Below are 51,787 nucleotides of genomic sequence, written 5' to 3'. Positions count from 1 at the left end.
ACGGCTGCGCCGCACATCTCCTCGGCCAGACCGCCCATCTCGGAAATCCGGCGGTTCAGGTATTTCAGGTCTTCGTCAAAGGCTGACAGAATATGCGTGGAAGACATCTCATTTCCTTCCGAAAAAAGGCTTGGGCCCCAAACAACAGGCGAAAATCGGCAAAACCGGAAGGCTCAGCCGAAGCGGCCCATGATGTAATCCTGCGTACGCTGGTCGTCGGGGTTGGTGAACATCTTGTCAGTGTCGTTCTCCTCGACGAGCAGGCCGAGGTGGAACATCGCCGTGCGCTGCGAGACGCGGGCGGCCTGCTGCATGGAGTGCGTCACGATGACGATCGTGAAATTGGTCCGCAGTTCGTGGATGAGTTCCTCGACCTTGGCGGTCGCGATCGGGTCGAGCGCCGAGCAGGGCTCGTCCATCAGGATGATTTCCGGCGAGACGGCGACGGCGCGTGCAATGCACAGGCGCTGCTGCTGGCCACCCGAAAGGCCCGTGCCGGATTCATGCAGGCGATCCTTGACCTCGTTCCAGAGACCGGCCTTCTGCAGCGAAGCGGCGACGATGTCGTCCAGTTCCGACTTCTTGCGGGCAAGGCCGTGGATGCGCGGGCCATAGGCCACGTTCTCGTAGATCGACTTCGGGAACGGGTTCGGCTTCTGGAACACCATGCCGACCTTGGCGCGCAGCTGCACCGGATCGACCTTGGCATCGTAGATGTTTTCACCGTCGATCAGGATATGGCCTTCGACCCGGCAGCTGTCGATCGTGTCGTTCATGCGGTTGAGGCAGCGCAGGAAGGTTGACTTGCCGCAACCCGACGGCCCGATGAAGGCGGTGACGGAACGCGGACGGATCTCGATGCTGACATCGCGAAGCGCATGCTTCTCGCCGTAATAGACCTGCACATTGCGGGCGGAGATTTTCGTTTCGGTCATGGGGGAGGCCTTCGTGGTCGTCGTCGTCGTGTTCATGGAAGAGATGCTATTCATGGTCAGACCTCCTACCAACGGCGCTCGTAGCGGCGGCGCAAGATGATTGCGGACAAGTTCATCAGGATCAGGAAGACCAGCAGGACGATGATGGCGCCGGATGCCCGTTCGATGAAGGCCGGATCGCCGCGCTGCGTCCAGTTGTAGACCTGGACCGGAAGCGCGGAGGCCGGATCGAAAAAGCCTTCCGGCGGACCGGCCGGATAATCACGGACGAAAGCGACCATGCCGATCAGGAGCAATGGGGCCGTTTCGCCGAGCGCACGCGCCAGGCCGATGATGGTGCCGGTCAGGATGCCGGGCATCGCAAGCGGCAGCACGTGATGGAAGATCGCCTGCATCTTGGAGGCGCCGACGCCGAGTGCCGCATCGCGGATCGACGGCGGCACCGATTTCAGCGCCGCACGGGTGGCGATGATGATGGTCGGAAGCGTCATCAGGGTCAGCACGAGACCGCCAACCACCGGCGCCGATTGCGGCAGGCCGGCAAAGTTGATGAAGGCGGCAAGGCCGAGGATACCGAAGACGACGGAGGGAACGGCGGCCAGATTGGCGATGTTCACCTCGATCAGATCGGTAAAGCGGTTCTGCGGTGCGAATTCCTCGAGATAGATCGAGGCGGCAACGCCGAGCGGCAGCGACAGCACCAGCACGATGACCATCATGTAGACGGAGCCGAGGATGGCGACGCCGAGACCGGCAGCTTCCGGACGTGTGTCCGAGGCATCCGGGGCGGTGAAGAAGCCCCAGTTGAAATGCGTGACCAGAATGCCGGCCGACTTCAGCTTGTCGGCGAGCTGCAGCTGCGCCGGCGAGATGTTGCGATCCAGCTTTGCGCTCTCCATGGTCACGCGACCCTTGTAGTAGCCGTCGATGCGACCGGAGGCGAGCAGATCGAAATTGACCGTCGTGCCGATGGCCTGCGGATGGGCAAGCACATAACGGCGCAGATCGGCAGCCGCTTCCTTGGAAATCAGCTCGCCGGCGGCCTTGGCGCTGACGCCATCACCCGTCACGCCCTTGGCGGCCATGGCATCCGCCATCGCCTTTTCGATCAGCGGCGCATAGCCGAAGGTGGTGACCTTGGCGATTTCAGCCGGATCGCGCTTGCCGCCCTTGTCGAGCTTGGCCGGGTCCAGGAAGATGTCGAGCGAGATATAGGTCTGGCGGAAGGATGACAGGCCGTTCGACAGAATGGAGCCCAGCAGGAAGACGAGAACGAAGACGCCGACGAGAACAGCCACCAGGCCCATCATCCGGAAACGGGTTTCGGCAGCATTACGGCGACGGGTGCGCTCATCGAGTTCGAGAAGGGACTTGCCCCTTGGCGCAAGAGCGCTGGCGCCGGTAACGGTGAGATCGGTCATTCGTACTGCTCCCGGTATTTGCGCACGATGTAGAGGGCGAGAACATTCAGCGCCAGCGTGAAGGTGAAGAGGGTCAGACCGAGCGCGAAGGCGACGAGCGTTTCCGGGCTCGAAAATTCGGAGTCGCCGGTCAGCTGGCTGACGATCTTGACCGTGACCGTGGTCATGGCTTCGAAGGGATTGAGCGACAGCTTGGCGGAGGCGCCGGCACCGAGGACCACGATCATGGTTTCGCCGATGGCGCGGCTGGCGGCGAGCAGCACCGCACCGACGATGCCCGGAAGAGCGGCCGGCATGACCACCTTCTTGATGGTTTCCGAGCGGGTGGCGCCGAGACCGTAGGAACCGTCACGCAGGGCCTGCGGGACGGCATTGATGATGTCGTCCGACAGGGAGCTGACGAAGGGGATGATCATCACGCCCATGACCAGACCCGCCGTGAGAACGGAGGAGGAGGACGAACCGAGACCGAGCGGCTGGGCAAAGTAATCGCGCAGGAAGGGGCCGATGGTGACCAGCGCGAACAGGCCGTAGACGATGGTCGGGATCCCCGCCAGCATTTCGATGGCGGGCTTGGCAAAGCTGCGCATCGAGCGACCGGCATATTCCGAGAGGTAGATGGCGATCATCAGGCCGATCGGCACCGCCACCAGAAGCGCGATGAAGGAGACATACATCGTGCCCCACAGCAGCGGCAGGATGCCAAGCTCGGAACCGCCGCGGAACTGCGGGTTCCAGACGGTCGAGAAGAAGAACTGCGAGGCCGGATAGATCTTGAAGAAGGTGATCGTCTCGAACACCAGGGAGAAGACGATGCCGATGGTCGTCAGGATCGCGATGAGCGACGAGGCAATCAGCAGCGATTTGACGAAGCCTTCGCTGATGTTGCGCGCCCGCATCTGCGGTTCGATGCGACGATAGGCCAGGAAGGCCAGCGCCAGCGAGACGCCGAGCACCGCAATGGTCATCGCGAGAGCGCCACCCTTGGTGGTCTGGCGATAGGCTCGTGCCGCCTCGAACACGACGGGCTGCACCTCGCCCGCCAGCGCGACGCCGACCTCGGCCAGCCGCGCACGCACGGTCTGCGTATTGGCAGAAATGGTGTTCAGTTCGTCTTCGCCAAGACCGCCGCGTGCCAGAACGGCATCGAGACCGCCAGCAATACGGCGCACATCCGACATGACCAGGCTGCGGGCGCTGCCCTGGGCAATGGCACTGTCAGGGATCATGCCGCCGACGCGGCTTTCAACGACGATCGGCTGAACCAGCAGCCAGACGATCAGGAGAAGCAGGGCAGGCACGGCAGCGAAAAGCGCGACCGTCTGGCCATAATAGCCGGACAGGGAATGCAGCTTGATGCCGCTCTGCGCCGACAGCGAAAGGGCCTGTCTCTTGCCGGCAATATAGCCGGCGGCCGCAAACGCCAACACAACAAGAATAATGATGCCAACGTTCATCTTGGCCGCATCCTTCAAACAAAGGGAAATCCGGCGGCGCGATCGTCGCGCCGCCGGGCGTTTGTTTCAGATCAGTTCAGCGGGCCCATCGGCTTGCGGGCCTTGACGGCTTCCTGGGTCTTCTTCAGCTCCGGATCGGAAACCAGACCATAGGCAGCGAGCGGGCCGTTCGGGCCGGCCATTTCGTCCGACACGAAGAACTCGACGTACTGCTGCAGGCCCGGAATAACGTCCAGGTGCGCATTCTTCACGTAGAAGTACAGCGGACGCGAGACCGGGTACTTGCCGGAAGCGATGGTTTCAACCGAGGGCACGATGCCGGCCATCGTGGCGACCTGCAGCTTGTCGGTGTTGTTCTGGTAGAAGGACAGACCGAAAATGCCGATGCCGTTCTTGTTGGCGTCAACGCGGGCCAGCGTTTCCGGATAGTCGCCGTCGATGTCAACGGCAACGCCGTCGGTGCGGATGGCGGCGCAAACCTTGGTGGCGGCAGCCTTGTCGTTGTTGTTGGCAGCAAGCGCAACGTCGTAAGTGCCGTCTTCCTTGCAGCCGTCAACGATGACCTTCTCGTCGAACACTTCGCGGGTGCCATGCTTGGTGCCCGGAATGAAGGCCAGGATCGGCTGCGCCGGCAGGTCGGCGCGAACGTCCTTCCAGGTCTTGTTCGGGTTGTCGATCAGCTTGCCATCCTTGACGATCTTGGCGGCCAGAGCCTTGTGCCAGTCAGCCTGGGTGAAGGCGAACTTCGGGCCCTTGATGTCGGAGGCGAATACGATGCCATCGTAACCGATGCGGACTTCCTGGATCTCGGTCACGCCGTTCTTGGCGCAGGTCTCGATATCGGACTTGGAAATGCGCGAAGAGGAATTGGCGATGTCGATGGTGTTTTCACCTGCGCCTTCGCACAGCTTCTTGCGGCCGGCGCCCGAACCACCGCCTTCAACGACGGGGGTCGCAAACTTGGTGTTTTCACCGAAGGCTTCGGCAACGATCGAGGCATAGGGCAGAACGGTCGAGGAACCGGCAATCTGGATCTGGTCGCGCGCAGCAGCAGCGCCGGAAAACGCGACAGAGGCCACGAGGGCAGCCGCGGAAAGTTTCAGGATGTTCATTGGTGATCTCCCGTGATGGGCTTGTGTGAGTTCGTCTCAACCGGCGCTCGCTCTCGCCAGTGAGTAGGCAACCATCTCATAGCTGCCGCAGCGCCACCCTTTTATGTCAGTTCCGTGAAACATTTGTGACAGATCAAGCTTTTGATCTATAACAACAATTTCAAGACCCCCGAGAGCCAGACGTTTCTGTATGTTAAAAACGGACGGTGAAATCCGTGCCCTTGCCCAGCTCGGAGGTAATGATCAGCCGTGCACGATGACGGGTGAGGATATGCTTGACGATGGCAAGGCCAAGCCCGGTCCCCTTCTTGGAGCGGCTGTCGGCCACGCTGACGCGGTAGAAACGCTCCGTCAGACGCGGCACATGCTCGGCCGGAATGCCGGGACCATTGTCGACGACACTCAATTCCACCGGCTGCGAAGGCGCGTTGCGCAGGTAGACATCAACGAACTTTCCCTCCTGGCCATATTTGCAGGCATTCTCCACGAGATTCTCGATTACCTGCACCAGTTCATCCCGGTCCCCCATCACCTCGACCTTGGCCGCGGGCAGATGCAGGCGGATTTCCACGCCGAGATCCTGGGCCAGCGGCAGGAGGCTGTCGCGCACATGACCCGCCAGAGGCACGAGATCGACCCGCTGGCTGGGGGCGATATGCGCCTTCAACTCCAGCCGCGACAGAGACAGGAGATCGTCCACCAGCCGGCTCATGCGGTTGGCCTGATCGAGCATTATGCCGAGAAAGCGCTCATGCGCACCAGGATCCCCCTTGGCAGGCCCCTGCAGGGTCTCGATGAAGCCGCGAAGCGACGCAAGCGGCGTGCGCAGTTCGTGACTGGCATTGGCCACGAAATCGGAGCGCATGCGGTCGATCCGGCGCAATTCGGATATATCGCGGAAGGACAGCGCATAACAGAAGACGGCGGCGGCCGGATCAGTGCCCTCTGCCGCCGGCGGCACACCGATCGGCGCGATCCGCAGCAGGAAGACGCGTTCGGAGGGGTGGCGTTCGGAATACTCGATCTGGTTCGGCTGACCGGTGGCAATGGTTTCACGCACCATGTCCAGAATACCGGGCGCGCGCAGCCGCACCGAAAGATGAGAGCCGGCAGCGATTTCGCCAAAGGCGTCCTGGGCCGCATCGTTCTGGAACAGCACGTTGGCGTCGGCGCCAAGCACCATCACGGGCATGTCGAGTGCGGAATAGGCGACGCAGAGATCGATCATGGGGTCGCGCGGGAGCGGCGGCTCCGGGATATCTTCCGGCTCGTCCTCCTCGGTGATCGGCAGGGACGGCGACAAAAGCAGCGAGAGCAGGATCAACGTCCAACCGGCTGCGACGAACAGCGGGTTGATCTCCGCCGCAAGCGCCAGGGCCGCCAGCAGGGTGGCGGATGCCACCACCAGCCAGCCCCGCCGCAATGTCTCGCCGCGCCCCGCCTTCACATTCCGCAACGCCATACTCGCCTCTCCGACCCCGGCCGACACCGGCACGCACGCGCCGGAATTCGGTGCGCGCACCAACTTGACCGGTGGTGATATCTGCCTCGCATGACAGATATACATCGATGCGGCAATGCAACCTTGAAATTCGGCTTGTCCGCAACATTGCAATGCACCGTTTAATGCGGGTGCCGGAACAAAGAGCGGGGGCAGAGCCTTGATAGACAACGCACCTTCTGCCTCAATGCACCGACGCCGGATCGGCAGGAGGGCAAGGGCATGAACAGGATGAACGGGACTGCAGCATGAATGAAATGACGAGCAGCCGGGCCGTGACGCTCGACATCGGTGGCGAACGGCATGTCTTTGACATTGATGACCCCACATTGCCCAAATGGATCAGCGAGAAGGCTCTGTCCTCCGGCGGCTATCCCTACGACAAGAAGCTGGACGACGACCGCTACGAAGCCGAGCTTCGGCTGCTGCAGATCGAGCTCGTCAAGGTCCAGTCCTGGCTGCAGGAAAGCGGCGAGCGCGTGATGGCACTGTTCGAGGGACGCGATGCCGCCGGCAAGGGTGGCTCGATCTTTGCGGTGCGCGCCTATCTCAACCCGCGCGAGGCGCGGGTCGTCGCGCTTCCGAAGCCGACGCCGACGGAAGCCGGCCAGTGGTATTTCCAGCGCTATGTCGAACATTTCCCGACCGCCGGAGAGATCGTGCTGTTCGACCGCTCATGGTACAACCGCGCCGTTGTGGAGCCGGTGATGGGCTTCTGCACGCCCAAACAGCACCGCCATTTCCTCAAGGCAGCACCGGTCTTCGAAAAGCTCATCGTCGACGATGGTATCCACTTCTTCAAGTTCTGGCTCGATATCGGCCGCGAAATGCAGCTGAAGCGCTTTCATGACCGCCGGCATGACCCGCTGAAGATCTGGAAGCTCTCGCCGATGGACATCGCTTCGCTCGACCGCTGGAAAGAGTATGGCGAGAAACGCGACCAGATGCTGGAGGAAACCCATACCGACCACGCGCCGTGGACGGTGGTGCGCGCCAATGACAAGCGCAGGGCGCGGCTCTCCATCATCCGCCACCTGCTGGACAGCCTCGACTATTCGGGCAAGGACAGCAAGGCCATCGGCCAGATCGACAAGCGCATCCTCGACTTCGGTCCGAAGGCTTTTCGGTAGGTCGCTACCCGTTGCGGGCCACTGTTGCGTGTGATGCAGCCTGTGCAGACCGAAGGTTATGGCAGGTGTGCCATGCGGACCGCATGACTGCCGGGCTCACTGCCCCGGCAGCACGCGCAGCGAATAGACCAGCACACCGGTGCCGCCGTTCAGGATATCGCTGTTGAGATAGATACGCCCCGGCTGGTTTGGCACCACGCCGCCCGGGAAGGTGACGCGGAACAGTGTGTCGGCGCGCTCCTGCGTAGCCAGCACGCGGTGTCGCGAGCAATCGCCAATGCCGGGGAAATCACAGCGCACAGCAAGCTGGACGGAGACATCGCCCACAGATTGCAGGGTCAAGGCCATGGTGGAGGTCTTGCCCGCCAGTTCGCGCAGAATGGCGGCCGGCACCTCGACGGCCACCTCGCCATTGGCATTCGGCACGGCAGAGGTAATCTTCAGCGCCGGCCCATCGGCCATGGCAACGGTTTCGACGGTCGCGGCAGAGCCGGCGGTCGCCACAGCCTTGCGGTCAGGACCGAACACTTCCAGCCAGTCCGCCGAAAAGCCGCGCTGCGGATCGAAATGCGACGGGGCGCCCGCGCCATCCTGTTCAGAACGCTGCGCGACCTGGCCGGAAAGACCGGTTTCGCGCAGCATCAGCGCCTGCAACAGGCCGGTATTCGCCGCCCACCAGAGGCCGATGCCCGCAAGAATGAGAAAGGTGAACAGGGTAAACAGGCTGGAGAGCACACCACCGCGCCGGCGACGACGCCTTTCGCCTGGAACGGCAGGCGCAAGACCATCCTTCGCCCTCCCCCCGGAGGCGGCCTTTGCCTTGCGGCCGCGCGACACCTTCTGCGGACGCCCAGCTTTGCCAAGGGGATGCGTTGCCGGCCGTTCGGCCGAGCGCTCGGCGCGCATGCCATCCAGACCGCCAAGGACTGCCTCGCCCGCCTGCGGCGCGCTCGCCGCGGGAGAGGAAACAGCCATGTCAAGACTTGCTTCAGGTGGCATGCCTGCGGCCGGCGCTGCATCGCGACGCACGGCAGACACGCTGGGTGCAGGAGCAGAAGCCGCACTGGCACTGCGTGTGGCCGTCACGTCAGGGGCCGGAGGCGAGACGCTCGGTGCGGACGCGGCACCGGCACCTGGAACATGATTCGTAGAAACGGCCGAATCCGGGGCCGGGGCGGCAGGTTCCACGGTCTCTGGCGCGGCAGGGTGTCGGGCTTGACCACCGTCATCGCGTCCGGACAGCCCAACGGAAGGCATGATCGCCAGGAGATCCGGCGCGTCATCCGGCACGCGGGCACGTTCTTCCGCCTCGATCTCGCGGATCTTCGCCTCCAGCCGCCGGCGTTCGGCGTCGATCACGGCGTCATCAGTGACCTCCTGCTTGCGCAGTCCCGCCTCCAGCGCCTGCCGGGCCGACTGGTAGATGCGAGCGCGGAGATCGGCGTCGCCGCGGTCGCTCCGCGCCAGCGCATTCCTGATTGCCGTTTCCAAACCGCTCACTGCCTGCCCTTTGCTTCCATCCGAACCCGTACCGCTCCTCGGTAAACGCTCGCCCGACGATCCGCAAGCGCCACCGCAAAGCCCTGCTTGTAAGGCCATACAAGGCGGGCTGATGGCAAATCATGCCGCAAGATGGAAAAGAAGCGAAAATCCACACTTGAAATCTCTCCGCTTTGCCTGTATCAGCCGCCCCACACCGCCGGTCCAGTGCTGGACAGAGGCGCGCAGGCCGCTTTAGCTCAGTCGGTAGAGCACATCATTCGTAATGATGGGGTCACGTGTTCGAGTCACGTAAGCGGCACCATTCTCACCATCTCTCGATTGATTGCCCGAAATTTTCGTGCATCAGACATCTATCTCCCGCGCATGCAAAACCCCGCCTCTGATGGCAGAGACGGGGTTCGCGAGGCGGACTGCAGCGCGGCTTACATCCAGTAGGGCGGCACGCCGTAGTAGTCGTAGACCGTGCGATCGTTGTTGCGATAGAAGCGGTCGTCGTCGAGGTTGTCGAAACGCGGGGCGGCGGTGATCTGGTCCTTGGTCAGGTCGATACGGTAGCCGTCGAGTTCCTCGTCATAGCGCAGCTTTTCCCAGGGCAGCGGGTAGTAATCGTCGCCGATCCCCAGGAAGCCGCCGAAGCTCAGCACGGCATAAGCCACCCTGCCGCCGCGCTTTTCCAGAATCACGCGCTCGATGCTGCCGATGCGCTTGCCGTCGGCGCCATAGACGCGCGTACCTTCCACCTTGTCGCTGGCGATCAGCGCGTAGCTATCCTTCACGTAAGGGTCCTGTCCGGCCTTCGGTTCCTGATGCAACATGATGTGCCTCCTCTCGTTTGGCTGTGGATAAGGACCGAACGCGCTTCGCGGCCAACATGTTCCAGCCCCAGGAGAAGATGCGGGCCGGATCGGGACACTTCCACAATATTGACGTTTACGTCAAAGTTATTTAGCTTTTGCCGTCAGCTGGTGTAGGATCGCCTGCATGGTCAGGAAGGGGTCGCATGTCCGGAGTGGAGGCCGGGCGTGAGACTCGCCAAACGGAGGAGAAAAGGCCGCCATGACTCACATGTCTCATGCACCGACGAAACAGGCGGCCGATCGTATCTGGCTTGCATCCTATCCCCCCACGGTGCCGGCCGACCTGCCTCCCCTTGCGCATCGCTCGCTCGGCCATCTGTTCGAGGAAAGCTGCCTGCGCTATGCCGAGCGCGTTGCCTTTTCCAGCATGGGCAGGGAAATGACCTTCCGGGATCTGGAGGAGGCCAGCCGCCAGGTGGCCGTCTGGCTGCAGGGCATGGGGCTTTCCAAGGGCGACCGGGTGGCGGTGATGATGCCGAACATCCTCCAGAACCCCGTCACCGTCTATGGCATCTTGCGGGCTGGCCTCGTGGTGGTCAACGTCAACCCGCTCTACACGCCGCGCGAGCTGGAGCATCAGCTGAACGATTCCGGGGCGCGGGCGATCTTCGTGATGGAAAACTTCGCCCACACCGTGCAGCAGGTGGTGGCACGCACGCCGGTGCGCCATGTCATCGTCACCACCATGGGCGACATGCTGGGCCTCAAGGGCCATATCGTCAATCTGGTGGTCCGCCGTATCAAGAAGCTGGTGCCGGCCTGGTCCATTCCGTCCGCCCTCTCCTTCCGCCAGGTTCTCTCGGCTGGCGCGCGAGGCACGCTGACACCGGTCGACATGGGCCTCGATGACCTTGCCTTCCTGCAATATACCGGCGGCACCACGGGCATTTCCAAGGGCGCGATGCTGACGCACCGCAATCTGCTCTGCAACAAGGACCAGATGAGCTACTGGCTGGACAGCGCCTTTCTGCGCCAGAAGCGGCCGGACGTGCTGAACTTTCTCTGCGCCCTGCCGCTTTATCACATCTTCGCGCTGACGGTGAATTCGCTGATGGGCATTGCCACCGGCAGCCACAACGTGCTGATTGCCAATCCGCGCGATCTGCCGGCGCTGGTGAAGGAGATCGAGAAGCATCGCATCCACATCTTTCCAGGACTGAACACGCTGTTCAATGCGCTGATGAACAACGAGCAGTTCCGCAAGCTCGATCACTCCTCGCTGATCCTGGTGTTTGGCGGCGGCATGGCAGTGCAGAGGCCGGTGGCGGAGCGCTGGTACGAGATGACCGGCTGCGCAATCACCGAAGGTTACGGCCTTTCGGAAACCTCACCGGTGGCAACGGCAAATCGCGTGGACGTTACAGACTTCACTGGCACCATCGGCCTGCCCGTCTCCTCCACCGAGGTGACGATTCGCGATGAGGACGGCACGATCCTTACCCATGGCGAAGTGGGCGAGATCTGCATCCGCGGCCCGCAGGTGATGGCTGGCTACTGGAACCGCCCGGACGAGACGGCGAAGGCGATGACCGCGGACGGCTATTTCCGCTCCGGCGACATGGGCTACATGGATGCGCGCGGCTATATCAAGATCGTCGACCGCAAGAAGGACATGATCCTGGTCTCCGGCTTCAACGTCTATCCGAACGAGGTGGAGGAAGTGGCCGCCATGCATCCCGGCGTGCTGGAATGCGCGGCCATCGGCGTGCCGGACGAGAATTCAGGCGAGGCGGTCAAGCTCTTCGTGGTGAAGAAGGATCCGGCGCTGACGGAGACGGCGCTCAAGGCCCATTGCGCCGAGAACCTGACCAACTACAAGCGGCCGAGGCACATCGAGTTTCGCACCGAACTGCCAAAATCACCGGTCGGCAAGATCCTCCGGCGCGAACTGCGCACGAAGTGACGAATCCGTATTATCGTCACGAAACGTGATGGCGGCCGGATGGACGGATCCGGTCGCGCGCCCTAGAAAGAACTGCGATTGTCTGGCCCGGCCGGACGCCCCGTCCTCAAGCCCCGGTGTCCGCCTTGTCCAAGCCCACCTCCCTGTCCGCGATCGCCCTGCTTGGCCTACTCACGCTTCTGTCCGGCTGCGCCAGCCGTGCGGAAGGCGTGCTGGTGCCGATTGCGGTCGAAAACCCGGCCACCTCCAAGGTCAATGTGCTGGTCGCCACCACCCGCAAGGAATCGGATGTGCCCGGCATGCTCTATTCCGGCGAGCGGGGACAGAAGCCGGAGGTGACGGCAATCACCGTCTCCATTCCGCCGGACAAGAGCCGCAAGATCGGCCAGGTGCAATGGCCGCGTCGTCTGCCGCCTGATCCGATGAAGGATTTCGCCACCACCAAGGTGGAGCCCTACAATCGCGGCGAGGCGCGCGCCTGGCTAAGGCGGCAGCTGCCGCCGAGCGGCCGCGTTCTGGTCTTCGTGCACGGCTTCAACAACCAGTATGAGGATGCTGTCTATCGCTTTGCGCAGATCGTGCATGACAGCGGCGCGGATGTGGCGCCGGTGCTGTTCACCTGGCCTTCGCGGGGCAGCGTCTTTGCCTACAATTATGACAAGGAAAGCACCAACTATTCCCGCCACGCGCTGGAAGACCTGCTGCGCGACCTCTCCAAGGAGGCGCGCGTGCGGGACATCACCGTGATGGCCCATTCCATGGGGTCGTGGCTGACGGTAGAGGCGCTGCGGCAGATGGCAATCCGCGATGGCCGCGTCACCCCCAAGATCCGCAACGTGATCCTCGCCTCCCCCGATCTCGACGTCGACGTGTTCGGTCAGCAGATGGCGGAAATCGGCCATCCGCGTCCGGCCTTCACGCTGTTCGTCTCGCAGGATGACCGGGCGCTCAATCTCTCGCGCCGTATTTCCGGCAATGTCGATCGCCTCGGCCAGGTGGATCCGCGTGTGGAACCCTACCGTTCCGCCTTCGAGAAAGCCGGCATCACCGTGCTGGATCTGACGGCACTACAGGGCGGCGATGCGCTGAACCACGGCAAGTTCGCCGAAAGCCCGGAGGTGGTGCGCCTCATCGGCAACCGGCTGATCGCCGGCCAGACGGTGACGGATTCGCCGGTGGGGCTCGGCGAAAGCATCGGCGCGCTGGCGGTCGGCACGGCGCAGACGGTGGGCAGTGCGGCAAGCGTTGCCGTCAGCGCTCCGATTGCCGTTTTCGATCCGCGCACGCGCCGCACCTATACCGAACAGGTGGATCGCTTTGGCCAGAGCCTGGGCGGCACGCTGCAAACGGCCGTCGGACAGTAAAGAGAACCGTCTTTGCCCTTGCCGTGCTTGATTTGACATGGAAAGCGAATAGGTTCCTCTCACCCACTGATGACCCTTGAGGAGTGCCATGCAGGCGATCGTCGAACAGCTGAAATCCACCGCCGCCGCCACCCATGCGACGGATATCCGCGCCGCCTTTGCCGCCGACAGCGCCCGCTTCGACACATTCAGCGCCCGGTTTGACGACCTGCTGATGGACTATTCGAAATGCGCCGTGAACGCGGAGATCATGGCCCTGCTCGAAAGCCTTTTCATCGAGGGCGGCGTGGCGGCAAAGCGCGAGGAGATGTTCTCCGGCAAGGCGATCAACTTCACCGAAAACCGCGCCGTGCTGCACACCGCGCTGCGCAACCGCTCCAACACGCCGGTGCTGGTCGACGGCAAGGACGTGATGCCGGATGTGAACGCGGTGCTTGCCGCGATGGGCGCATTTGCGGACGGTATCCGCTCCGGCGCGCTGAAGGGGGCGACCGGCAAGGCGATCACGGATGTCGTCAACATCGGTATCGGCGGTTCGGATCTCGGCCCGGTCATGGCAACGCTGGCACTTGCGCCCTTCCATGACGGCCCGCGCGCGCATTTCGTCTCCAATGTCGACGGCGCCCATATTGCCGATACGCTGAAGCTGCTCGATGCGGAAACCACGCTGTTCATCGTCGCCTCCAAGACGTTCACCACCATCGAAACGATGACGAATGCGGCCTCCGCCCGCGCCTTCATCGCCGATGCGCTCGGCGAAAGCGCCGTGAAGCATCACTTCGCCGCCGTGTCCACCGCGCTCGACAAGGTCGCCGCCTTCGGCATCGACAGCGACCGGATTTTCGGTTTCTGGGACTGGGTCGGCGGCCGCTATTCAATCTGGTCGGCCATCGGCCTGCCGCTGATGCTGGCGATAGGCCCGAAGAACTTCGAGGGTTTCCTCGCCGGCGCCCATGCCATGGACACGCATTTCCGCGAGGCGCCGGTGCGCCAGAACCTGCCGGCGCTGCTCGGCCTTCTCGGCTATTATCACCGCAACGTGCTGAACTATCCCTCGCGCGCCATCCTGCCCTATGACCAGCGCCTGTCGCGCTTCCCGGCCTATCTGCAGCAGCTCGACATGGAATCGAACGGCAAGGGGGTCACCATCGACGGCACGCCGGTCGAGGGGCAGTCCGGCCCGGTGGTCTGGGGCGAGCCCGGCACCAACGGCCAGCACGCCTTCTACCAGCTGATCCACCAGGGCACGAGCGTCATCCCGGCGGAATTCATGGTGGCGGCCAAGGGCTTCGAACCGCATCTGCGCCACCAGCACGAACTGCTGATCGCCAATTGCCTCGCCCAATCGGCAGCTCTGATGAAGGGCCGCACGCTGGAGGAAGCCAAGGCGCAGCTTCTGAAATCGGGCATGGACGAGGCCAAGGCCGACCATATCGCGCCGCACCGCGTCTTTACCGGCAACCGTCCGTCGCTGACCTTCGTCTACGACCAGCTGACGCCGTTCGCGCTGGGACGCCTGATCGCCCTTTATGAGCACCGCGTCTTCGTGGAAGGCGTGCTGTTCCGCATCAACTCCTTCGACCAGTGGGGTGTGGAGCTGGGCAAGGAACTGGCGACCGGCCTTCTGCCGGTGGTGCAGGGCAAGACCGGCACCGATGGGCAGGATGCCTCGACCGCAGGGCTGGTCAAGGCGCTGATCGGCTGAGGCGACCCGATGCGCCTCGCCGGTCCCAGCAAGACGGCACGGGGAGCCGCAGGCTACCGTGCCGCGCACCAGACGATCGACGGGGCAACCGTGTTCCGCGACCCCTTCGCCCGCCTCATTCTGGAACCGGAGGCGCTGGCGGAGGCCGATGAGCGGGCGCGCGATCCTGCGTCGCGCGGCATTCGGCTGTTCATGGCGGCAAGAAGCCGTTTCGCCGAGGATTGCCTTGCCGTCGCCGCCGCAGAGGGCGTGCGGCAGGTGGTGGTGCTCGGCGCCGGCCTCGATACGTTCGGTCTGCGCAATCCCTATCGCGAACTCGGCCTGACGGTTTTCGAGGTGGATCAACCGTCGACGCAGGCATGGAAACGGGCACGGCTGTCTGCGGCGAAACTGCGCGAACCCTCAGAGCTGGTCTGGGTGCCGGTCGATTTCGAGACCGACGCTCTGGCGGACAAGCTGCGGGAGGCGGGTTTCGAAGCTAATCGGCCCGCCTTCTATATCTGGCTGGGCGTCACGCCCTACCTCCAACGCGACACGGTTCTGTCGCTGCTGCGGCTGGTGGCATGCGCGCCAGATGCCAGCATCGTCTTCGATTATTCCGAGCCGCTCGACAACTACCCGACGGAACGACGACCCGCGATGGCTGCGATGGCCGAGCGGGTGGCCAGTGCCGGTGAGCCCTGGATCACGCTGCTCGATCCGCACGAGATCCACGCAGCCCTCACCGCGATGGGCTATGCCGCCATTAAGGATCTGGGACCGGGCGATGTAGCGGCCCGCTATTATGGTCCCGAGCATGCGCAAAGCCGCGGCGGCACCGGCCCCCATCTCGTGCATGCGCGGATGAAGGCCGGCGGAGCGCGTTAGGCGCGATTATTCGGCCGGCGCCAAGACGGGATCGAGCGCGTCGATCCCTTCCTCGCGATCATAGGCGGCCTGATCGAGAATACCCTGGCGCTTGGCGACCAGCGTCGGCACCAGCGCCTGACCGGCGACGTTGACGGCCGTGCGGCCCATGTCGAGGATCGGATCGACGGCAAGCAGCAACCCGACGCCCTGCAGCGGCAGCCCGAGCGTGGAGAGCGTCAGCGTCAGCATCACGGTTGCCCCCGTCAGGCCGGCTGTGGCGGCCGAGCCGATGACCGAGACGAAGACGATCAGGAAATATTCCTGCACGCCGAGCGGCACGCCATAGAACTGCGCCACGAAGATCGCCGAGATGGCCGGATAGATCGCCGCACAGCCATCCATCTTGGTGGTGGCGCCGAGCGGCACGGCAAAGGCCGCATATTCGCGCGGCACGCCGAGATTGCGCTCCGTCACCTGCTCCGTCAGCGGCAGCGTGCCGATCGAGGAACGCGAGACGAAGGCAAGCTGGATGGCCGGCCAGGCGGAGGCGAAGAAGCGGGCCGGGCTCAGACCATGCGCCAGCAGCAGCAACGGATAGACGACGAAGAGCACGATGGCGAGGCCGATATAGATCGCGCCGGAGAACCAGCCGAGCGAGGCGAGCGCCTCCCAGCCATAGACGGCGACCGCGTTGCCGAGCAGGCCAATGGTGCCGATCGGCGTCAGCCGGATGATCCACCAGAGGATCTTGCGGGTGATGGCCAGCAGCGAGCGGTTGAAGGCGAGGAAGGGCTCTGCCTTTTCGCCCACCTGCAGCGCGGCAATGCCAACGGCAATCGACACCACGAGGATCTGCAGGACGTTGAAGTTGAGCGCCGTGGTGGCGCCACCCTGGCTGATCTTGGTGGAGGCCTGCAGGCCAAGCAGGTTGGCGGGAACGAGCCCCTTCAGGAAATCCAGCCAGGAGCCGGTGCTGGAGGGTGCGGCCGCAGCGGTGGCGGCAAGCCCCGTATTCAGCCCCGGCTGGATGAGAAGGCCGAGCGCAATGCCGATGACGACAGCAATCAGTGCGGTGATCGCAAACCACAGCAGCGTCTGCCAGACGAGGCGGGCGGCATTGTTGAGCTCGCGCAGATTGGCGATGCTGGCGACGATGGCGGTGAAGATCAGCAGTGGCACCAGCGCGCGGAGCAACTGCACGAAGATGGAGCCGACGGTGGAGAGGGTCTGCACCAGCCAGTTCGGGCCTGCATCGGTCGGCCCGATCTGGCGCGCGACATAGCCCAGCACCAGACCGATGACCATGGCGCTCAGCACCTGAAAACCAAAGGACGTGTGAAAGGGCTTTGCGGCCCTTGCAGCAGATGACGACATGATGATGTGTCCCAACAGGAAAAGCGGTCGCAGCTTGAGCGCGACCTTTCGGAAGATGCCCAAATTATGGCTCTTGCGCCCGAATTATCAACCGTACTCATTCCGCATTGCGGACAAACTGCAAAAATTTATTGCAGATGCACGGCATTTCACCAAAGAAAATGCCGGGACAGAGCCTGCCCCGGCAGTGGATGCATCCTGCGGAGATCTGCGGCTCAGAGGCCGATCTCGTGCGCGAAGGGCGGATTGGCGCCGGCGCGCGAGACGGTGACGGCGGCGGCCTTGGCACCGAGCGCCAGCGCATCGCGCACAGCCTGCTCGGAAAGGCCTGCGACCTTCTGCTTGGTCAGCAGGTTCTGACGCTTCAGCGAGGCGAGAATGCCCGCATCGAAGGTATCGCCGGCACCGACCGTATCCACCACCGTGACGCGCTCGGCGGGAACCACGACCTTGAAGCCGGCCGTATAGCCGACAGCACCTTCCGCGCCGCGGGTGATGACGACGAGCTTTGCCCCCTGCCCCAGCCAGTAGGCTGCCAGCGTATCATGATCGCCGTGCATGCCGAACCATTCCAGGTCCTCATCCGAGAACTTGATGATGTCGGACATGGCGGCCATGCGGGCCACACGGCCGTGATGCTTTTCACGGTCCTTGATGAAGCCGGGGCGGATGTTCGGATCGAAGGAGATGACGCGGCTCTGGTATTCGCGCGCCATCAGCGTCTCGTAGGTTTCGCCGCAGGGTTCGGGGATCAGGCTGATCGCACCGAAATGCATGGCCTCGATTTCCGGTCCAAGCTCCGGCAGGTCCTCGCGCGAGAGCATGCGGCCGGCGGTGCCTTCATCATAGAAGGCATAGGTTGCCTGGCCGTTGACCAGCTTGACGAAGGCGATTGTCGTGGGACGCGAGGCCGTGGCGCAGAAGCGATAGTCGACATGGCTCTGCTTCAGCGTCTCACGCAGGATGTCGCCCATCATGTCATCCGAAAGGCCGGTGAAGAAGCCGGTCGGCTGGCCGAGGCGGCCGAGCGCAATCGCCGTGTTGAAGATGGCACCGCCAGCATAGGGCGCAAACCCGTTTTCCCCGCGCGTGGTTTCACGCGGCAGCATGTCGATGAGGGCCTCTCCACAGCACAAGATCATTGTCGTCCTCCAAAAGCCGAACCGGTCTTCAATCGATTAAATCAGCCTGATGAAAAAGGCCAGCCTCAGCTGGCCGGCAATTCGCCGACACCGCCATGACGGGCAGACCAGGCGAGCGGCGCATCGAGGAAGCTTTCGACTTCCGCAAGCGTCCCCTCGTCGAACAGCCTGTCCGCCTTGGCAACGGCCAGCACCTCGCGCCAGGTGGCAATGTAGTGCAGCTTCACCTTGCCATTGGCAAAGCGGGCTTCCGCTTCCGGGAAGAAGCCATAGTAGAACAGGGCGATGGCATGATCGATGACGCCGCCTGCCGCACGCACCGCATCGATGAAGGTAAACATGCTGCCGCCGACCGTCGTCAGGTCCTCGATGACGAGAACGCGCGATCCCTCCGGCATATGGCCCTCGATCTGGGCGGCGCGGCCATGGCCCTTCGGCTTCTTGCGCACATAGATCATCGGCAGCGCCAGGCGATCAGCCAGAAGCGCGGCAAAGGGAATGCCCGCCGTTTCGCCGCCGGCCACGCAATCGAACGTTTCGAAGCCGGCCTCGCGCGTCACGACAGAGGCGGCGAAATCGATGATGGTGGAGCGGATGCGGGGGAAGGACAAAAGCTTGCGGCAATCGATATAGACCGGGCTCGCCATGCCGGAGGCGAGCTTGTAAGGCTCCTGCGGCCGGAAGTGCACCGCCCCGATTTCCCACAGCATCCGTGCCATCAGTTCCGCCATCACGGGGCGGTCGGGGTAAGTCAGCATGACCATGTGCGTCTCCTTCCAGTCGTCTGCTGCGGCAATAGCAGCAAGCTCCTCGCGAGACCAGAACCACCAGGGGAATTGACGCGGCAGAGGCGGCATTTTTCCATGCTGTGGCTGGCAGACGGATTATGCTCAGGCGGTGGTGCGGGTGGCCACAGGCGGGGACGCATCGGGCGCCGCCACCATGGTGCGGTTGCGACCGTTGCGCTTGGCCTCGTAGAGCGCGCTGTCGGCCGCACTCAGCATGCCGTCGAAATTGCGTCCGGCGGCAAGACCATAGGCAATGCCGGCGCTGACGGTGACGCGGAAGGAAAGGCCGGCCGCCTGCATGTCGCGCTCGGCGAAATTGCGACGGATGCGTTCGGCGAGCCATTCGGCATAGCCCGGGGCCGCGGTCATCAGCACGGCGGCGAATTCCTCACCGCCGAGCCGGGCCGCGGTGCTGACCCCAACGGCATCCTTCAGCTCGTCGGCCAGGGCACAGATCACCCGGTCGCCCGCTGCATGGCCATACTGATCGTTGACTGTCTTGAAGCGGTCGATGTCGAAAACGATCACCGCCATTTCATGCGAGAAGGTGTCGCGCTCGTGCCGCTCAAACAGGGCTCGGCGGTTGTTGAGACCCGTCAGCGCATCGGTCATGGCCTCGCGGCGATGACGCGCGGTGATCCGTCCCTGATGGACCATCAGCGAGAGTGCGCCAACCCCGGTCATGCCGGCAATGCTGAGACCGGTATTGATGTCCTCGGCCCAGTTGGTCGGGGCATGCCCGAGCACCCACTGTCCCTCATGGATGAGAACAAGGGCACAGAGCACGAAAGAAAGCCCCGTTGCTCCATAGAGAATGGCCATGCCGGTCAGCGCGCCGGGCGATTCCCGCCGGGCCTTCGCATATTCGGCGGCCGTACCGAACAACATGAAGGCCGAAAAGATGTTGAGGGCGACGAAGCCGATCCCGTCATAACCGATCAGCATGAAGGGAGCCGTCATCAAAACGGCGGGTGGCGCGATGGACATTACATGCGGCACGGGCGAGCGCCCGGTTCGGAACTGGAAGGCGGCCGCATAGATAATGGCAAAGCCGATCAGAACCAGCACGAAGCAGAGCGCACCCAGCGCGCCCGATGGACTTTCCGTATAGTAGCTGTAGGAAAAGATGCCCGGCACGAGAAAAGCCATGCCGATGACCCAGCTCAGCAGGAAGCCATCGCCCCGTCTGGCGAACCATGTGCCGAACAGGGTGAGCAGCAGACACAGCGCCGATACCCCCAGCGATATGACCAGCGTCTTGTAATCAAGCATCATGCCCGCCCAGATCAAACGGCTCAGTCACACACCTCTTATAGACGAAGTGTAAAGACTTCTTCCACTCTTCGGTTCCGACGGCGTGCCGCAGCGGCGGAAATATTGCCTAGCGGACCTGCCAGTGCAGCGGGAACATCGGGTCGAACACGGTGATCGGACCGGCCTGCGTATCACGCTTCGCCGGATAGGAAACAGGCGCGTCCTGCCGCTCCAGAACCATGATCTCCTCATTGGCGGGCAGGCCGTACCAGGCCGGACCGTTCAGCGAGGCGAAGGCTTCCAGCTTCTCCAGCGCATGCTCTTCTTCGAAGACATGCGCCAGGCAGCTCATGGTGTTGATCGAGGTATAGATGCCGGCGCAGCCGCAGGCGCATTCCTTGAGCGGATCCACATGCGGGGCAGAATCGGTGCCAAGGAAGAAGCGCGGATCGCCAGAGGTCGCCGCCTTGCGCAGCGCCTGCCGGTGATGCTCGCGCTTGGCAACCGGAAGGCAGTAGTAATGCGGCCGGATGCCGCCGACGAGGATCGCGTTGCGGTTGATGATCAGGTGGTGGGTGGTGATCGTCCCTGCCAGATTGCGGTCGGCGGCCAGAATGTAATCGACGCCGTCCTTGGTCGTCACATGTTCCATGGTGACTTTCAGCTCCGGCAGGCGGCGGCGGATGACCTCCAGCTTCTCCTCGATGAACACAGCCTCGCGGTCGAAGATATCCACCTCCGGCGTCGTCACCTCGCCATGCACGCAGAGCGGCAGGCCGATCTTCGCCATGCGCTCCAGCACCGGCATGGCCTTGTCCAGATCGCGCACGCCGCCATGCGAATTGGTGGTGGCGCCGGCCGGATAAAGCTTGACCGCAGTAATAAGGCCGCTCGTCTTGCCCTCTTCCACATCGTCCGGGTTTGTGTGTTCTGTAAGGTAGAGCGTCATCAAAGGCTCGAAGCGATCGCCTGCGGGAACCGCCGCCAGGATCCGCTCGCGATAGGCACGGGCATCCTCGGTCGTCACTACCGGCGGCACGAGGTTCGGCATGATGATGGCACGCCCGAAATGCCGGCTGGTATCACCGATCACCGACTGCAGCACCGCGCCATCGCGCAGGTGCAGGTGCCAGTCGTCCGGGCGGCGAAGGCTGAGGGTCTTCATGAGCGCTGTTCCGATGTTTCGTTGTTGGAAGACGCCATAGCATCTGAGAGCAAAGATCGACAACCGAGCACCCCTCTCTTTTTCGTCACATGGCGGGCTGCCCGAGGGGTCTGCGCGATCATCTCGTCGTGAACGCCAGGCGCGGGCGGAACCGGTTGGGCGATGCCGCGTTCGTTAAGCAATCCTTAAGATCAGGACCGGAGAGAACAATGAAAAGCCGCGTTTCCAGGATCAGTCGCATGTCTTTCCTCTGCGCCGGCACCGTGCTGGCGTTTGGGGCGTTCACCGTGGCACCGGATGCGCATGAACGAGCGCAACAGGTGGTGGCCGGAACCATGCAGGACGCGTGCGACCGGATGGCGGGCAGCCCCTACGACCAGAGCCGCAATCCGGCCTATGCGCCGGTCGGCCTGGACAGCATCGCGCCGGATGCGGTGACCGCCTGCAAGGTGGCCTTCGAAGCCAGCGGCAACCCGCGCTTCGCCTTCCAGCTTGGCCGCGCGCTGAACCGCACCGATGCCGCCGACCAGGCGATGGCCGCATACGAGACGGCGGCGAATGCCGATTATGCGGCAGCCAAGGTCAATCTCGGCATGCTGCTTGGCCGGCTTGGCGACAGCAACCGCGAATTCGAGATGTATCGCCAGGCCGCCGAGGCCGGCAACACGCTCGCCGCCTATAATCTGGGTGTCGCCTATCGCGACGGGATCGGCACGGAGCGCGACGGAAAGCAGGCGCTGCACTGGTTCGAAACGGCGGCTGCCGCAGGCGACAGCACGGCTGCCTTCAACATCGGCTCCATGTATGACGAGGGCGAACTGGTGGCCGAGGACAACCAGATGGCCATTGCCTGGTATGATCTCGCCGCCAAGCGCGGCAATGCCGACGCCATGATCAATCTCGGCCTGATGTACGAGACCGGCGAAGGCATTCCGGTCAACCGCGAAGCCGCCGCCAGGCTCTATGCGCAGGCTGCCGCCACCGGTGATACCTTCGGTGCGCTGAAACTGCAGGAACTGCAGCAGGCAGGCGTCACGCTGCCGGAACAACACCCGGCGCCGGCAGTCACAGAAAATGGCGGCATCGATACGCTGGTCCTGCAGGAGGGCGATGTTGCCGTTCCCTCCAGCCTGATCGAAATCTGAGCTGCATCGACAACCGTCAGCCGGGAATGTCGCCGGCCGACGGCCCCCACACATCGGTCATGGCAAAACCTGCGGCCAGAGGATCAAAGGGATCGAGCGCCACCATCTGCTGGCCGAAGGTGAAGCCACGTCCGCTGATGGTCGGGACCACCGCCGGGCGGCCGGCAATCTCCGTAAGCGATGACAGACCAACAAGGAACTCCGACCCGATGATGGAGCGTGAGGTGAAGACATCGCCCTCCTTCACCTTGCCGCGCGCATGAAGCGTGGCCAGATTGGCGGAATTGCCCGTGCCGCAGGGCGAGCGATCGGCCCTGCCCGGCCACATGGTGGTACAGGTGCGCACGGCACCGTCAGGATCAATATCGCGGAACATCACGTAAGCAACGCCTGAGACAGCCGGAATGGTGGGATGCACCACCGGATAGGCGGCGTTCACCTGCGCCTTCAGCTCCATGCCGGCTGCCACGAGGGCTGCGGCGTTGTGCTTCTCTATCGTAAGTCCAATCTGACGCACATCGACCAGGGCATAGAAGACGCCGCCATAGGCGAGATCGAGTGTCACCTTACCCCAGCGCGTATCGAGCACCACGTCGAGCTGCTCGACGAAGGAAGGCACCATGGTGAGTTCGACGCGCTCGCAGCGCCCGTCCCGGCAGGTCGCGCGAGCCTTCACCAGACCGGCCGCCGTTTCCAGCGTCACGATGGTCTCGGGTTCCTGCATCTCCACCATGCCGGATTCGAGAAGCGCCGTCGTCACGCAGATGGAGTTCGAACCGGAGCTCGCATGCGCCTGATCCGGCTGCAGGATCACGAAGGCTGCATCGGCCTCTGGATGCGTCGGTGGCAGGAGGAGATTGACGGAACCGATCGGATTGCCGCGCGGCTCAAGGCACAGGAAGCGGCGCAACTCCTGTCCCTTCGGATCGCTGTTCAGCCATGCCAGGCGTTCGGCGGTCGAGGCGCCCGGAATGTTCGGAACGCCGCCAATCGCCACCTTGCCGATTTCCCCCTCGGCATGCACGTCCAGCAACTGCATCGTCCGTTTCCAGCGCATGACTTTTCCTTCTCTGGTCTTCAGCCGCAGATGACGCGACGGCGCCCATATTGCGCCGCATGGCTCCGCCCGCAAGCCGGTGCATTTGCTTTTTCCGCCGCGATACCGCATCAGGGAACCGGAATAAGGGACATGCTATGCTGACGATTTTCGAAGAAGCGGCCCATGCGGCCGGACGTGTCATTCTGGAAGTCTACGCGCGCGGCTGCGCGGTGGAGACCAAGCCGGATGCCACCCCGGTGACGGAAGCCGATATTCGCGCCGAGGACACCATCCTCACCCTGCTCTCCCGCCATCTGCCGGATATCCCAGTCGTCGCGGAGGAGCAGGTGGCGGCGGGTCGCGTGCCGGATGTGTCGGGCGGGCGCTTCCTGCTGATTGATCCGCTCGACGGCACGCGCGAATTCATCAGCCGCAACGGCGAGTTCACCGTCAACATCGCCCTTGTCGAGAACGGCGTGCCGGTGGCCGGCGTTGTCCATGCGCCAGCGCTTGGCCTCACCTATCTCGGCGATGCGACCGGCGCTTACAAGCTGACGCAGGATGACGCACTGAGGCCGCTGATGCGTCAGCCGATTACCGTCCGGCCGGTTGCGACGCCGCCGGTGGCACTCGCCAGCCGCTCCCATCAGGATCCGGAAACAGCCGCCTGCCTGCAACAGCTGGGCGTCGCCGAATGCCGCAATATCGGCTCCTCCCTGAAATTCGGATTGCTGGCGGAAGGGCTGGCGGACGTCTATCCACGCTTCGGCCGCACCATGGAATGGGATACGGCGGCGGGTGACGCCGTGCTGCGGGCCGCCGGCGGCATGACGCTGGAAATCGACGGAACACCGCTGGCCTATGGGAAGCGCCAGCGGCCGGATATGGCGGATTTTGCCAATCCGGCCTTCATGGCCTGGGGCCGACGCGAGTCCTGAGACGGTAGCCCGCCTCAGACCGCCACGGAATGCCGTGCCGTGCCGCGCCCGAAATATTCATCGAAGCGCGCGGCAATGGTGCGCACGAACATCTGGCCCTCGGGCAGCACGTCGAAACGGTCCCCGTCGAAGGCGGTAAAGCCATCGGTGTCCTGCTGGTGAATGCGGGCGGCTTCAGCCTGTATATGTTCGGCCACCGGACCATGACGCTGCTTGAGGTCGTGCACCGAAAAACGATAGGAGCACATCAGCGCCTCGATGGCATCGCCCACCACGCGGTCGATATCGCTCAAGCCAAAGCCGCGCGCCACCGGCAGGCGCCCCTCATGCACATGGCGCATATATTCGTTCGTCGCGACGATGTTCTGCACATAGCCGCCATCCACGCGGCCGATGGCCGAGGCGCCGAGGCCGATGAGGGCGGGCGCGCGATCCGTCGTATAGCCCTGGAAGTTGCGCTTGACCGCGCCCTTCTCCTGCGCCAGCGCCAGACTGTCGCCGGGGCGTGCGAAGTGGTCGATCCCGACGGCAAGATAACCGGCCCCCTGCAGCCGTTCGCCAATCAGGCGTACCATCTCGAAGCGCTCCTCGATGCCGGCCAGCGCCTTCTCGTCGATCAGTGTCTGGTGCTTCTTCATCCACGGCACATGCGCATAGCCGAAGATGGCGAAGCGATCAGGTTCCATGGACAGCGCCATGTCGAGCGTCTTGGCCAGGCTGGCCCGCGTCTGGTGCGGCAGGCCGTAGACGACATCCAGATTGATGCCGCCAATACCGAGCTCCCTCAGCAGGCTGACGACCCGTTCGGTCTGGCGGAAGCTTTGCGGACGGTTGATCGCCGTCTGCACGACAGAATCGAAATCCTGCACGCCGACGCTTGCCCGCGTCATGCCGAAATCGCGCCAGGCCGCCAGCTTGACCGCGTCGACATAGCCCGGATCGATCTCGACGCTGACCTCCAGCGTGCTCTCCAGATCGAAATGTCGCTCCAGCACCTGGCGCAGCCGGCTAAGGTCCTCGGTCGACAGGATCGTCGGAGACCCGCCGCCGAAATGGATGGTGCCGACGGTGCGGCGACGCGGCAGACAGTGCGCGACGAGCGCGATCTCCGCAATCAGCGCATCCACATAGGCCGCGACGGGCTCGTAGCGTCGCACCTGCTTGGTGTGACAGCCGCAATACCAGCAAAGGCGATCACAGAAGGGAATGTGCAGATAGAGCGACAGCGGCGTGTCGTCCTCTTCACCCGACAGCCACCCGGCATAGGTTTCGGCATCGACGCCATCGTGAAAATGCGGCGCGGTGGGATAGCTCGTATAGCGCGGTACGGGCGCCGAATACCGGCGGAGAAGTTCTGGCTGCATGGCATCTTCCTTTCCAGCCCAAACTAGGAAGGGAATTTCGGGGCGACCTTGATCAAGATCAATTTTGCCATTGCGGAAGTCCGGCACAGAGACGGTCAGGAAGGTGAGACGCCATGGACATCAGCCGCCACGACATTCACAGCTGCGACATTCCAAGCCTCTGCAAATCCTGCGAGGTGCGCCACAAGGGCATGTGCGGGGCCCTGAACCCCGACGAACTGACGCTGCTGTCGCGCCATACGCGCCAGATCGAACACCCCTCCGGCGAGGAACTGGTGGGCGAAAGCACGCGTGTAGAAGCCTATGACAATCTCATGCGCGGCGTGGTGAAACTGTCCAAGACGCTGGAAGACGGGCGCCAGCAGATCGTCGGGCTGCAGTTCGCGCCCGATCTCGTCGGCCGGCTCTATGCCGGCGAGAGCCCGATGACGGCTGAGGCCGCCTCGGACGTGGAGGTCTGCCGCGTGCCGCGCGCCACGCTGGAGCGGCTGATCGAACGCAATCCGGCGCTGCGCAAGCGGCTGATGGATCAGTCGCTGCGCGAACTGGACGAGGCGCGCGACTGGATGGTGACGCTCGGCCGCAAGACGGCGGCGGAGAAGGTGGCAAGCCTGCTGCTGCTGATCGCCACCCATCTCGATCCGGAAGCCGCCGGCGAGCGACGGATCTTCGACCTGCCGATGTCGCGCCTCGACATGGCCGATTATCTCGGCCTCACCATCGAAACCGTTTCGCGCCAGTTCTCGCGGTTGAAGAAAGACGGCATCATCACCATCACCGCCAACCGGCACATCGAGGTCTTGAGCCTTGCCAAGCTGCAAGCCCGTTGCGGCTGATGGATGCCAGACGCTCGCAGAAATGCGCGCACAAATTTTCACCTCAGACTGACAAAGATCAAAAATGCGCCAGATCGGCGCTTACGGCGCAGGCATGACGCCCAAAATTTATTGATCGTCCGGTAAATTTTTGACCTTTTGATAAATTTTTTCCGCTCCATTTCTTCAAGTCATTGATTGAATTGACGTTTATCAAGATGGCACGGTGATTGCATTTCTTCTGGCACAACGGGGCGTCAGCCCCACCACAGAGGGAGCAACACGATGGAAATTGGCGTCTTCATTCCGATCGGCAACAATGGCTGGCTGCTGTCGGAGAATGCCCCGCAATACAAGCCGAGCTTCGAACTCAACAAGGCGATCACGCTGAAGGCCGAGCAGTATGGCTTCGACTTCGCGCTCTCGATGATCAAGCTGCGCGGCTTTGGCGGCAAGACGGAATTCTGGGACTACAATCTCGAAAGCTTCACGCTGATGGCTGGGCTTGCTGCCGTCACCTCGAAGATCAAGCTGTTCGGCACCGCCGCCACCCTCGTGATGCCGCCGGCCATCGTCGCGCGCATGGCCACCACGATCGATTCGATCTCCGGCGGCCGCTTCGGCGTCAACCTCGTCACCGGCTGGCAGCGTCCGGAATACAGCCAGATGGGGCTGTGGCCGGGCGATGACTACTTCGCCGATCGCTACGAATACCTCACCGAATATACGACCGTGCTGAAGGACCTGCTGACCACCGGCCAGTCGGACCTGAAGGGCAAGTATTTCCAGATGGACGATTGCCGCATGAAGCCCGTGCCGCAAGGGGATGTGAAGCTGATCTGCGCCGGCTCTTCCAATTCCGGCATGGCCTTCTCGGCTCAGTTTGCCGATTACAGCTTCTGCTTCGGCGTCGGCGTCAATACGCCGAAGGCCTTTGCGCCGACCAATGAGCGCCTGCTGGCCGCCACCGAAAAGAGCGGCCGTGACGTGCGCTCCTTCGTGCTGACCATGGTGATTGCCGAGGAAACGACGGAAGCGGCCTTTGCCAAGTGGGAGCATTACAAGGCCGGCGCCGACGAGGAAGCCATCAAGTGGCTCGGCCTGCAGAGTGCCGCCGACACCAAATCCGGTTCCGACACCAATGTCCGCCACATGTCGAACCCCGTCTCGGCCGTCAACATCAACATGGGCACCCTGATCGGCTCCTATGCGGAGGTGGCGGCGATGCTCGACGAGATGAGCGAAGTGCCCGGCACCGGCGGTGTGATGCTGACCTTCGACGATTTCCTGGAAGGTATCGAGAAATTCGGCCGATACGTGCAGCCGCTGATGAAGAGCCGTGCCCACATCAACCAGATGCTGGAGGCCGCGGAATGAACGACACCGTTGTTGCGGGCTACCAGCCCCGTCCGGAACGGACAAAAAGCGTAACACTGCCGGCGCGCCCGGAGCCGATCACACTCAAGCCCTCGGAAACGGCCGTCGTCGTGGTCGACATGCAGAACGCCTACTCCACCGAAGGCGGTTATGTCGATCTCGCCGGCTTCGACATTTCCGGCGCGAAGGGCACCATTGCGAATATCGGCAGGACGCTGGATGCCGCACGCGCGGCCGGCGTGCTCGTCGTCTATTTCCAGAACGGCTGGGATCCGGATTATGTCGAGGCCGGCGGCCCCGGCTCGCCGAACTGGCACAAGTCGAATGCGCTGAAGACGATGCGCAAGCGACCGGAACTGCAGGGCAAGCTGCTCGCCAAGGGCACCTGGGATTATGCGATCGTCGATGCGCTGCAACCGAAGCCCGGTGACATCCTGGTGCCGAAGACGCGCTATTCCGGCTTTTTCAACACCAACATGGACAGCGTGCTGCGTGCCCGCGGTATCCGCAACCTCGTCTTCGTCGGCATTGCCACCAATGTCTGCGTGGAAAGCTCGCTGCGAGACGCCTTCCACCTCGAATATTTCGGGGTGATGCTGGAGGACGCGACCCATCATCTGGGGCCCGACTTCATCCAGCAGGCGACGGTCTACAATGTCGAAAAATTCTTCGGCTGGGTATCCACCGTCAACGATTTCTGCGGCGCGATCGGCCAGGCAGCCCCTGCCGACGCCGCCGAATGAACAGCCACAACCAACAACGGAGAGAGTGAGAATGCCGAAGACCATCGTCGTTCCGGAAGGCACGCAGAAGCCGATCGCCCCCTATTCGCCCGGCACCCTTGCCGATGGCGTGCTCTATGTGTCCGGGACCCTTCCCTTCGACAAGAACAATGACGTGGTGCATGTCGGCGACGCCGCCGCCCAGACCCGCCACGTGCTGGAAACCATCAAGTCGGTCATCGAAACCGCCGGCGGCACGATGGAAGACGTGACCATGAACCACATCTTCCTGACCGACTGGTCGAACTACCAGGCGATCAACAAGGTCTATGCGGAATATTTCCCGGGCGACAAGCCGGCCCGCTACTGCGTGCTCTGCGGTCTGGTGAAGCCGGACGCGCTGGTGGAGATTGCGACCGTGGCGCATATCGGGAAGTAACCGTCTGCATGTGTGGTTACCCCCCTCGGCCCTGTCGGGCAGAGGGGGGGCCCGACGTCAACATCAACCAGAGCACTCCATGCATTACGATATCCACGGCCTGACCGCGCCAGACGCTCCCACCATCCTGCTCTCCTCCGGGCTTGGCGGCTCCGGCGCCTACTGGACACCGCAGATCGCAGCGCTTGCGGAAAAATTCCGCGTCATCACCTATGATCATCGCGGCTGCGGCCGCACCGGCGGGACGGTTCCGGAAGAGGGCGGCATTGCCGCCATGGCGGACGACGTGCTGGAAATCGTCGAGTCTCTGAATCTCCAGAAATTCCATCTCATGGGCCATGCGCTGGGCGGCCTGATCGGGCTTGACCTCGCGCTGCGCCGGCCGGACCTGATCGACAGGCTGATCCTCGTCAATGCCTGGAGCAAGGCCGATCCCCATTCCGGCCGCTGCTTCGACGTGCGCCTCGAACTGCTGAACCGCTCCGGCGTCGAAGCCTTCGTGAAAGCGCAGCCGCTGTTTCTCTATCCCGGCTGGTGGATGAGCGAGAATGCCGAGCGTCTCGCCGCCGATGACGCGCATGGTGTCGCACATTTCCAGGGCAAGGAGAATGTGACCCGCCGCATCGCGGCCTTGCGCGCCTTCGACGTGGATGCGCGTCTCTCCGAGATTGCGGCGAGAACGCTGGTGATTGCCACGCGGGACGATCTTCTGGTGCCCTACCCGCGTTCACTCAGACTGGTGGAGGGATTGCCGAACGCCACGCTCTCTCTCATGGAAAGCGGCGCCCATGCCGTCAACGTCGTCTTCCCGCAGGCCTTCAACCAGAGGATCCTTGATTTTCTGGTACCGGCTGGCGAGCCGGGCTAAGCCGCGCATGATCCGGGACCGGCAGACAGACATTCGTGACGTGCTGCTGAACCGGCACGCACCTGGATCGTAGAATGCCACGCCGGGCAGATTTTGCCCGCAACTGCCTGAAATGCTTTATCTGCCCCTGCCACCGCAATTCCGGACGCAACACCGCTCCGCGTTCCCTGCAGGAATTGCTGCAACCTTTCTGGAGTTCTCGCATGTCCGCTGCCCCCGCCCCGATTTCCACCACAGACGAGGACCGCCGGCTTGCCTATCGCAATGCCATGGCGCGGATGGCCGCCGCCGTGACGATCGTCACCACCGATGGCCCGGGCGGCCGGGCCGGCTTTGCCGCCACCGCCGTCTGCAGCGTCTCCGACGATCCGCCGACCCTCATCGTCTGCCTCAACCGCAGCTCTTCCGCCTATCGCGCGGTCAGCGTCAATCAGGTGGTCTCGGTCAACGTTCTGTCGGCGGATCATATCGAGGTAAGCCGTCTGTTCGGCGGAAAGACCCCGGTGGAGGAACGCTTTGCCGCAGCCTCCTGGTCGGTCGGCGCAACCGGCTGCCCGCGGCTAGACGATGCCCTCGCCTCCTTCGATTGCCGCATCCGCTCGGTGGCGGATGGCAGCACCCATGACGTTCTGTTTTGCGAGGTGGATACGATTCGCAACCGTGGGGACGGAGATGCACTCGTCTACTTCGACCGCGGCTACCGCACCGTCTGAACCGGCGGACAGATGACCAAAGGAATGAAGCCGTGACGCCTGGCGTCGCGGCTTTCTGACATTTATGCTGCGGCGCAGCACGACATGTCAAAAACAACAATGACTCTTGTGCGCTGGTCAACAGTCACAATGTCAAAGGAAAGGAAGGGGCGCGCTGCGACAGGCGATGATGAGAACTAAGTCTACGCTATGGCCCTCCTTCAGGTGCGCCGCGCCACTGCCGCAGAAATCCGAACCGCACTCCACTCACGCCATGCCTCATCGCGATACGTGACCGACCGCGTAGGTCTGGCCGCTTTCGACGGCATCGGGAACGGCCTTCCAAAGGCTGAACTCCATCCGCCGCCACGCTGTCGGATCAAACGCGCAGACCGTTGCGAGCGCGCCTGCCTTCATGTCCGATTCCGCCGTCGCAATTGCCTTTTCACGCTCTTCCGCAAGATTGGAATAGGGCGAGATTGGCTGAAGACGCCGAATTGCATATCGGGCGGTGCCAAGATTTGATGTCAACTGCGTCTGCCAAACCTGCCAGACCTGCACCGACGGCCAGCCGAAATCGCGCGTCAACGCCGCAAAGCCAGGACTGGTCAGAAAACTTTCGATCCCCTCCGGCTCGTCCCAGAGATAGAAGGGCGCATAGAGGTTTTCGGTGCTTGAGAAGCCGTTGTCTTGCTTCCTGGCCGATAGATAGGCCTTGAACCGCAGACGCGCAAATCCGTCGAGTAGCGGCCCTTTTTCCCTGATCCGCCGATCGATGACCGTCATGTCGTAGTCTGCCGGCAGGGTGAAACTGTATTGCATGGCAATCATCGCGCAAAACCTTCCTCATCGACGGGGCCGAACCACGCCACTGCCGTGCCGTTCTTCACAGGTTGGACACTGAGATAGCTGAAAGGGCTTGAAGACGTCGCCCCATGCCAATGGCGCTCGTCCGGCGCAAACCAGACCGCGTCGCCGGCGCGGACCTGGGTCGCCTCGCGGCCCTCGCGCTGGACCAGACCGACGCCATCGAGAACGAAGAGAAGCTGGCCACCCGGATGGCTATGCCAATGTGTGACAACGCCCGGCGGGACACAGGCGCGCATCGCCGTCATCTCGCTCTCGGCGCGGCTCGACAGGATCATCTGGACGAGAAATGGGCCACTGGAGACCCCCTCGGGCGCGGCGGCAATCCCCTCGCCGGCGCGAAGGATGGTCATGACGGAGGGGCAGGCCTCCCGCATATCGAAAATATTGCTCATCGCGCGTGCCCCTCATTAAGAGGCGCTGCGGCGGAAATACCGGAGGCAAAGGACCAGTCCTCGAAGGTCGAATTGACGATTGCGACCATCACATTCTCCGGCCGGAGACCGGGAGAAACCGCGAGATTGTCGACCAGCCTGCGGTAAAACCGTGCCTTGGTCTGCGCCGAGCGCGCTTTGCCGGTGGTGATGTGGAAGAAGACATAGTCGTCAGAGCGCGGGCCGCCGCGATAACTCCGGTCGAAGATGAGTTCGCCCGGCTGGTGCTGGTGGATCGCGACAAACCGGTCCCACTCAGGCACTTCGAAACAATCGACCAGTGCGCGATCCAGACTATCAGAAATGGCTGCGAGGTAGTCCGCGGATTTACCCGCCAGCATTGAAATACGGGTGAATGGCATGTCTGTGCTCCGTCGAAAACGATTGACAGACGGAGTATGCCGCGGCACGATCATCCTGATAATCAGATTATTCAGGATTAAACATCCTGATTTTTAGGACGATACACGTGCGTTTCACCAATCTCGACATGGACGCATTGCGGAGTTTTGTGGCCGGTATCGAGGCCGGCTCCTTTGCACTGGCGGCCGATCGGCTCGGCCGGTCCACCTCTGCGGTCAGCGCGCAACTGAAGAAACTTGAAGACCAGACCGGCACGAAGCTGGTGCAGAGAGCCGGTCGTGGGCTTGAGCTGACCGAGGGCGGCGAGGTGTTCCTGTCCTATGCTCGGCGGCTTTTGAATCTCAATGACGAAGCGGTGAGTGCTATCCATGGGCCGGAACTGGAAGGTTGGGTGCGTCTCGGCATCCAGGAGGACTTTGGCGAGAGCGTTCTGCCGCAGGTGCTCGGTCGCTTCGCCCGAGCCCATCCCAAGGTTCGAATCGAGGGACGCATCGGCCGCAATGTCGAATTGCGGGAGAAGGTTGCTGCCGGCCATCTTGATCTGGCGCTGGCCTGGGATGACGGCACGGCAACGCGGGCCGATAGAATCGCCACCCTGCCGCTTTGCTGGCTCGGACCTGCGGATGAGGAGCCTTTATGGCAGATGAACGCGGGCGAGCCGCTTCCGCTAGCCGCACTGGAAGCACCCTGCATCTTACGGAACCTCGCGTGTGGCTATCTCGACCAAGCGGGGATTGCCTGGCGCGTCGCCTTTGTCAGTCCGAGCTTGGCGGGCCTCTGGGCTGCCACCGCTGCGGGCCTCGGCATTGCGCTTCGCACGCCCGTTGGCCGGCCGTCGAGCGTGCGCGTTCTGGATGCAGCCGAGCATAACCTGCCAAGCCTGCCTACGCTCGGACTAAGCCTTCTAAGCTCGGCCACGCCGCATAATCAGATTAGCGCACATCTCGCAACCATCATTCGCCAGACATTATGGGGGAGTCTACCGGAGGCATGGGTCCTGGCGGCGTAATACACGCAAGGCCTGGATGCAACAGACGAAGATAAATATTGAAATTTCAATGATTGATGAAATGGCGCACCCGAAGAGATTCGAACTCCTGACCCCCAGATTCGTAGTCTGGTGCTCTATCCAGCTGAGCTACGGGTGCTTGCCTCACCGACTGACTGTGTGTCTGTCCGTCGGCGTTGGCGATCCTCTAAAGCGGTTCGATTTGGATTGCAAGCGATTTTGCCGGCGCGGCTGTCATTTTATTGAAATAACTGATCAAGTCTTTGTTTTTAAATGATAAATTTCAGGCTCTAACCCGATACTCCTCGATCGCCACCGGGCGATCGGGAATTTCGATGCGAAACTGCGTGCCGGGTCCGGGCTTCTCGACCAGCGCAATCGTGCCTCCATGCGCCAGCACCAGTTCGCGCGCGATCGCCAGTCCGAGGCCCGTTCCGCCGGAGCGGGCCGAGCCGCGGAAGGCCGTGAACAGGTTTTCGCGCGCCTTCTGCGGCATGCCGGGACCATTGTCGTCGATGGTGATGCTGACGACGCTGCCGATCCGCTGGGCGCTGAGGAGGATGCGGCGCGGCTGGTCATCCCCCGTCTTGCCGGCCTGCACCAGCGCCTGCATTGCATTGCGGCACAGATTGTGGATCACGCGGAACAGCTGCTCGCTGTCGGCATCCACCTCCAGATCAGGCGCGATCTGCTCGACGAATTCGATGCCCGCTTCCGGATCGATGGCGAGAATGTCGCGCACGTCCTGACAGAGATCCGTCATCCGCAGCAGGCGGCGCTTCGGCGCGGCTTCCGAAGCCTGCCCGTAGGCCAGCACCTCGCTGGTATAGCCGACGGCGCGATCGATCGTGCGCAGGAGCTTCGGGGCGAAGCTGCGCACCATCGGATCCTCCACATCGACCAGGCGGTCGGACATCAGCTGCGCGGAGGCAAGGATGTTGCGCATGTCATGGTTGATCTTGGAGACGGCAAGACCCAGATCGGCAAGGTTCTTCTGCTGGCGCAGCGTGCGCTGAAGCTGACACTGCATGGCGGCCAGATGACGTCCGGCCACATCAAGCTCGCCCTTGGCACGGGCAGGCCGGAAAATCCGCTCCGGGTCTTCCGGGCGCTCGGAGAAGACCTGCATGCCATGCGCCAGGCGCCGGATCGGCCCGATCATCATCCGGTTGATGGCGAGATAGATCAGCAGCGCGGTAACGAGCGAGATCAGCAGCGAAATGCCGAACATCAGCCTGGAGAAGGAAAGCATGGCCTTCCTCAGCGCCATGTCGGTCATGACAAGCTCGATGATCATGTTCGTCTCACCGATCGGCCCATAGACGCGCATGACCTTGTCGCCCCCGAACAGCAGGGTGTCGAGCGCATTGTGCATCGCCTCGAGCATGGATTCGTGGGCAAGGTCATACTGCTCGTCCACCTGCGGCGGCACGTCGATGGCTGCGAGCAGGCGAGAGGTACCGTCCTTGCGCAGCGCCAGAACCTTCGTGCCGGTGGCAAGCAGCGTATCCTCCTGAACTTCGCGCGGCAGTTCGGCAGGCTGCAGCCCGTCGATGACGATGCCGGCGGCCGCGGCGGTGTCGAGGCGGTCGCGCAGCCATGTGCTGCGCATGATCGAGATGGAGGGCACGAAGATCAGAACTTCGGCGAACATGACGAAGATCACCGTCAGCCACAGCAGACGGCCGGACAGGCCGCGAAACCGTCTCGGCATGGGCTGAAGGGGCAGATCCGCCTCGTCCTCCGGGCGCGATCCCAGCGGGGCGGAAGCCTCCGCCTGTTTCGTCATGCGGATCTCCGTTCCTCTTGCAGGCGCGCGCAGGCCGCGATCGCGCAAAGCATTCATCGGCCTGCATAATAATGATGCCCGAGAACTTTTTCCAGTCCTCGGGCATCAGGCCCTTTCAGGCCATGCAGCATCCAATTACAAAGGCTGAGGCAGCCCGCGTGGCTTAGAACTCTTCCCAGTTCTCGCCGGAGGGTGCCACGGCAGCTGTCGCGGCTGCACCGGAGCCGGAAAAGGCGCGGGCGATATTGCCCATCATGCGGCGGGCCGGAGATGCCTTCGGCACCGCGCGCTCGTCAGCGACACGCGGTTGCGGTGCAGACGCTGCGGGGACGGCAGTCCGCGCGGGACGCACGCCCGTCTCGCTGCCGATGTTGAAGCGCGAGATCAGCGAGAAGAGCCCGTTGGCCTGTTCCGACAGCCGGTGCGTTGCTGCCGAGGTTTCTTCCACCATGGCCGCGTTGCGCTGCGTCACCTGGTCCATCTGGTTGACCGCGATGTTGACCTCGTTGAGGCCGGTTGCCTGCTCGCGCGCCGCCGTGGCGATGGAATGGATATGGTCGTTGATGCCGAGAACGCGACGCTCGATCTCGTTCAGCGCCTGGCCGGTCCGCTGGACCAGCTTGACCCCGCCGGCCACCTCGTCGCCGGACTTGGTGATGAGCGCCTTGATGTCCTTGGCCGCGTTGGCGGAGCGCTGGGCAAGCTCGCGCACTTCCTGGGCAACGACTGCAAAGCCCTTGCCAGCCTCGCCCGCACGTGCCGCCTCCACGCCGGCGTTCAGCGCCAGAAGATTGGTCTGGAAGGCAATTTCATCGATCACGTTGATGATCTGGCTGATTTCGTGGGACGCCTGTTCGATGCGCTCCATGGCCGAGATCGCATCCCGCACGACGACGGCGGACTGGGCCGCGCTCTGCTTGGCTTCGGTCACCATGCTGCTGGCTTCCTGGGCACGTTCCGTCGAGGACTTGACCACGGCAGTAATCTCGTCCAGCGCGGCGGATGTCTGTTCCAGAGCCGCTGCCTGCTGCTCGGTGCGCTTGGACAGGTCATCGGCGGCCGAGCGAAGCTCTTCGCTGTTGCCGTTCATCTCGCCGGCAGTGCCCCGAATTTCGGTCAGCGTGCGACGCAGATTGACGATCGCATCGTTGACGTCGCTCTGCAGGCGGGCAAAGGCGCCGCGGAAATCGCCGGTCATGCTCTGCGTGAGATCGCCGGCCGCAAGACGCTGCAGCACCGCGCCGGTCTGCTTGAGGCCCGTATCGACCGAGGACAGCAACTGATCGACATTGGACGCAAACCGGTCAAGCGAGGGATCGCCGAAATGCTTGTCGATGCGGCGGGTGAAGTCGCCTTCGGCAGCAGCGGCCACAACCTCTGCCATGCGGGCCTGCAGGTCATCGTTCTGGGCGCGCATTTCACGTTCATTGGCATTCATGCGGCTGACTTCGATGCCATTCTGCTTGAACACCTGGACGGCAGCAGCCATGTCGCCGATTTCGTCGGCACGGCCCAGCGAGGGGATTTCGGTATCGTAATGGCCGCCCGCGAGACGCTTCATCGATTCCGTCAGCGCGAGGATCGGATTGCTGAGCGAGCGACGCGCCAGGATGAGGCCGAAGGCTGCACCGATCGACACGCCGATCAACGTGAAGGAAGAAATGGCATAGAAGAGCGTGGTGCCGAATTTCTGGAGACCGGCCTCGACTGTTTCGAGTTCTGCCTTGTCCTGGGCAACCACGGCATCGATTTCGGCCTGGAAGTCCTTGCGGTTCTTGCGGTTTTCGTCGGTATTGCCCTGGGCGTTGGCGGCATCGGGGCCAACCTCGCGACCGAGGCGCACCGTTTCGGCACGGAAGGTGCGGAATTCCTTGGAGCGCTTGACGACCGCATCGAAGGCCGCCTTCTGCTCCGGCGGCACCATGCCCTGCCACTTCGCCAGCACCGCATCCATCTGGTCGAGGCTCTTCATCAGGCCGGGGCCGAACTTGTCGGCTTCCGCCGGGCTCTTCGAGGCGTAGATGCCGCGGGAATCCATCACCACAGCCGTCACGATCCGGTTCAGGCTTTCCCCGAGGAAGGCGCGTTCGGAAGCCGACTGATAGATGTCGATCCGTCGACTATACTCCGAAATCGCAAACAGTGCCGTGCCGCCGACGATCAACGCGACCAGGCCCATGACGCCGACCAGCAGGTTGACCTTGCCCCGAATTTTCATGTTCTACCCTTCCCAATCAGACAGCCGGAAGAGACAGGTCCTGCTTTCTTCCAGCCCGCCTAATTTCGCATCATCTGATTAAGAAATGTTTGAATGACATTTCGTGACCGGGAAGGTCTGGCACGGCGGGGCCGCACCAATTGACTTTTGCGGCGGAGTCCTCTTATAAGCCGCCCCACGTCCGGCTTTTCAGGCGCGCGTAAGCGCTTTTCTATGCCGTTACGTCTCAATCAACGCTGTTGTCCCTCGATGGACAAATTCAAGAAGGGCCGCACACCGCGGTGTAAAATAAATGAAGCGTACCTATCAACCGTCCAAGCTTGTTCGCAAGCGTCGTCACGGCTTCCGCGCCCGCATGGCAACCAAGGGTGGCCGCAAGGTTCTGTCCGCCCGTCGCGCCCGCGGCCGCAAGAGCCTGTCGGCGTAAGGCCGACCTGCCCGGAACGCGCGGGCGATGTCGTCTTCCGACGATGAAAACAAGACTGTCGGGCGGCTGAAAAGCCGGCCGCAGTTTCTTGCTGTCCGGGAGGGACAGAAGCGGCGTGGCCCGCTTTTCCTCCTGGAAGTGCTCGACCGCAAGGAGCCGGAAAGCGCGCCCCGCGTCGGCTTTACGGTCACCAAGAAGCAGGGCAACGCCGTCGAGCGGAACCGCATGCGCCGGCGCCTGCGCGAGGCGGTTCGGCAAACCGCCCGGTTTGCAATGAAAGACGGTCATGACTATGTGATTGTCGCCCGACGCGAGGTGCTTTCAGCTTCCTTCGCCGACATCACGCAGGCGCTTTCCGAACGCCTGGAGAGCCGACCGAAACCCAAGCGGTCCGAGGAGACCCGTTCCAGGAAAGCATGATGGAAAAGAACCGTAACTATTACATCGCGATTGCGCTTTCGGTGCTGATCGTCCTGGCCTGGCAGTTCCTCTACATGAACCCGAGGCTCGAGGCGCAGCGCGCCGAAGAGGCAGCGCGCGCCCAGCAGGCCCAGACGACGCAGCAGGCCGATGGCACCACGCCGGCCGCCCAGACCTCGTCCGCCGGCGGCACAGTGACCGGCAACCTGCCCGGCTCCACGCAGGCTGCCCCCGCCGCGACCCGCGAGCAGGCTCTTGCCAAGACCCCGCGCGTTGCCATCGACACCCCAGCCCTCAATGGCTCCATCAACCTGACCGGCGCCCGCCTCGACGACCTGCAACTGCGCGACTATCGCGAGACAGTCGATCCGAAGAGCCCGACGATCACGCTGCTGTCGCCCGCTGACACGCGCGACGGCTATTTCACGGAACTGGGCTACATCGGCGGCGACAATGCCGGCACGGTCCCGGGCCCGAACACCGTCTGGACGCTGGCAGGCGGCGACAAGCTGACGCCGAAGACGCCGGTAACGCTCACCTACACCAATGACAAGGGCCTCGTGTTCACCCGCACCATCAGCGTGGACGAACACTACATGCTGACCGTTGCCGACAAGGTGCAGAACCCGACCGGCGAGCCCGTGTCGCTCTCCACCTATGGCCGTGTCACCCGCTACAACAAGCCGGAGCATCCGGCCGTCTACGTCATCCATGAAGGCTTCCTCGGCGTCATCGGCGCCACGAGCGGCCTGATGGAGGAAAGCTACAAGAACGTCGAGAAGGAAGCCTACAACAATCCGAAGGCAACCGGCGGCTGGCTTGGCATCACCGACAAGTACTGGGCAACGACGCTCATTCCGCCGCAGTCGGTTCCCTATGAATCCCGCTTCATGCACTTCGCCGATGGTCAGCCGCGCTACCAGGCGGATTACAAGAGCGACGCGATCACCATCCAGCCCGGCCAGTCGACCGAGCTGAAGAGCATGGTCTTTGCCGGCGCCAAGGAAGTGCCGCTGGTGGATGGCTACGAGCAGTCGCTGTCGATCCCGCGCTTCGACCTTCTGATCGACTGGGGATGGTTCTATTTCATCACCAAGCCGATGTTCAAGCTGATGGACTTCTTCTTCCGCTTCTTCGGCAACTTCGGCGTGGCGATCCTCTGCACCACCATCGTCGTCAAGGCGCTGTTCTTCCCGCTGGCCAGCAAGCAGTATGCCTCGATGGCCGGCATGAAGCGCGTGCAGCCGAAGATGGAAGAGCTGAAGGCCAAGCATGGGGATGACCGCGTGGCGCTGCAGCAGGCCATGATGCAGCTCTACAAGGAAGAGAAGATCAACCCGATCGCCGGCTGCTGGCCCGTTCTCCTGCAGATCCCGATCTTCTTCTCGCTCTACAAGGTGATCTACGTCACCATCGAAATGCGCCATGCGCCTTTCTTTGGCTGGATTCAGGACCTCTCCGCACCGGACCCGACCTCGCTGTTCAACCTGTTCGGTCTTCTGCCCTACGACGTACCGCATGCGCTTCTGATCGGCGTCTGGCCGATCGTGATGGGCATCACGATGTTCCTGCAGATGCGCATGAACCCGACGCCGCCGGATCCGACCCAGGCGATGATCTTCACCTGGATGCCGCTGATCTTCACCTTCATGCTGGCCTCCTTCCCGGCCGGTCTGGTGATCTACTGGGCCTGGAACAACACGCTGTCGATCATCCAGCAGTCTCTGATCATGAAGCGCCACGGCGTGAAGATCGAGCTGTTCGACAACCTGAAGGGCCTGTTCAAGCGAAAACCGGCCGCAAGCAAATGACGCCCCGCAAGACCCCGGCTTCGACCGGGGTCTTCTTTTTCCGGCAGGCGACACACCGCGCCGAGCCTTGACATGGCGGCCGAAAACCCGGAAGCCGGACACCAATCCGACGACACACCAAGAACAGGCAGCAGCATCATGGACGCACCACACGAGGAAAAGCCGCTGTTCGGCCGCCCCTGGATCTTCATCCGGGGCGTTCCCTCCATGAACTTCCTGCCGCCGCAGGGGCCACTGGAAGTGGCCTTTGCCGGCCGCTCCAATGTCGGCAAATCCTCGCTGATCAATGCGCTGGTGGGGCAGAGGGGGCTCGCACGCACCTCCAACACGCCGGGCCGGACACAGGAATTGAACTTCTTCGTGCCGGAAGGCTATTCGGGTGAAGGGGATGACCTGCCGCCGATGGCGCTGGTGGACATGCCGGGCTACGGCTATGCGCAGGCGCCGAAGGATCAGGTGGATGCCTGGACGAAGCTCGTTTTTGATTACCTGCGTGGCCGCGCCACGCTGAAGCGCGTCTATGTGCTGATCGACAGCCGGCACGGCATCAAGAAGAATGACGAGGACGTGCTGACGCTGCTCGACAAGGCCGCCGTCTCCTATCAGGTGGTGCTGACGAAGACCGACAAGATCAAGCCGCCCGCCGTGCCACGCCTGATCGCCGAGACGCTGGAGAAGATCCGCAAGCGTCCGGCGGCCTATCCCGAAGTTCTCGCGACCTCATCGGAAAAGGTTGAGGGACTGGACGACCTGCGCCGCGCCATTGGCGAAACCGTGGGCTATAGACCCTGACGTGACGGGCCCCTCTCTTCGCCTCGCCGGCGCCGCTTGCGGGCCTGACGGGCGGCAGGACCTGCCCTTCCCGATCAGGGCGCAGACACGGTACCGCTTGCCACGAAGGCACCCGTCGGCCTGCCGCTCAGTGAGCCACCATAGGCCTCGCGGCTGACGGCAAGCGTCACACCCGGCTTGAGGCGGCCACGCCATTCCTTCGACACGATCAGTTCGCCATCTCCCGCCTGCGGCAGCACGCCGAGCGAGACCGGCGCTGCATTGGTCTCGATCGCCCAGACCTCCAGGGATTGCTGGTCGCTTCCCGCCGTTGCGACAGGCGCCAGGCGCAGGCGCCCCTCACCCGAATCGTAACGGGCCGCCAGGCTCATCGGATTGTCCTGTGCCTTGAGGTCCACCAGCGGTCGCATGGGGGGCGGCACGATTGCGGGAGCCGGTGCATGGGTGCTGAAGAAGAGTACGCCGGCAAAGAGAAAGCCGAAAACGAAGGTGAGCGTGCGCCAGAGCCCGAGCGATGCCCAGAGGGAGCGCCCCCTGAAAGGACGTGACAGCGACTTCTGGCGCGCGGCAATCATCCGCCGCTCGACCATCGGCACGATGAAATCAGGAGGAGAGAGCGCTTCGTAATCATCGGCAAGCGGGGCGAGATTCTGCTCCCAGCGCGCAACAATGGCCGCAAAGGCCCGATCGCGACGGATGCGAGCCTCCACGCGCGCGCGGCCTTCCGGCGACAGCACGCCCAGCACATATTCGCCGGCCAGGACTTCATCCCTGGCGCGATCCCCCTCGCTCTGGTTCGGACTGCTCATCGGTCCTCTTACTCTTTCGTCCTGTCTGACATGGCCGGGACTGTTCCGGGCGGAAACTTCCCGTCTCCGGCAGATAGCAGCAAGCCTTCCACCTGGCGGAAATCCTCCGTGCGGATATGCCTCACCCCTCCGCAACATCCAAGGATCCAACGCGGCGGGTTCGCTGTCAATGCGTCATGGACACCATGGCGCATCACGTTTCAAACCGCACCCAACCTTACGCCGATTTGTTGCGCGCGGATTATTTCCTCCGCCAAGAACATGGGTTAAAAGGCCGGACCGCACGATCCAGAGGTACATCATGTCCACGCCCGAAAGCGAGATGCAGGCCCGGCTGCTGGCGCAGGCCCTGCCCTACATGCAGCGTTACGAGAACAAGACCATCGTGGTAAAATATGGCGGCCACGCCATGGGCGACACCACGCTCGGCAAGGCATTTGCGGAAGACATCGCGCTCCTGAAGCAGTCTGGCGTGAACCCGATCGTCGTGCATGGCGGCGGGCCGCAGATCGGCGCCATGCTCGCCAAGATGGGCATCGAGAGCAAGTTCGAGGGTGGCCTGCGCGTTACCGACCAGAAGACGGTCGAGATCGTCGAGATGGTGCTGGCAGGCTCGATCAACAAGGAAATCGTCGCTCTCATCAACCAGACCGGCGAATGGGCGATCGGCCTGTGCGGCAAGGACGGCAACATGGTGTTTGCCGAAAAGGCCCGCAAGACCGTGATCGACCCGGATTCCAACATCGAACGCGTTCTGGATCTCGGCTTTGTCGGGGATGTCGTGGAAGTGGACCGTACGCTCCTCGACCTCTTGGCCAAGTCGGAAATGATCCCGGTCATCGCGCCGGTCGCTCCCGGCCGCGACGGCGCGACCTACAATATCAATGCCGATACCTTTGCCGGTGCGATTGCCGGCGCGCTGCGCGCCGACCGCCTGCTGTTCCTGACCGATGTGCCGGGCGTTCTCGACAAGGACAAGAACCTGATCAAGGAACTGTCCGTCGCGCAGGCGCAGGCGCTGATCAAGGACGGCACGATTTCCGGCGGCATGATCCCCAAGGTCGAGACCTGCATCGACGCGATCCGCGCCGGCGTGCAGGGCGTCGTCATCCTGAACGGCAAGACCTCGCATTCGGTGCTGCTCGAAATCTTCACCGAAGGCGGCGCCGGCACCCTGCTCGTGCCCTGATCGCCGCCTGGCGCACGGTTCAGAAGAACAGAAGACCGAGGATGCCTGCAACGATCAGCAGGCATCCCATCAGTTCCAGCCGGTTGACCCGCTCCTTGAACAGGAAGACCGAGGCCATGAAGGTGAACACCAGTTCGATCTGGCCGAGCGCCCGCACATAGGCCACCTGCTGCAGGGTCATGGCTGTGAACCAGCCGGCCGAGCCGACCACGCCCGCAAACCCCACCAATGACGAGGTACGCCAGGAGCGGACAACCTTGCCGATCTCGCTGCGATCAGTCAGCAGCATCCAGCCGAGCATGAACAGCGTCTGGAAACCTGTCACGCAGGCAAGCGTCACGGCGGCCTGCATCACAGCGTTCGGACCATCGAGAGACAGCGAGGCGCTGCGATAGGCCACCGCCGAAATGCCGAACACGCCGCCCGAGGCAATACCGATCAGTGCCGTGCGACTGGTAAGCGAGCGAATGAGGCTGCCCGCCGTCAGCGGCGAGCGGGCGACCGAAATGGTCATCACGCCAAGGACGCCGATCAGGATGGCGATCACGGTGCCAAGGCTCAGGCGCTCGCCGAGGATCAGCAGGCCGAACAGGGCCGCCTGCATCGGCTCCGTCTTGGAATAGGCCGTGCCGACGGTGAAGTTGCGCAGCGAAAAGAGATGCACCAGCATGATCGTCGCATAGATCTGTGCCAGACCGCCGATCACCGCCCAGACCGCAAAGCCGAACGTCGGCACCGGCAACCGATAGCCGGCCAGAGCATGCAGGGCGATCACGTAGAGAACGGCCACGGGAAAGCCGTAGCCGAACCGCACAAAACTTGCGCCGCGCGTGCCGAGCGAGCCCTGCAGGTGTTTTTGCAGGGCGGAGCGCAGGTTCTGCAGGAAGGCGGCGGCGATAGTGATTGGTATCCAGGGTTCCATGACGACGTGCTAGCACCCGGCCAACCGGCCGCCAAGGCCAGCCGGGCGGCAATCGGTTCGCCTTTGCGCAACGCCATCTCTCGCCGCTGCTTTGCCGCTTCCCTTTGCCGGCGCCCCGGTGCATAAAGCGGCCATGCCACAGCTCAACGCCACGCCGAACCCCGCCGATTTCGCCCATGTCCGCGACTGGGTGTTCGATCTCGACAACACGCTCTATCCGCATCACGTCAATCTGTTCTCCCAGATCGACCGCAACATGACGGATTTCGTGGCGGAGCTCTTGCAGATGGAGCGCGACGAGGCGCGCGCACTGCAGAAACGCTATTATCACGAGCATGGCACCACACTGAAAGGGCTGATGGTGCATCACGGCATCAATCCCGACGCCTTTCTCGAAAAAGCCCATGCCATCGATTATTCGGCGCTTCTGCCGCATCCGGAACTCGGGGAGGCGATCCGGGCGCTGCCGGGGCGCAAGTTCATCTTCACCAACGGCACCGTCTCGCATGCTGAGGCAGCCGCACGGGCGCTCGGTATTCTCGACCATTTCGACGACATCTTCGATATCGTCGCGGCCGATTACGTGCCGAAGCCGGCCGGCGCGACCTATGACAAGTTCGCGAGCCTCAATCGCGTCGATACCCGCCACGCGGCGATGTTCGAGGACCTGCCGCGCAATCTGGAAGCTCCGCGCGCGCTCGGTATGAAGACCGTTCTGCTGGTGCCGCGCAACCTCGGCGACTTCGTCATCGAACGCTGGGAACAGGCATCGGACGAAGATCCGAATGTCGATTACATGACCGACGACCTGACCGCTTTCCTGCACGCAGTCCTGGCCCGCTGACGACAACCTTACCAAAGGTTCATCGAGATTACCGATGTTTAAGTGGTGGCTCCGCAAGGGCCGGCTTATCTTTCCTCCGACGACAACAGGAAAGGAAGCCCTCCATGACGGTCAAGAAACTCGTTCTCGCTGCCCTCGGCGCGACATTTCTGGTTGGCGCCGCCGCTCCCGCGAGTTTCGCCGCCCCCGGCCGGCCGGAGCGCCATGGCCCCGGTCCGGATCGCGGCATGATGGAAGACGTGATGTTCGTGCGCCTTCTGAAGGAGGCCGACACCAACAGGGACGGCAAGATCTCCAAGGACGAGCTGATGGCATGGGGCGACAAGCTGTTTGCCGAGATCGACACCAACAAGGACGGCGTGCTGACGCCGGGCGAACTGCGCAAGTTCCAGGAGGCCCGTATGGACGCCTGGCGCGAGAAGCACCGTGCCGAGCACGAAGGCCGCGGCCCTGGTCCCCATGGCCCCGATATGGCGAATGGCGACACCCCTCCTCCTCCACCGCCGGGTGATGCTCCGCGCGGCCCGGACGGCAAGGATGGCCCCGGGGAAATGGCTGACAAGGATGGTCCGCGGCATGGTCCCCGCGACGAGATGCGCCACGGCAAGCGTCACGCCATGGAGCGCGGGATGATGCCCATGATGGCGCTGGTGCGCATGATCGATACCGATGAGAACGGCCAGATCAGCAAGGCGGAAGCAACCGAAGCCCTCAACAAGCTGTTCGATCGCATGGATCGCAACAAGGATGGTTTGATCACCGTCGACGACCTGCCGGACCGCCCCCTGTAAGGTCCGCCGCCGACGTATGGCCCGCCCCTTTCGCTCGGGGGCGGGCCTCTTCGTTTCAGGGTCAGCCGGCCTTCAGCTCGTAGAAATCGGCGATCACGCGCCAGGCCTCTTCAGCCGTTTCCACGAAACTGATGAGATCCATGTCTTCCGGCGCAATGGTGCCGAACTCCGCCAGCGCCTCGAAATTGATGATCTTGCGCCAGAAGGCTTCTGCAAACAGGATCAGCGGAATGCGCTCCATGCGCCGCGTCTGGATCAGCGTCAGCGCCTCGAACAGCTCGTCCAGCGTGCCGAAGCCGCCGGGAAACACCGCAATTGCCCGCGCCCGCATCAGGAAATGCATCTTGCGGATGGCAAAGTAGTGAAAGTTGAAGCTGAGCGCCGGCGTCACGTACTGGTTGGGCGCCTGCTCGTGCGGCAGCAGGATGTTGAGGCCCATGCTTGGCGCCCCCGCCTCTGCCGCGCCACGATTGCCGGCTTCCATGACGCCCGGCCCGCCGCCGGTGACGACCACGAATTCCTGATGCGCATGGCGCGCGGATTCGCCGGCACAGAGCACGGCGAACTTGCGCGCCTCCTCGTAATAGACAGAGGCCTCCTCCAGGCTCTTGCGCTGCGTCTCGTTGCGCGCCGCCCAGGGTTCCGCGCCGGGTGCGGGAATGCGCGCGCCGCCGAACAGCACAACGGTGGACTTGATGCCCATCTCCGTCAGGATCATCTCGGGCTTCAGCAGTTCGAGCTGCAGACGCACCGGCCGCAGTTCGTCGCGACACAGGAAGTCTTCGTCCGCATAGGCGAGCCGATAGGAGGGCGACACCGATTGCGGTGTTTTCGGAATCGCGCGCGCCCTGAGCTTGTCGACCGAGCTGTCCTTCAGCGGATCGAACACGCCGCCCTTGCGCCTCAGCCTGTCGCTCTTGCCCGCTGCCATGGGTCTATCCTCCATATTCTAGCCTTCAAACCCTTGTCTAACTCGCAATCGATTACGAATCCGTAGGTTCCCGCCAAATTGTCATCGCCCGGTGCAGCCTCCTGGCCGGACGGGGCAAGACGCCGGAACGCCAAACCACGTTGACGCCCGAGAGGCGGTCGCTTAGATCAATCCTCAAGACTTTGCCAGCCGGCAGAAAGCGTCCCCTCATCACGTTCCGTTTGACAGCCAAGGACTTCCGATGACCAGCCCCGCGAACCAGGACTTCGCCACCCTCGAAGCAACGATCGAAAACGCCTTCGACAATCGCGACAGCGTGACCATCAGCACGAAGGGCGAAATCCGCGATGCGGTGGATGAGGCTCTGACCCTTCTCGACAACGGCACGCTGCGTGTTGCCTCCCGCGGCGAGGACGGCAGCTGGACCGTTCGCCAGTGGCTGAAGAAGGCCGTTCTTCTGTCCTTCCGTCTCAACGATATGGAGGTCGTCAAGGGCGGCCCCGGCGCCTCCACATGGTGGGACAAGGTGCCCTCCAAGTTCGAAGGCTGGGGCGAGAACCAGTTCCGCGCCGCCGGCTTCCGTGCCGTCCCGAATGCCGTCGTGCGCCGCTCGGCCTATGTCTCCAAGGGCGTCGTGCTGATGCCCTCCTTCGTCAATCTCGGCGCCTATGTCGGCGAGAATACCATGGTCGACACCTGGGCGACCGTCGGCTCCTGCGCCCAGATCGGCGCCAACGTGCACCTCTCGGGTGGCGTGGGCATCGGCGGCGTTCTGGAACCGCTCCAGGCCGGCCCGACGATCATCGAGGACAACTGCTTCATCGGCGCGCGTTCCGAAGTGGTCGAAGGCTGCATCATCCGCGAAGGTTCGGTGCTCGGCATGGGCGTCTATATCGGCAAGTCGACCAAGATCGTCGACCGCGCCACGGGCGAGGTGATGTATGGCGAAGTGCCGCCCTATTCCGTCGTCGTCGCCGGCTCCATGCCGTCAGCCAATGCCACGATGGGCAACGGCCAGCCTGCACCGCATCTCTATTGCGCCGTCATCGTCAAGCGTGTGGATGAGAAGACCCGTTCGAAGACCGGCATCAACGAACTGCTGCGCGACTGAGCGAAGGCCTGATCCCGATGTCCGTCACGAACGCGGCCGACAATCTGGCCACCCTGATCCGTTGCCCCTCCGTAACCCCGGCGGAAGGCGGGGCGCTTGTCGCGCTTGAGGCGATGCTGGCGCCGCTCGGTTTTGCCGTCGAGCGCGTCACCGCCAGCGAGGCGGGGACGCCGGACATCGAAAACCTCTATGCCCGCCTCGGCAGCGACGGCCCACATCTGATGTTTGCCGGGCATACGGATGTCGTTCCGGTGGGCGACGAGGCGGCCTGGACGCATCCGCCCTTTGCGGCGGAGATTGCCGGCGGAGAGATGTTCGGCCGCGGCGCCGTGGACATGAAGGGCGGCATTGCCTGCTTCGTGGCGGCACTTGCCCGCTACGTGGAAAAGCACGGGGCGCCGAAGGGCTCGGTCTCCTTCCTCATCACCGGCGACGAGGAAGGCCCGGCGATCAACGGCACCGTCAAGCTGCTGGAATGGGCGGCGGAGAGGGGCGAGCGCTGGGATGCCTGTCTCGTCGGCGAGCCGACCAATCCCGACCAGCTGGGTGATATGATCAAGATCGGCCGCCGCGGCTCGATCTCCGGCTTCGTCACCGTGCATGGCGTGCAGGGCCATGCAGCCTATCCGCATCTGGCCGACAATCCGTTGCGGGCCGTCGCCACCATGGCAACCGCGCTGATGCATCCCCCGCTCGACACCGGCACCGAGAACTTTCCGCCGACCAATCTGGAAGTGACCACCATCGATACCGGCAACCGCGCGACGAATGTCATTCCCGCGCGCGCGCGTTTCGATTTCAACGTGCGCTTCAATGACCTCTGGACCGCCGAGAGCCTGCAGGACGAGCTGGTGCGCCGGCTGGATGCGGCAGCCGCCGACCAGACGCTACGCCCCGGCCGCGCGCCGATCCGCTACGAGATCACCTGGTCGGAACGGCCGAGCCATGTGTTCCTGACGCGCAACGATGCGCTGATTTCGTCCTTGTCGGGCGCCGTCGAGGCCGTGACCGGCAAGGTGCCGGCGCTCTCCACCACCGGCGGCACATCGGATGCCCGCTTCATCAAGGATTACTGCCCCGTGGTGGAATTCGGGCTGGTGGGCCAGACCATGCACATGGTGGACGAACGGGTGGCGCTGGCGGATCTGGAGACGCTCACCACCATCTACGAGACCTTCATCGAGCGCTGGTTCCAGCATGCGGCCAGCTGAGGAGATCCGCCATCACCTCGGCGGGCTCGTTCTGCTGGCCCGCGGCGATGCGCGCGGCCTCTCCCATTTCGACATTTCGGACGAAGGCGTGATCCGCTCGTTCAGGGCCATTCTCTATTGCCTGCCGGCGCTGCTGCTTTCCGCAATCCTGTGGCGCATCGGCTTCCTGCAGGTGGTGCCCGATGGCGGCCGCGGACATCTCGTCTTTGTCTATCAGGTTCTCGCGGTCAATTTGGCCTGCTGGGGCATGGCGTTGCTGTCGGTGGCCCTGGCCTCTCTCCTGCTCGGCCTTCGGCCGCTGGCACGCCCGCTGATCGTCATGGTGAACTGGGGCGGCGTCGCCGTGGTGCATGGCGGCTATCTGCTGCTTCTGCCGCTGCTGCTGCTGATCGGTGGCGGCACAGTCTGGCTCTGGCTTGCCCGCCTCGCCGTGCTGGCGCTCGCCGTCACCCTGCTGCTGTCGATGCTCTGGCCCATTGCCCACACCGTCATCGGCGGGTCGCGGTGGCGGCGGAGCCTTATTGTGTCGGTCGTCGTGCTTCTGCCGCTCTGGATAGCGCAGACCCTTGAAACTTCGATGGGACTGCATATTCCCTATGGCTGAAACACATGTCCCTCCCGGAGCCTCGTCGCTTGCCCTCCTTCACTGAAGTCAAACTCTATCTTTTCGGCCTGTGGCTGCTGATCAAGGGCAACCGTGCGGGCTTCCAGTATCTCGATCTCTCCGACCGCGGCATGATGCGTTCGTTCTGGGCGATTGCTTGGTGCGCGCCGGCCATTGCTTTCTCCTGGGTGTGGTGGCGCTTCGCCTACATGCAGGGGCTGCCGCCCAGCCAGTCGCTGGGAGCCGTATTCTTCGTGCGCATGGCGATGCTGGAGGCGGCGAACTGGATCCTGCCGCTGGTGCTCGCCGGCATTATGGCACTGTTGCTCGGCATCGGCCGCTTCTTTCCGGCGATCGTGCTGGTCACCAACTGGCTATCGCTGCCGTTTTCCTACCTTTACGGCGTGCTGAGCCTTGTGCTGGTGGTGCTCCCGGGGCTGACAGGTCTTGTCGCTCTCATCTGGCTTGCCGCCATTGTCGCGCTGATCGTGGCGATGTCGCGCATCTTCCGGATGGTGTTCGGCGATCAGCGCCTGATGATCGCGACGATCACCATGGTGCTGATCGTGCCCTCACTCCTCATCTCCGATGCGCTGGAGCGCTTCTTGGACGTCTATCCGGGCTAAGCCCTCGGCATCCGGATAATCCACCTGCATGAAATAGAGCCCTTCCGGCGGCGCGACCGGACCGCAGGCAGCGCGATCCCGCGCCTCCAGCGCATCCTGCACATCCTGCGGCGTCATCCTGCCCTCCCCCGCCAGCTTCAGCGTGCCGGCAAAGGAACGGATCTGGTTGTGCAGAAAACTCTGCGCGGTGGCGCGGATCTCGATGAGATCGCCGTGGCGGGTCACATCCAGCCGATCCAGCGTGCGCACGGGGCTTTTCGCCTGGCAATGGGCGGAGCGGAAGGTGGTGAAATCGTGATGGCCGACCAGCCTCTGGGCGGCCGCGTGCATGGCCTCGTGATCCAGTTCCTTCGCCACCCACCAGGCCCGCTTGGCCTCGATGGCAAGCGGCGATTTGCGCGAGATGATGCGATAGAGATAATGCCGCCGGAGCGCCGTAAAGCGGGCGTCGAAGACATCAGGCACGGCCTCGACGGAAATGATCGACACTTTCTCGCCGGCAAGCGCCAGATGCGCGTTCAGCGCGTTGCGCAGCTTGTAAGGCGCCCAGTCGCGGGACAGATCCGCATGCACCACCTGGCCGAGCGCATGCACGCCGGAATCGGTGCGCCCGGCCGCGCGGATGCTGACCGTCTCCCGCGTCAGGGACAGGATCGCCCCCTCGATCGCGGACTGCACCGAATGACCATTCTCCTGCCGCTGCCAGCCGACATAGGGCGTGCCGTCATATTCGACGGTCATCTTGAAACGCGGCATCAGGCGAGCCTCGTGCCCGATGCGAGCGGCGTGCCGCGCAGGAATTCCTCGGCCGCCAGCGGCTTGCCACCCGCCTTCTGCAAGCGCGTCAGCCGAACCGCCCCCTCGCCACAGGCCACCGTCAGATGCTCATCGAGGATCGTGCCGGCCGCGCCATCTCCGTCGGCCAGCGTGCTTTCGAGCACCTTGATGCGCTCCGGCCTGCCGTTGATCTCGGCCTCGAACCAGGCGCCGGGAAAGGGCGACAGGCCACGGACATGATCATGCACCGCCTTGGCCGGCCGGGAAAAATCGATGCGCGTCTCGCCCTTGTCGATCTTGGCGGCGTAGAGCACGCCCTCCTCCGGCTGCGGCGTCAGCGGCAGCGCGCCGGCCTCCAGCCGCGCCATGGCCTCCACCATGGCCTTCGCGCCGACCGCCATCAGAGTGTCGTGCAAGGCGCCGGCCGTGGTGTCCGGCCCGATCGGAACTTCGGCGGTCAGCGCCACCGGGCCGGTATCCAGCCCCTTTTCCATCTGCATCACCATCATGCCGGTCTTCTCGTCACCCGCCATGATCGCCCGCTGGATGGGAGCGGCCCCGCGCCAGCGCGGCAGAAGCGACGCATGACCATTGTAGCAGCCGAGTCGCGTCGCCTCGAGCACCTCGACCGGCAACAGCAGGCCATAGGCCACCACCACGGCGACATCGGCGCCCAGTGCACGCACACGGGCACGCTCCTCGGCCGCCTTGAAATTCAGAGGCGTGAAGACAGGAAACCCGAGCGCCTCGGCCGCCTGATGCACCGGGGACTTCTGCAGATCGAGCCCGCGGCGCCCGCCTGGACGCGGCGGCTGGGTGTAGACCGCAACGATCTCGTGGCCGGCCTCCGCCAGTGCCTTCAGCGTCGGCACGGAAAATTCCGGTGTTCCCATGAAGATGATGCTGAGCGCCATGAAGTCCGTCCTGTTGTCGTCAGCCGACTTCAAACGGGTTTACGAGCCGAAGATCAAGCCCTTCGAAGT

Annotated in this window: 51 protein-coding genes, 2 tRNA genes and 2 pseudogenes (1 of these 55 running past the window's edge); 27 read left to right on the top strand and 28 right to left on the bottom strand. The window is 63.2% G+C overall.

All coding sequences use genetic code 11. The features are described from left to right. The 6 genes and pseudogenes from F3H95_RS22770 to phoR all read right to left on the bottom strand — a co-directional run. Nucleotides 1-107, bottom strand: a pseudogene (locus F3H95_RS22770) (phosphate transport system regulatory protein PhoU); the annotation flags it as partial. A 66-nt stretch (nucleotides 108-173) separates the two neighbouring features. Continuing rightward, nucleotides 174-935, bottom strand: a complete 762-nt coding sequence (pstB, locus tag F3H95_RS22765) for a phosphate ABC transporter ATP-binding protein PstB (protein WP_244618107.1) — start codon at nucleotides 933-935, stop codon at nucleotides 174-176. A gap of 65 nt (nucleotides 936-1,000) precedes the next feature. Continuing rightward, nucleotides 1,001-2,356: a phosphate ABC transporter permease PstA gene (gene pstA / locus F3H95_RS22760; RefSeq protein WP_142880740.1), complete on the bottom strand. Its 1,356-nt coding sequence runs from the start codon at nucleotides 2,354-2,356 to the stop codon at nucleotides 1,001-1,003. Next, a complete protein-coding gene (gene pstC, locus F3H95_RS22755; protein ID WP_149747668.1) occupies nucleotides 2,353-3,813 on the bottom strand; it encodes a phosphate ABC transporter permease subunit PstC in 1,461 nt (486 codons plus the stop codon). Before pstC ends, pstA begins: the two co-directional genes overlap by 4 nt. Before the next feature lie 71 nt (nucleotides 3,814-3,884). Further along, nucleotides 3,885-4,925: a substrate-binding domain-containing protein gene (locus F3H95_RS22750; protein ID WP_142880742.1), complete on the bottom strand. Its 1,041-nt coding sequence runs from the start codon at nucleotides 4,923-4,925 to the stop codon at nucleotides 3,885-3,887. Between the two features lie 193 nt (nucleotides 4,926-5,118). Continuing rightward, the gene (gene phoR, locus F3H95_RS22745; RefSeq protein WP_149747667.1) at nucleotides 5,119-6,387 is read right to left on the bottom strand and encodes a phosphate regulon sensor histidine kinase PhoR; all 1,269 of its coding nucleotides are present in this window, start codon (nucleotides 6,385-6,387) and stop codon (nucleotides 5,119-5,121) included. Nucleotides 6,388-6,674: 287 nt separating this feature from the next. Between phoR and ppk2 the strand changes: the two genes are divergently transcribed. Beyond that, complete coding sequence (gene ppk2 / locus F3H95_RS22740; RefSeq protein ID WP_149747666.1) at nucleotides 6,675-7,556, top strand: polyphosphate kinase 2; 882 nt, start codon at nucleotides 6,675-6,677, stop codon at nucleotides 7,554-7,556. A 96-nt stretch (nucleotides 7,557-7,652) separates the two neighbouring features. On the opposite strand, the gene F3H95_RS27260 is transcribed toward ppk2, so the two are convergent. Next, nucleotides 7,653-8,531: a hypothetical protein gene (locus F3H95_RS27260; RefSeq protein WP_188134457.1), complete on the bottom strand. Its 879-nt coding sequence runs from the start codon at nucleotides 8,529-8,531 to the stop codon at nucleotides 7,653-7,655. Between F3H95_RS27260 and F3H95_RS27255 the strand changes: the two genes are divergently transcribed. Next, entirely contained in the window at nucleotides 8,530-8,700 is a 171-nt protein-coding gene (locus tag F3H95_RS27255) for a hypothetical protein (RefSeq protein ID WP_185969698.1), read from the top strand. The two genes, F3H95_RS27260 and F3H95_RS27255, sit on opposite strands and share 2 nt — an antisense overlap. A gap of 146 nt (nucleotides 8,701-8,846) precedes the next feature. Here F3H95_RS27255 and F3H95_RS27720 read toward each other — a convergent pair. Further along, nucleotides 8,847-9,056, bottom strand: a pseudogene (locus tag F3H95_RS27720) (hypothetical protein); the annotation flags it as partial. A 228-nt stretch (nucleotides 9,057-9,284) separates the two neighbouring features. On the opposite strand from F3H95_RS27720, the gene F3H95_RS22730 reads away from it, so the two are divergent. After that, nucleotides 9,285-9,360: transfer RNA gene (locus F3H95_RS22730), tRNA-Thr, on the top strand. 121 nt (nucleotides 9,361-9,481) lie between these two features. Here F3H95_RS22730 and F3H95_RS22725 read toward each other — a convergent pair. Further along, on the bottom strand, nucleotides 9,482-9,874 hold the full coding sequence (locus F3H95_RS22725; RefSeq protein ID WP_142880745.1) for a PRC-barrel domain-containing protein: 393 nt from the start codon (nucleotides 9,872-9,874) through the stop codon (nucleotides 9,482-9,484). Nucleotides 9,875-10,115: 241 nt separating this feature from the next. Between F3H95_RS22725 and F3H95_RS22720 the strand changes: the two genes are divergently transcribed. The 4 genes from F3H95_RS22720 to F3H95_RS22705 all read left to right on the top strand — a co-directional run bounded on the left by F3H95_RS22720 (nucleotide 10,116) and on the right by F3H95_RS22705 (nucleotide 15,755). Continuing rightward, entirely contained in the window at nucleotides 10,116-11,819 is a 1,704-nt protein-coding gene (locus tag F3H95_RS22720; RefSeq protein ID WP_149747665.1) for a long-chain fatty acid--CoA ligase, read from the top strand. A 125-nt stretch (nucleotides 11,820-11,944) separates the two neighbouring features. Beyond that, nucleotides 11,945-13,183: an alpha/beta hydrolase gene (locus F3H95_RS22715; protein ID WP_149747664.1), complete on the top strand. Its 1,239-nt coding sequence runs from the start codon at nucleotides 11,945-11,947 to the stop codon at nucleotides 13,181-13,183. An 88-nt stretch (nucleotides 13,184-13,271) separates the two neighbouring features. Beyond that, nucleotides 13,272-14,888, top strand: a complete 1,617-nt coding sequence (pgi, locus tag F3H95_RS22710) for a glucose-6-phosphate isomerase (protein WP_149747663.1) — start codon at nucleotides 13,272-13,274, stop codon at nucleotides 14,886-14,888. A 9-nt stretch (nucleotides 14,889-14,897) separates the two neighbouring features. Continuing rightward, nucleotides 14,898-15,755, top strand: coding sequence for an SAM-dependent methyltransferase (locus F3H95_RS22705; RefSeq protein ID WP_149747662.1), 858 nt, complete (start codon nucleotides 14,898-14,900; stop codon nucleotides 15,753-15,755). 6 nt (nucleotides 15,756-15,761) lie between these two features. Here F3H95_RS22705 and F3H95_RS22700 read toward each other — a convergent pair whose 3' ends face one another. From F3H95_RS22700 to pyrC, 5 genes are all read right to left on the bottom strand, one after another. Next, nucleotides 15,762-17,111: a dicarboxylate/amino acid:cation symporter gene (locus F3H95_RS22700; protein ID WP_149747661.1), complete on the bottom strand. Its 1,350-nt coding sequence runs from the start codon at nucleotides 17,109-17,111 to the stop codon at nucleotides 15,762-15,764. 215 nt (nucleotides 17,112-17,326) lie between these two features. Further along, nucleotides 17,327-18,253: a carbohydrate kinase gene (locus tag F3H95_RS22695; RefSeq protein ID WP_142880751.1), complete on the bottom strand. Its 927-nt coding sequence runs from the start codon at nucleotides 18,251-18,253 to the stop codon at nucleotides 17,327-17,329. A 65-nt stretch (nucleotides 18,254-18,318) separates the two neighbouring features. After that, a complete protein-coding gene (locus F3H95_RS22690; RefSeq protein WP_149747660.1) occupies nucleotides 18,319-19,017 on the bottom strand; it encodes an orotate phosphoribosyltransferase in 699 nt (232 codons plus the stop codon). A 126-nt stretch (nucleotides 19,018-19,143) separates the two neighbouring features. After that, nucleotides 19,144-20,313: a GGDEF domain-containing protein gene (locus tag F3H95_RS22685; RefSeq protein ID WP_348530081.1), complete on the bottom strand. Its 1,170-nt coding sequence runs from the start codon at nucleotides 20,311-20,313 to the stop codon at nucleotides 19,144-19,146. A 109-nt stretch (nucleotides 20,314-20,422) separates the two neighbouring features. Beyond that, nucleotides 20,423-21,460 (bottom strand): dihydroorotase, encoded by a 1,038-nt coding sequence (gene pyrC / locus F3H95_RS22680; protein WP_142880754.1) that lies wholly within the window; start codon nucleotides 21,458-21,460, stop codon nucleotides 20,423-20,425. Between the two features lie 239 nt (nucleotides 21,461-21,699). Here pyrC and F3H95_RS22675 point away from each other — a divergent pair, with 239 nt between their 5' ends. Further along, on the top strand, nucleotides 21,700-22,605 hold the full coding sequence (locus tag F3H95_RS22675; RefSeq protein ID WP_188134456.1) for a tetratricopeptide repeat protein: 906 nt from the start codon (nucleotides 21,700-21,702) through the stop codon (nucleotides 22,603-22,605). A gap of 16 nt (nucleotides 22,606-22,621) precedes the next feature. On the opposite strand, the gene F3H95_RS22670 is transcribed toward F3H95_RS22675, so the two are convergent. Continuing rightward, nucleotides 22,622-23,662 carry a proline racemase family protein gene (locus F3H95_RS22670; RefSeq protein WP_149747658.1) on the bottom strand — a complete coding sequence of 347 codons (1,041 nt, stop codon included), beginning with the start codon at nucleotides 23,660-23,662 and terminating at the stop codon, nucleotides 22,622-22,624. A gap of 137 nt (nucleotides 23,663-23,799) precedes the next feature. On the opposite strand from F3H95_RS22670, the gene cysQ reads away from it, so the two are divergent. Further along, nucleotides 23,800-24,582 (top strand): 3'(2'),5'-bisphosphate nucleotidase CysQ, encoded by a 783-nt coding sequence (cysQ, locus tag F3H95_RS22665; protein ID WP_149747657.1) that lies wholly within the window; start codon nucleotides 23,800-23,802, stop codon nucleotides 24,580-24,582. Nucleotides 24,583-24,596: 14 nt separating this feature from the next. Here the strand turns inward: cysQ and hemN are convergent, their stop codons facing one another. Then, nucleotides 24,597-25,946 carry an oxygen-independent coproporphyrinogen III oxidase gene (gene hemN / locus F3H95_RS22660; protein ID WP_149747656.1) on the bottom strand — a complete coding sequence of 450 codons (1,350 nt, stop codon included), beginning with the start codon at nucleotides 25,944-25,946 and terminating at the stop codon, nucleotides 24,597-24,599. 113 nt (nucleotides 25,947-26,059) lie between these two features. On the opposite strand from hemN, the gene F3H95_RS22655 reads away from it, so the two are divergent. From F3H95_RS22655 to F3H95_RS22630, 6 genes are all read left to right on the top strand, one after another. Next, nucleotides 26,060-26,782 carry a Crp/Fnr family transcriptional regulator gene (locus tag F3H95_RS22655; RefSeq protein WP_210248580.1) on the top strand — a complete coding sequence of 241 codons (723 nt, stop codon included), beginning with the start codon at nucleotides 26,060-26,062 and terminating at the stop codon, nucleotides 26,780-26,782. A gap of 264 nt (nucleotides 26,783-27,046) precedes the next feature. Next, a complete protein-coding gene (rutA, locus tag F3H95_RS22650; protein WP_142880759.1) occupies nucleotides 27,047-28,138 on the top strand; it encodes a pyrimidine utilization protein A in 1,092 nt (363 codons plus the stop codon). After that, a complete protein-coding gene (gene rutB, locus F3H95_RS22645; protein ID WP_149747655.1) occupies nucleotides 28,135-28,881 on the top strand; it encodes a pyrimidine utilization protein B in 747 nt (248 codons plus the stop codon). The genes rutA and rutB overlap by 4 nt, the downstream gene beginning before the upstream one ends. A gap of 31 nt (nucleotides 28,882-28,912) precedes the next feature. Continuing rightward, the gene (gene rutC / locus F3H95_RS22640; RefSeq protein WP_149747654.1) at nucleotides 28,913-29,299 is read left to right on the top strand and encodes a pyrimidine utilization protein C; all 387 of its coding nucleotides are present in this window, start codon (nucleotides 28,913-28,915) and stop codon (nucleotides 29,297-29,299) included. Nucleotides 29,300-29,378: 79 nt separating this feature from the next. Next, a complete protein-coding gene (rutD, locus tag F3H95_RS22635) occupies nucleotides 29,379-30,167 on the top strand; it encodes a pyrimidine utilization protein D (RefSeq protein ID WP_142880762.1) in 789 nt (262 codons plus the stop codon). Between the two features lie 203 nt (nucleotides 30,168-30,370). Then, on the top strand, nucleotides 30,371-30,880 hold the full coding sequence (locus F3H95_RS22630; RefSeq protein ID WP_149747653.1) for a flavin reductase: 510 nt from the start codon (nucleotides 30,371-30,373) through the stop codon (nucleotides 30,878-30,880). A 258-nt stretch (nucleotides 30,881-31,138) separates the two neighbouring features. On the opposite strand, the gene F3H95_RS22625 is transcribed toward F3H95_RS22630, so the two are convergent. Genes F3H95_RS22625 through F3H95_RS22615 form a run of 3 tightly spaced genes read right to left on the bottom strand, consistent with a single transcriptional unit; the run spans nucleotide 31,139 to nucleotide 32,522 of the window. Beyond that, the gene (locus F3H95_RS22625; protein ID WP_149747652.1) at nucleotides 31,139-31,690 is read right to left on the bottom strand and encodes a DUF4865 family protein; all 552 of its coding nucleotides are present in this window, start codon (nucleotides 31,688-31,690) and stop codon (nucleotides 31,139-31,141) included. Continuing rightward, nucleotides 31,687-32,121, bottom strand: coding sequence for a cupin domain-containing protein (locus F3H95_RS22620; RefSeq protein ID WP_149747651.1), 435 nt, complete (start codon nucleotides 32,119-32,121; stop codon nucleotides 31,687-31,689). Before F3H95_RS22620 ends, F3H95_RS22625 begins: the two co-directional genes overlap by 4 nt. Further along, nucleotides 32,118-32,522, bottom strand: coding sequence for a tautomerase family protein (locus tag F3H95_RS22615; RefSeq protein WP_149747650.1), 405 nt, complete (start codon nucleotides 32,520-32,522; stop codon nucleotides 32,118-32,120). The genes F3H95_RS22620 and F3H95_RS22615 overlap by 4 nt, the downstream gene beginning before the upstream one ends. Before the next feature lie 107 nt (nucleotides 32,523-32,629). On the opposite strand from F3H95_RS22615, the gene F3H95_RS22610 reads away from it, so the two are divergent. Further along, nucleotides 32,630-33,532, top strand: coding sequence for a LysR substrate-binding domain-containing protein (locus tag F3H95_RS22610; protein WP_149747649.1), 903 nt, complete (start codon nucleotides 32,630-32,632; stop codon nucleotides 33,530-33,532). Nucleotides 33,533-33,594: 62 nt separating this feature from the next. Here F3H95_RS22610 and F3H95_RS22605 read toward each other — a convergent pair. The 3 genes from F3H95_RS22605 to F3H95_RS22595 all read right to left on the bottom strand — a co-directional run bounded on the left by F3H95_RS22605 (nucleotide 33,595) and on the right by F3H95_RS22595 (nucleotide 37,539). Then, nucleotides 33,595-33,671, bottom strand: a tRNA-Arg gene (locus F3H95_RS22605). A 144-nt stretch (nucleotides 33,672-33,815) separates the two neighbouring features. Further along, on the bottom strand, nucleotides 33,816-35,246 hold the full coding sequence (locus F3H95_RS22600) for a HAMP domain-containing sensor histidine kinase (protein ID WP_244618106.1): 1,431 nt from the start codon (nucleotides 35,244-35,246) through the stop codon (nucleotides 33,816-33,818). A 238-nt stretch (nucleotides 35,247-35,484) separates the two neighbouring features. After that, nucleotides 35,485-37,539: a methyl-accepting chemotaxis protein gene (locus F3H95_RS22595; RefSeq protein ID WP_149747647.1), complete on the bottom strand. Its 2,055-nt coding sequence runs from the start codon at nucleotides 37,537-37,539 to the stop codon at nucleotides 35,485-35,487. A gap of 292 nt (nucleotides 37,540-37,831) precedes the next feature. Between F3H95_RS22595 and rpmH the strand changes: the two genes are divergently transcribed. From rpmH to yihA, 4 genes are all read left to right on the top strand, one after another. Next, nucleotides 37,832-37,966 carry a 50S ribosomal protein L34 gene (gene rpmH / locus F3H95_RS22590; protein WP_142880770.1) on the top strand — a complete coding sequence of 45 codons (135 nt, stop codon included), beginning with the start codon at nucleotides 37,832-37,834 and terminating at the stop codon, nucleotides 37,964-37,966. Nucleotides 37,967-37,993: 27 nt separating this feature from the next. Then, entirely contained in the window at nucleotides 37,994-38,386 is a 393-nt protein-coding gene (gene rnpA, locus F3H95_RS22585) for a ribonuclease P protein component (protein ID WP_142880771.1), read from the top strand. After that, nucleotides 38,386-40,197 carry a membrane protein insertase YidC gene (gene yidC, locus F3H95_RS22580; protein ID WP_142880772.1) on the top strand — a complete coding sequence of 604 codons (1,812 nt, stop codon included), beginning with the start codon at nucleotides 38,386-38,388 and terminating at the stop codon, nucleotides 40,195-40,197. The genes rnpA and yidC overlap by 1 nt, the downstream gene beginning before the upstream one ends. 138 nt (nucleotides 40,198-40,335) lie before the next feature. After that, nucleotides 40,336-40,989, top strand: coding sequence for a ribosome biogenesis GTP-binding protein YihA/YsxC (gene yihA, locus F3H95_RS22575; RefSeq protein WP_149747646.1), 654 nt, complete (start codon nucleotides 40,336-40,338; stop codon nucleotides 40,987-40,989). Nucleotides 40,990-41,063: 74 nt separating this feature from the next. Here yihA and F3H95_RS22570 read toward each other — a convergent pair whose 3' ends face one another. After that, nucleotides 41,064-41,798: an anti-sigma factor gene (locus F3H95_RS22570; RefSeq protein WP_149747645.1), complete on the bottom strand. Its 735-nt coding sequence runs from the start codon at nucleotides 41,796-41,798 to the stop codon at nucleotides 41,064-41,066. Between the two features lie 301 nt (nucleotides 41,799-42,099). Here F3H95_RS22570 and argB point away from each other — a divergent pair, with 301 nt between their 5' ends. Beyond that, nucleotides 42,100-42,987: an acetylglutamate kinase gene (gene argB, locus F3H95_RS22565; RefSeq protein ID WP_142880775.1), complete on the top strand. Its 888-nt coding sequence runs from the start codon at nucleotides 42,100-42,102 to the stop codon at nucleotides 42,985-42,987. A gap of 19 nt (nucleotides 42,988-43,006) precedes the next feature. Here argB and F3H95_RS22560 read toward each other — a convergent pair whose 3' ends face one another. After that, nucleotides 43,007-43,909 carry a DMT family transporter gene (locus tag F3H95_RS22560; protein WP_142880776.1) on the bottom strand — a complete coding sequence of 301 codons (903 nt, stop codon included), beginning with the start codon at nucleotides 43,907-43,909 and terminating at the stop codon, nucleotides 43,007-43,009. 133 nt (nucleotides 43,910-44,042) lie between these two features. On the opposite strand from F3H95_RS22560, the gene F3H95_RS22555 reads away from it, so the two are divergent. Beyond that, the gene (locus F3H95_RS22555) at nucleotides 44,043-44,753 is read left to right on the top strand and encodes a pyrimidine 5'-nucleotidase (RefSeq protein WP_142880777.1); all 711 of its coding nucleotides are present in this window, start codon (nucleotides 44,043-44,045) and stop codon (nucleotides 44,751-44,753) included. A 104-nt stretch (nucleotides 44,754-44,857) separates the two neighbouring features. Next, nucleotides 44,858-45,544 carry an EF-hand domain-containing protein gene (locus F3H95_RS22550; RefSeq protein WP_149747644.1) on the top strand — a complete coding sequence of 229 codons (687 nt, stop codon included), beginning with the start codon at nucleotides 44,858-44,860 and terminating at the stop codon, nucleotides 45,542-45,544. Nucleotides 45,545-45,605: 61 nt separating this feature from the next. Here the strand turns inward: F3H95_RS22550 and F3H95_RS22545 are convergent, their stop codons facing one another. After that, complete coding sequence (locus F3H95_RS22545; RefSeq protein WP_142880779.1) at nucleotides 45,606-46,475, bottom strand: LOG family protein; 870 nt, start codon at nucleotides 46,473-46,475, stop codon at nucleotides 45,606-45,608. A gap of 241 nt (nucleotides 46,476-46,716) precedes the next feature. Between F3H95_RS22545 and dapD the strand changes: the two genes are divergently transcribed. The 4 genes from dapD to F3H95_RS22525 are packed head-to-tail and all read left to right on the top strand — an operon-like array spanning nucleotide 46,717 to nucleotide 50,027. Then, nucleotides 46,717-47,586: a 2,3,4,5-tetrahydropyridine-2,6-dicarboxylate N-succinyltransferase gene (dapD, locus tag F3H95_RS22540; protein WP_142880780.1), complete on the top strand. Its 870-nt coding sequence runs from the start codon at nucleotides 46,717-46,719 to the stop codon at nucleotides 47,584-47,586. A gap of 17 nt (nucleotides 47,587-47,603) precedes the next feature. Next, the gene (gene dapE, locus F3H95_RS22535) at nucleotides 47,604-48,797 is read left to right on the top strand and encodes a succinyl-diaminopimelate desuccinylase (RefSeq protein ID WP_149747643.1); all 1,194 of its coding nucleotides are present in this window, start codon (nucleotides 47,604-47,606) and stop codon (nucleotides 48,795-48,797) included. After that, nucleotides 48,784-49,401 carry a hypothetical protein gene (locus tag F3H95_RS22530; RefSeq protein ID WP_149747642.1) on the top strand — a complete coding sequence of 206 codons (618 nt, stop codon included), beginning with the start codon at nucleotides 48,784-48,786 and terminating at the stop codon, nucleotides 49,399-49,401. The genes dapE and F3H95_RS22530 overlap by 14 nt, the downstream gene beginning before the upstream one ends. A gap of 29 nt (nucleotides 49,402-49,430) precedes the next feature. After that, nucleotides 49,431-50,027 carry a hypothetical protein gene (locus F3H95_RS22525; RefSeq protein WP_149747641.1) on the top strand — a complete coding sequence of 199 codons (597 nt, stop codon included), beginning with the start codon at nucleotides 49,431-49,433 and terminating at the stop codon, nucleotides 50,025-50,027. Here F3H95_RS22525 and truA read toward each other — a convergent pair. The 3 genes in view from truA to F3H95_RS22510 are tightly spaced (at most 19 nt apart) and all read right to left on the bottom strand, a layout consistent with a single transcriptional unit that may run on beyond the window. Beyond that, nucleotides 49,974-50,783, bottom strand: coding sequence for a tRNA pseudouridine(38-40) synthase TruA (gene truA, locus F3H95_RS22520; protein ID WP_149747640.1), 810 nt, complete (start codon nucleotides 50,781-50,783; stop codon nucleotides 49,974-49,976). The genes F3H95_RS22525 and truA overlap by 54 nt on opposite strands. Continuing rightward, nucleotides 50,783-51,718 carry a methionyl-tRNA formyltransferase gene (gene fmt / locus F3H95_RS22515; protein ID WP_149747639.1) on the bottom strand — a complete coding sequence of 312 codons (936 nt, stop codon included), beginning with the start codon at nucleotides 51,716-51,718 and terminating at the stop codon, nucleotides 50,783-50,785. The genes truA and fmt overlap by 1 nt, the downstream gene beginning before the upstream one ends. A 19-nt stretch (nucleotides 51,719-51,737) precedes the next feature. Next, nucleotides 51,738-51,787, bottom strand: the final stretch of a protein-coding gene (locus F3H95_RS22510; RefSeq protein WP_149747638.1) for a type II toxin-antitoxin system VapC family toxin. The gene runs 373 nt beyond the window's last position; only the last 50 of its 423 coding nucleotides appear in the window; its start codon lies off the right edge, out of view; its stop codon occupies nucleotides 51,738-51,740.

Source organism: Rhizobium sp. RU35A (genome assembly GCF_900156005.1).
Taxonomy (GTDB): Bacteria; Pseudomonadota; Alphaproteobacteria; order Rhizobiales; family Rhizobiaceae; genus Neorhizobium; species Neorhizobium straminoryzae.
This window is presented reverse-complemented; position numbering and strand designations above follow the sequence as displayed.

Bases quoted from the DNA above. Each gene is read 5' to 3' on its own strand.
- argB (WP_142880775.1), top strand. From the start codon at position 42,100: ATGTCCACGCCCGAAAGCGAGATGCAGGCCCGGCTGCTGGCGCAGGCC.
- rnpA (WP_142880771.1), top strand. From the start codon at position 37,994: ATGTCGTCTTCCGACGATGAAAACAAGACTGTCGGGCGGCTGAAAAGC.
- F3H95_RS22750 (WP_142880742.1), bottom strand. From the start codon at position 4,925: ATGAACATCCTGAAACTTTCCGCGGCTGCCCTCGTGGCCTCTGTCGCG.
- F3H95_RS22570 (WP_149747645.1), bottom strand. From the start codon at position 41,798: ATGAGCAGTCCGAACCAGAGCGAGGGGGATCGCGCCAGGGATGAAGTC.
- rutC (WP_149747654.1), top strand. From the start codon at position 28,913: ATGCCGAAGACCATCGTCGTTCCGGAAGGCACGCAGAAGCCGATCGCC.
- truA (WP_149747640.1), bottom strand. From the start codon at position 50,783: ATGCCGCGTTTCAAGATGACCGTCGAATATGACGGCACGCCCTATGTC.
- pgi (WP_149747663.1), top strand. From the start codon at position 13,272: ATGCAGGCGATCGTCGAACAGCTGAAATCCACCGCCGCCGCCACCCAT.
- yihA (WP_149747646.1), top strand. From the start codon at position 40,336: ATGGACGCACCACACGAGGAAAAGCCGCTGTTCGGCCGCCCCTGGATC.
- yidC (WP_142880772.1), top strand. From the start codon at position 38,386: ATGGAAAAGAACCGTAACTATTACATCGCGATTGCGCTTTCGGTGCTG.
- pyrC (WP_142880754.1), bottom strand. From the start codon at position 21,460: ATGAAGACCCTCAGCCTTCGCCGCCCGGACGACTGGCACCTGCACCTG.
- rutD (WP_142880762.1), top strand. From the start codon at position 29,379: ATGCATTACGATATCCACGGCCTGACCGCGCCAGACGCTCCCACCATC.
- cysQ (WP_149747657.1), top strand. From the start codon at position 23,800: ATGCTGACGATTTTCGAAGAAGCGGCCCATGCGGCCGGACGTGTCATT.
- F3H95_RS22625 (WP_149747652.1), bottom strand. From the start codon at position 31,690: ATGATTGCCATGCAATACAGTTTCACCCTGCCGGCAGACTACGACATG.
- dapE (WP_149747643.1), top strand. From the start codon at position 47,604: ATGTCCGTCACGAACGCGGCCGACAATCTGGCCACCCTGATCCGTTGC.
- F3H95_RS27260 (WP_188134457.1), bottom strand. From the start codon at position 8,531: ATGGCTGTTTCCTCTCCCGCGGCGAGCGCGCCGCAGGCGGGCGAGGCA.
- F3H95_RS22555 (WP_142880777.1), top strand. From the start codon at position 44,043: ATGCCACAGCTCAACGCCACGCCGAACCCCGCCGATTTCGCCCATGTC.
- F3H95_RS22670 (WP_149747658.1), bottom strand. From the start codon at position 23,662: ATGCGCTGGAAACGGACGATGCAGTTGCTGGACGTGCATGCCGAGGGG.
- F3H95_RS22595 (WP_149747647.1), bottom strand. From the start codon at position 37,539: ATGAAAATTCGGGGCAAGGTCAACCTGCTGGTCGGCGTCATGGGCCTG.
- F3H95_RS22695 (WP_142880751.1), bottom strand. From the start codon at position 18,253: ATGATCTTGTGCTGTGGAGAGGCCCTCATCGACATGCTGCCGCGTGAA.
- F3H95_RS22615 (WP_149747650.1), bottom strand. From the start codon at position 32,522: ATGCCATTCACCCGTATTTCAATGCTGGCGGGTAAATCCGCGGACTAC.
- pstC (WP_149747668.1), bottom strand. From the start codon at position 3,813: ATGAACGTTGGCATCATTATTCTTGTTGTGTTGGCGTTTGCGGCCGCC.
- F3H95_RS22655 (WP_210248580.1), top strand. From the start codon at position 26,060: ATGGACATCAGCCGCCACGACATTCACAGCTGCGACATTCCAAGCCTC.
- F3H95_RS22560 (WP_142880776.1), bottom strand. From the start codon at position 43,909: ATGGAACCCTGGATACCAATCACTATCGCCGCCGCCTTCCTGCAGAAC.
- phoR (WP_149747667.1), bottom strand. From the start codon at position 6,387: ATGGCGTTGCGGAATGTGAAGGCGGGGCGCGGCGAGACATTGCGGCGG.
- F3H95_RS22720 (WP_149747665.1), top strand. From the start codon at position 10,116: ATGACTCACATGTCTCATGCACCGACGAAACAGGCGGCCGATCGTATC.
- F3H95_RS27255 (WP_185969698.1), top strand. From the start codon at position 8,530: ATGTCAAGACTTGCTTCAGGTGGCATGCCTGCGGCCGGCGCTGCATCG.
- F3H95_RS22705 (WP_149747662.1), top strand. From the start codon at position 14,898: ATGCGCCTCGCCGGTCCCAGCAAGACGGCACGGGGAGCCGCAGGCTAC.
- F3H95_RS22600 (WP_244618106.1), bottom strand. From the start codon at position 35,246: ATGCCGAGACGGTTTCGCGGCCTGTCCGGCCGTCTGCTGTGGCTGACG.
- fmt (WP_149747639.1), bottom strand. From the start codon at position 51,718: ATGGCGCTCAGCATCATCTTCATGGGAACACCGGAATTTTCCGTGCCG.
- F3H95_RS22690 (WP_149747660.1), bottom strand. From the start codon at position 19,017: ATGGTCATGCTGACTTACCCCGACCGCCCCGTGATGGCGGAACTGATG.
- F3H95_RS22550 (WP_149747644.1), top strand. From the start codon at position 44,858: ATGACGGTCAAGAAACTCGTTCTCGCTGCCCTCGGCGCGACATTTCTG.
- hemN (WP_149747656.1), bottom strand. From the start codon at position 25,946: ATGCAGCCAGAACTTCTCCGCCGGTATTCGGCGCCCGTACCGCGCTAT.
- F3H95_RS22700 (WP_149747661.1), bottom strand. From the start codon at position 17,111: ATGTCGTCATCTGCTGCAAGGGCCGCAAAGCCCTTTCACACGTCCTTT.
- ppk2 (WP_149747666.1), top strand. From the start codon at position 6,675: ATGAATGAAATGACGAGCAGCCGGGCCGTGACGCTCGACATCGGTGGC.
- dapD (WP_142880780.1), top strand. From the start codon at position 46,717: ATGACCAGCCCCGCGAACCAGGACTTCGCCACCCTCGAAGCAACGATC.
- F3H95_RS22630 (WP_149747653.1), top strand. From the start codon at position 30,371: ATGTCCGCTGCCCCCGCCCCGATTTCCACCACAGACGAGGACCGCCGG.
- F3H95_RS22685 (WP_348530081.1), bottom strand. From the start codon at position 20,313: ATGCTTGATTACAAGACGCTGGTCATATCGCTGGGGGTATCGGCGCTG.
- F3H95_RS22545 (WP_142880779.1), bottom strand. From the start codon at position 46,475: ATGGCAGCGGGCAAGAGCGACAGGCTGAGGCGCAAGGGCGGCGTGTTC.
- F3H95_RS22620 (WP_149747651.1), bottom strand. From the start codon at position 32,121: ATGAGCAATATTTTCGATATGCGGGAGGCCTGCCCCTCCGTCATGACC.
- pstB (WP_244618107.1), bottom strand. From the start codon at position 935: ATGACCGAAACGAAAATCTCCGCCCGCAATGTGCAGGTCTATTACGGC.
- F3H95_RS22530 (WP_149747642.1), top strand. From the start codon at position 48,784: ATGCGGCCAGCTGAGGAGATCCGCCATCACCTCGGCGGGCTCGTTCTG.
- rutA (WP_142880759.1), top strand. From the start codon at position 27,047: ATGGAAATTGGCGTCTTCATTCCGATCGGCAACAATGGCTGGCTGCTG.
- pstA (WP_142880740.1), bottom strand. From the start codon at position 2,356: ATGACCGATCTCACCGTTACCGGCGCCAGCGCTCTTGCGCCAAGGGGC.
- rutB (WP_149747655.1), top strand. From the start codon at position 28,135: ATGAACGACACCGTTGTTGCGGGCTACCAGCCCCGTCCGGAACGGACA.
- F3H95_RS22725 (WP_142880745.1), bottom strand. From the start codon at position 9,874: ATGTTGCATCAGGAACCGAAGGCCGGACAGGACCCTTACGTGAAGGAT.
- F3H95_RS22675 (WP_188134456.1), top strand. From the start codon at position 21,700: ATGTCTTTCCTCTGCGCCGGCACCGTGCTGGCGTTTGGGGCGTTCACC.
- rpmH (WP_142880770.1), top strand. From the start codon at position 37,832: ATGAAGCGTACCTATCAACCGTCCAAGCTTGTTCGCAAGCGTCGTCAC.